This window comes from Verrucomicrobiota bacterium, from assembly GCA_039192515.1.
Classification (GTDB): domain Bacteria; phylum Verrucomicrobiota; class Verrucomicrobiia; order Methylacidiphilales; family JBCCWR01; genus JBCCWR01.
The window spans coordinates 1-57,671 of the sequence record JBCCXA010000021.1; the positions used below are offsets into that span (position 1 = coordinate 1).

Genomic DNA, 57,671 nt, shown 5'->3' on the forward strand with positions numbered 1-57,671 from the left:
CTCCAGAGGGTATAGATGCGACGGACGATTTTCATAAGGCAAAACTAGGGTTTAATCTTCTACTGGAAAAGGTACAAAAACAAATTTGTTAAAGTTTTGATCGGTATCTATCACAAAGAGGCAGCAAAACTCATCTGCGTTCTTGAATACTTCTTTGAAGTTTTCAGGTTTATCAACTAGTTGTTTTTGGATGAATTCGTCTAGATAAGAAATATAATAATTATAACCAGGCATAATTTAAATAAATAAGTTTATCGAAAATTGTTTATTCATAAATTAAATAAATAAATTTATCGAAAATTATTTACTTTTTGAAAAATATGTTACATGAAGGACATTACTTTGCTTTTTAAAAAATTTTTATGAATCATTGTCGAGTGATTATCTTGCTGAAATAAAATAACAGTTTAGTTGGTGCTATTAAAAACAGAACGCTGATGATAGCCAAAAGAGTTTGATATGAGAAAGAATGCGCAAACCGGTAACACCCCAAGGCCATTGAATGGGGCAGAGGAAGTATTTGAGGCACACGCATTTAATCAGTTTCAGTTATTTGCCATTACTCCAGAAGGATGCGAAGACTCCGGCTTAGCCATCGCAGCTGCACGTGCAGGACATATAGGGATTTTTAACCTAATCAACAATAGTTTATCTATTAAACAAAAACGAAATCACATCGCCCGGCTTGAAAATTTAGCTAATGCAAGATACGGATTGATTCTTTCATCTTGCCAATTAAAAAGCCTGGATTCCCTCATCGACTCTTACGAGGGTATACACATCTTATTAATAGAAGTTAGAGCGCCAACTACTGGGCTAAAGGATTTCAAAAAACTTAAAAAGAAAGCCCAGAGGATCGGTTGTGTTGTTACCAGTCTGGAAGAAGCAGAACTAGCTGTAGACTTAGGTGCTGATTTCATAGTAGCAAAAGGAAATGAGTCCGGCGGATGGGTAGGAGAAGAAACAGCCTTCGTCCTGACTCAAAAATTAACCAAGTGGAATAAGTGCCCAGTTGTAGCTTGGGGTGGAGCGGGATTTCACAGTGCTGCGTCGCTAGTGGTTTGCGGGGCAAAAGGAATTGTCTTGGATTGGCAACTATCACTCGCAAGTGAATCTGCTGTCCCAAAGGCGCTTAAGCACAAGATTCAATCTATGGATGGCAGCGAGACTATCGCTTTGCCTGGACCTTTCGCTAAAAGCTTCCGACTTTTAGCTAGTCCTGGATTTCATGCAAAAGAGCAACTTCTAAGTATTTCAGCCAAAAGCAGGGCACAGTCTGAACGTGCTTCAGAATTATTTTCGGAATGGGACGATCAAATCTCACTCCTAAATCAGTCCGTAGCCATAGAGGATAGGCCATGGCTTACAGGCCAAGATGCCTGTCTGGCTAGCTCATTTTACAGTAAATCAAAATCCGTTGCAGGTATGCTTTCAGCTCTCCAAGCTAAAATACTCAAGCAAGTAAAAGCAGCCTCTGAGGAAAATCTAGCTAGACCTCAAAGCCCTTTAGCTAAATCACTCGGCATAGAATTCCCTATTCTACAGGGGCCCATGACGAGGGTAAGTGACACTGCGGAATTCTGTAATGCAGTAGCAACTGGAGGAGCATTGCCCTTTCTTGCATTAGCTATGATGCCTCAAAAAGCTGTCCGCGAACTCATGGAAAAGACTAAAGCTCTACTTGGAGAAAAACCATGGGGAGCAGGTCTACTCGGCTTCAATGCTCCTCAACTATATAAAGAACAGCTCGAAGTAGTTTTAGATGTTCACCCTTCTTATACTATTATTGCAGGCGGACGCCCTGACCAAGCTTCTGCTTTAGAAGCCAAGGGAATATCCAGCTATCTTCACGTCCCTTCTCCTTCGATCCTAGACATTTTTATCAATGAAGGAGCGAGAAAATTTATCTTCGAAGGCAGAGAATGTGGTGGTCATGTTGGACCTCGGACTAGCTTAGTTCTATGGGACAGTATGGTCCACGTCATTTTAAACGCTGGCCTATCAGAAGCCGAGTTAAGTAAGTTACAAGTCATCTTTGCTGGAGGTATCCATGATGCTAAAAGCGCTGCTATGGCGACTACCATCGCTCAGCCTTTGGCTGAAAAAGGAGTCCAAGTTGGCCTCTTGATGGGAACGGGCTATTTATTTACTCATGAAATAGTGGAAAGCTCTGCTGTAGTCGAACAATTCCGGAAAGTAGCCCAGGATGCAGACAAAACGGTTGTCATCGAGTCAAGCCCTGGCCATGCCATTCGATGTGCTGACACCGAATTTATTTCGTTTTTCGAGTCGGAAAAACGGCGTCTTCAATCAACTGATGTCAGCCATGAAACCATCAGCAAAACATTAGAAAAACTTACTGTTGGCCGTCTGCGTATTGCATCCAAAGGTGTGACACGTATTGACAATCCAAAGCCAGGCGAGAGCCCTTATGCGGAGGTAGAGAAGGATGAACAACTCCGCGATGGTATGTACATGATTGGTCAAGTCGCTTGCATGCATCAGGAGCCCTTTTCCATTCGGGACCTCCATCAGGAAATTTCTCTTGAATCTCAAGAGATTTTGAAAAATTTCCATGCTAGTCCTGATTCCGTAGAAGTAGTAAATGAAGCATCTCCTGCCCCACCTGCCTTGGACATTGCCATTATTGGGATGGGAGGCTTTCTACCTGGCGCGAATGACTTAGAAACCTATTGGCAGAATATATTAGATAAAAAAGATGCCATTGGAGAAGTACCCGAAGACCGTTTTGATTTCAAACTATGGTATAACAAAGACAAATCTATTCGTGATACCATTAATAGTAAGTGGGGAGGTTTTATCGAGGACGTGCCATTTGACCCCTTTAAGTATGGTATCCCTCCAACTGCGCTAAGAAGTATTGAACCGGCACAATTGCTTTCTGTGGAGTTGATTGGCCGGTTATTAGACCAAATCAGTTGTCGTGAAACTAACCCATACCGCGAGAAAACATCCGTTATATTCGGTGCAGGTGGTGGTCTAGGGCAGTTAGGAACAAACTACGCTGTTCGCTCCATGTTACCAAATCTTATCCAGGGACTAGATGAAACCGTTTGGGAGCAATTACCTAAATGGACAGAAGATAGTTTCCCGGGAATTTTGCTAAATGTGATAACTGGACGAATCAGCAACCGCTTCGATTTAGGCGGCGTTAATTACACCGTGGACGCAGCCTGCGGATCTTCACTTGCGGCTGTTTATTTGGCTTGCCAAGAACTAGCCTCCGGAACTAGTGATCTCGTGATGGCTGGCGGATGCGACACCATGCAGTCAGCGTTTAGTTATATGGCTTTTGCTCAAACTGGAGCACTTTCCCCAACTGGTAGATCCAAAACCTTTGATGAAAGTGCAGATGGTATCGCTATCAGTGAGGGTGTTGCGGCAGTTGCTTTAAAACGTAGAGAAGACGCCGAAAGAGATGGTGACCACATTTATGCTATTATAAAAGGTGCAGGCGGCGGTTCAGACGGGAAACACAAAAGCCTAACTGCTCCATCCCACAACGGCCAAATTAGAACGATTTCAAGGGCTTATGAACAAGCCAGGTACAGTCCCTCAAGTGTAGGACTCTTTGAAATGCACGGCACAGGAACAGCTCTCGGAGATAGTACCGAAGGCCCCGCGCTACGCGAATTGCTCGAATCTTTCAGCGCTGCCAAAGGCTCTGCTGCTGTTAGCAGTGTGAAGTCCATGATAGGCCATACGAAGTCAACTGCTGGTGTCGTAGGTCTGATGAAAGCCGTTCTCTCACTTTATTATCGCGTACTACCGCCGACTCTACACGTCAATCGGCCCAATCCAAAAGCTCAATTAGAAAATGGTCCTTTATATGTAAACACTGAAACCCGCCCTTGGATTCGCAATGGACATGCGCGTCGAGCTGGGATCTCGGCTTTTGGTTTTGGAGGCACAAACTACCACGTGACAGTAGAAGAGTACCAAGATCAAGCCATCAGTCATCATAATGAGTCACCTTGTAAACATTGGCCAGCTGAGTTGTTCATTCTTGGGGCGGCATCCAAGGAACAACTCAAGAAAAGAATCTTGAGCTTTCTTTCAGAAATTCGTGCCGTTTCTACTTCAGGTGCAAATGTATCTTTAGCCGACGTAGCCTACACCGGCCATCGCAAGGCTCTTAGTAATGGAGAAATCAAAGCAGCACTGGTAACTAGCTCTCTACGAGAACTTATCAAACAATTAGAGTCCCTGTCTGAGCATCTAAGCAATAGTGCATCCACCAACCTTCAAAAGCTTGGTATTTATTTCTCAGAACAACCAATAACTCAGAATGGAAAGGTAGCATTCCTGTTTCCAGGTCAAGGATCACAATACCCAAACATGCTTAGAGACATGGCCATCACCTTTCCTGAAGTAGCCCAAACGTTCGAAAGAGCTAACCATGTCTTAACTGATCGCTTTAAAACTCAGCTCAGTGACTATATTTTTCCTATCTCCGTTTTTACCGAAGAAGAACGAAAACAACAAAATAAGAAGCTCACCTCGACGGATATTGCTCAGCCCGCTCTTGGAGTTTGTGATACTGCTATGCTCCATCTGCTTTCTAAATTTGGTATTTCAGCCGAAATGGCTGCCGGGCATAGCTATGGTGAACTCGTTGCTTTGCATGCTGCTGGAAGCCTAGATGAAGAAGCCCTTTTCCTTTTATCTGCGCAACGTGGAAAATCCATTACAGATATGGTTGCCAGCGACGCTTCCAAAGACCTTGGCAAAATGATTGCAGTTTCGGCAAATGAAGAAACCCTTCTACCGCTCTTAGAAAAAATGGATGGCGTTTGGCCGGCCAACCTTAATAGTCCAGAGCAGACGATTCTTAGCTGTAAGAGCGAGAACATCTCCGAGTTAATAGCAACACTCAAGAAAAATGACATAGACTACGTTCCTTTACCAGTATCCTGCGGTTTCCACTCACCGATCATGGCACCTGCAGCTAAAGCTTTCGAAGAAGCTTTGAAGAATACATCATTTGAGGTTCCCAATCTCAAAGTTTACAGTAATGCCACAGCTCAAACTTATCCAAGTGACAGCCAAAAACCCCGTGAATTACTTTCCCAACAACTCGTTCAACAAGTCCTTTTCCAAAAGGAAATAGAGGCTATGTATGATGCTGGCGCGAGAGTCTTTGTCGAAATAGGCCCGAAAAATGTCCTTACCAAGTTGGTGACGACCATATTAAAAGACAAAGCGCATACAGCCATTGCGACTGATAATGCTAAGATACACGGCGTCACCGCTTTTCTTCATTCTCTCGCAAACTTATGCGCAGAAGGTATAGAAGTTTACGCAGAACCCTTATATGAGGGCCGAAATTTAAAAGTTCTTGATTTCCGTAACTTGGCTAAGACTGCCAAGGAAGGCTATCCCAAACATTACTGGTTAGTTAATGGGGCCCTGGCAAGACCTTGCACAGAAGCACCTGCAATACCTACACCCAAGGCCACTATGACGAAGGCAATAAACCAAGAACTATTAGCTCAGGAGAATACTATGACTAGTCCGTCAAATAATCATAGCATGGAAACTCACTCTAATAGAAAACCATCTGCTTCACCATCTTATCCTATAGTTAGCTCACCAGGCAGCTTAGAGATTTTTAGTCAGTATCAAGAAACCATGCGCCAATTTTTGGCAACTCAAGAAAATGTCTTAAGTCGTTTACTTCATCAAGAGGGAAGCTCGTTTGCAAATGGAGCAAGTCTAAGTGTGCCATCTCCTGCAATTCAAAATGTTGTTTCTAATGGAACGACTCTAGCAACATCTGCTCAAGTCTCAATTGAGGCCCAGACAGCTTCACTCACTAGCGAGCCAATCGAGGAAAAAGTTCCCCAAACAATTGCAGCGAATTCAACACAACCTACAGTTAAAGAGCAACTTTTAGAAATTGCAGCGAGCCGCACAGGCTATCCTGCCGAAATGTTGGAATTGAATGCTGACATGGAAGCAGACCTTGGAATCGATTCCATCAAGAGAGTCGAAATCGTTTCCTCAGTGCGTAAAGCCATTATGCCTGAAATGGCTGAGCCTCCTTCCTGGTTCATGGAAAAAATGTCAGAGGCTAAAGCACTTCAAAATATATTGGATGGCCTCACGGAACTCATTGGAGGAACTCGTGCAGAGAAAAGTCCTCCCTCTATTGAACAAAACTCTGCCTCTAAATCTACTAGCTATCCCACTGACATGAAAGGCGAGCTTCTTCAAGTCGTAGCAGAGAGAACTGGCTATCCACAAGAGATGTTGGATATGCAAGCTGATATGGAGGCAGATTTAGGCATCGATTCCATTAAGAGAGTTGAGATCGTTTCCTCAGTGCGTAAAGCGGTTATACCCGAAATGACTGAACCTCCTTCTTGGTTCATGGAAAAGATGTCAGGGGCTAAAACTATACAGAATATCTTAGATGGCCTTACTGGACTGATAGGTAAAGAGAGTAAGGAGATTCCTGAACCAGCTGTGCAAACACAACCTGCTTCGACATCTAACCTTTCAGCAGCCGATTTAAAGGGCGAGCTCCTTCAAGTCGTAGCAGAGAGAACTGGCTATCCACAAGAAATGTTGGATATGGAAGCTGATATGGAAGCTGACCTAGGTATTGATTCGATAAAAAGAATTGAGATTGTTGCGGGTGTAAGGCGCTCACTCTTTCCAGATCTGATTGAACCACCTCAATGGTTCATGGATAAAATGACTTCTTCTAAGTCTCTCGAGCAAATCTTAGAAGGTCTATCACAACTAGGTCTAGATTTAGTAGAACTACCACAAGAAACACAGGACTTACGTCAAAATACCAATAGCACAAGCTCTGTTGCAACAGAAGCTTTCATAGATAAATGCCCACGATGCACCGAGCTCGTTTTTGAGCAGCCGTTAGAGTCCAAAATCCCCGAGGATCTTTCAGGAAAAGTCTTTATTTTGACTCAAAGTGAAAAAAAATACTGCCATCAACTCAGCAAGATGATTTCCGATCGAGGCGGGAAAGTAGAGATCTTTCCTACTGAATCTCTAAAAGGTAGGAGTACTGCAGAAAAGAACATAGAGGAGCTTCGTCTGAAGCATGGAAAAATATCAGGCATTATCCATCTACTTCCACTCGATCAAACCACCGAGTTCCCCGGCATGAAACTAGAAGAATGGCAGTCCAATGTAGATTTGGAAGTCAAAGGACTATTATTCCTTCTACAAAGTATGGAACAAGAACTAGTCAACGTTCCAGGCACTTGTGTGATTAGCCTCAGTATTGGTGGTGGCGACTTTGATCCATCAATCGATTCTGAAGCCTGTTACCCTTGGAGAGGTGCACTTTCAGGGCTACTGAAAACTGCTGCTGCTGAATGGCCAAAAGCAAAATTTCGGACGATTGATTTCGAATATGACCCAAGCGATAATATCTTAGAACAAGTCTTGGCTGAATTAAATGAGGATGGACCGATTGATATTGGTTATCGTGACAATAAGCGCTTGGCCATTCGAGCACACTTAGACGAACTCCCGGATGAAGTTCCCTCGTCTTATGCCATTGACTTATCAGATAAAGACCTCGTCTTAGTCATTGGAGGTGCCAGAGGGATCACTTCCGAAATTTCCCAAGAGATTGCTCAAGCAACTCGTTCGAAATTTATCTTGGTTGGTCGCTCTGAGTTAACAACAGAAGAGGATCCATCCTTTGTTGGAATTGAGGATGAGAATGGCTTAAAGAAAAAAATCATCGAGCTGAGCACTCAATCTGGAAAGAAACTTCATATCAAAGAAGTCGCAGACCAAGTCAAACGCATCATGGCTGCACGTGAGATTCGTAAAAGCCTTATGCATATTGGAACTTTCGCCAGCCATGTGGAATACCATTCATGCGATGTCACAAATACGAATGAGCTCAAAAAACTAATCGATGATATCGATAAAAAACACGGAGGAATCGATGCTTTGATCCATGGAGCAGGTGTTCTCGAAGACAAGTATTTGATAGATAAAGCTGCGGATTCTTTTGACAGAGTTTGGAAAACAAAAATTGATCCAATGTTAACACTCTCAGAGGTATTGGACCCGAAACGCTTAAAACTTGCCATGATATTTTCATCCGTTTCAGGTTTCTTTGGCAACCCTGGCCAAGGAGACTACGCAGCTGCTAATGAGACATTAAACCGTATGGCTCGCCGTTTAAGAAATCTTTGGAAGACAAAAGTAATCGCCATGAACTGGGGGCCTTGGAGTGGTGCTGGCATGGTAACTCCAGAAGTCCAAAGGCAATTTGTATCAAGAGGAATCCCTATGGTCCATGTCCCAGCTGGAAGGCGCGCAGCCGTTCAAGAAATTTATTACCATAAAGGACCTCAGGTAAGACTCGTGATTGGCCCTGGACCATGGATCAATAATTCAGAGAACGTCTCGGTTCTCATAGAGAAAGAACCGGTTAGCTAATTGCTTTCTATATTGGATGCTACGATATGGGTTCAGTTTCAGATAGAGCGAATGATGTAGCCATCGTGGGGATGAGTTGCGTTTTCCCTGGGGCCGACAATTTGCATCAATTTTGGCAAAATATCGTTAGTAAACACGATGCCATAGACAATCCTTCTCTGTTTGATAAAAATACCGATGATAAGGTTTATTGTAAGCGCGGCGGCTATCTCCACGACTTAGCAAGATTCGACCCTATGACCTATGGGATTATGCCCAAGGCAATAGATGGGGCTGAACCAGAGCACTTTCTAGCTCTTCGAGTAGCTGATGAAGCCCTACGAGATGCAGGCTACCCTCAAATCCCCATTAACCGAGAACGGACTGGTGTCATCATGGGACGTGGCACTTTTGCTAACCGAGGATTGGCCAACCTCAATCAACACGGTTATGTCATTGACCAAACCCTTGAGCTACTACAAGAACTTAATCCATCTATTGACTCAGAGCTTATAAACACACTTAAAGAAAAATTAATTGCTTCACTGCCTCCTCTTGATGCACAAACAGCTCCAGGTGTCGTATCAAGCCTGACCAGCGGCAGAATTGCCAATCGCCTCAATTTATCTGGCGTCAACTATTGTGTAGATGGCGCATGTGCTTCTTCCCTTGTTGCTGTGGAACATGGTATGCGTGATCTAAGAGATAGACGGTGCGACATGGTGCTTGCAGGCGGCGTACAACTTAGCGCAAACATACTGGTTTTAAGACTTTTTTCTGAATTAGGTGCACTCTCAAAGAATGGAAACATTCGCCCATTTGATACAAATTCGGATGGAACGTTACTTGGAGATGGAGTAGGCGTCTTGGTCTTAAAGCGTCTCGAAGATGCGGAGAAAGATGGCAACCGTATTTATTCCATTCTAAAAGCAGTTGGGACTTCTAGTGACGGGAAAGCTAAGAGTATTGTTGCCCCAAGGCATGAAGGTCAAGTTCTTGCTTTAGAGCGAGCCTATGAGGAATCCGGTATTGATCCTCAAACAGTAGGCCTCATTGAAGCTCACGGCACATCCATGCCCGTTGGAGATGAGGTCGAGCTGCGGACGCTTCAAAAGGTCTTTGGCGTTCGCTCTAGAATTGCTGCATCTTGTGCTGTTGGCTCCGTGAAGTCGATGATAGGCCATCTTATCCCTGCTGCGGGCGTTGCCAGCTTGATTAAAACATCACTTGCCCTGTATCATAAAACACTGCCTCCTTCGCTCAATTGCGAAAAACCAATTGATACTCTTCAAAATTCCAAAAGCATTTTCTATATAAATACAGAAACCAGACCATGGGTTCATGGCTATAAAGACAATAACAGACGCGCAGGAATTAATGCTTTTGGTTTCGGTGGTGTTAATGCGCATGCCATCCTTGAGGAACATATCCAAACTCAAGATACCGGGTCGGAGAATTTTGAACGCAAATGGGACTCTGAGTTACTTGTTTTTGATGCACCAGACCGTCGTGGACTCGTTCAAAAACTACACCGCGTTCTTGAGGAAATTGAAAAGCGACCTGAACTCGAACTTAACGAACTGGCTTACACACTTCATAAGGCTTACAGCCAAGACACTAAACGACTAACCATGGTCGTTAAATCAAAAGAAGAACTCTTTAAGAAAATCAGTAGTTCTATCTCAAAGCTAGAAGATCCTTCCAGTAAACAAATCAAAGTTCGTTCAGGCACATACTTTTTCGAACACCCTTTAAGTCTAGATGGTAAAATCGCTTTCTTGTTTCCTGGAGAAGGTTCGCAATATGTCAACATGCTGAGCACGCTTAGCAGACAATTCCCGTGTGTAAGGCATTGTCTCGATCTAGCTGATACCGCCTTTCTTGAAGAAGGCTTAGATTATATTCTGAGTGATATTCTATATCCCCCACCTACTGGGCTTCAAGATGATGAACGCCGTCACTTAGAAGATCGCATTTGGGAAATGGAAATAGCTGTGCAATCAACTACCACAGCGAACCGCGCGCTCTTCAGTCTATTATCTCAATTCGGCATCAAACCTCATGCAGTATTAGGTCACAGTAGCGGTGAGTTTGCTGCCTTAGAAGCTTCTGGAGCCCTTCCATTTTCGGAAGAGAAAGACTTGATCAAGTATGTCCTCAAGGGAAAACAAACCGTGCGCGCTGTTTCAGAATTGGGAGAAAAGGAGCTTCCTAAGGTAAAACTCATCGCTGTGGGTTCAGACGATACAGAGATTGCGGCTAGAGTTGTATCCAAAGTAGGGGGATCTCTCCAGATATCTATGGATAATTGCCCCTTTCAAATAATCATTTGCGGAAATGAACGGGATATCGACCAAGCCATAAAAGAGCTAAACACCGAAGGTGCAACGTGTAGCACCTTACCATTTAATAGACCTTACCACACCTCCATGTTTAGTTCTGCTATGGAGCCGCTCAAGCGCTTCTTCAATGAATTAGATATCAACGCCCCTGAAATCCCCATGTATTCTTGTGCCACCGCCGAGCTCTTCACTCAAAACCCAGATGAGGTACGCCAATTAGCTATTAAGCAATGGGTAAGCTGTGTTCGTTTTCGTGACACCATTAAAAAAATGTATGATGATGGCTTTCGTATCTTCATAGAAGTAGGCCCGGGAGGTAATCTCACCTCTTTTGTTAATGATACTCTCAAGGGTCAGGAATATGCGGCTTCTGCCACCAACCTTTCTCATAAACCTGAGCTCTTCCAGCTTCAACAAGCTTTGGGTCTTACGATTGCTCAAGGTCTAGATTTAGATTTATCTTATCTTTATCAAGCACGCTCTCTCAAAGAGATTGATTTTGATTATATCGAGAGCAACTCAAAGCGCCCCCCCAAGCTTAATCTTGCATTGCCCAAATTAGCATTAGATAGCAGTGAACTTTCTTCCTTCCAAAAAGATTTTTCTTCTAGAAGGCCTAAGATTCAAAATGCTTCACCTCCGCAAAAACAAAGTGTCGAGACTACAAACCGTCTGACTGAATTAGGCAAAGACGTCATTAGCAAAGAAGAGCCTCAAAATGACTCTATACCTGTTGAGCTAACACCTAGTGAACAGGCCGTCCATGAACATTTCAAAACGATGGATATTTTCCTCAAATCTCAAGAAGCCGTGATGCTTGGAATCTTTAGTCCATCGCAAGGAAACTCTTCTCCACAAGCTAAAGTATATACTAATAGCCTTAGAGCTAAGACATCATCTAACACTAAGCTGCCTTTCACTGAAAACATTATTGAAATAGAAGAGGGCAAACGACTCCTGATCCAATATGAATTCAAAGAAGAAGAAGACCTTTTCCTGGCTGATCATGCTTTAGGTGGAAAAGTATCTCATTATGATAAAGCTTTAAAAGCGCTCTTAGTTAACCCGCTCACCATGAGTATCGAAGTGATTGCCCAGGCCGCTGCAGCTTTATTCCCTGGTAAAATTGTTACCTCAATAAAAAACATAGAAGCAAATCGATGGGTCACCGCTGAAGGGGGTTCACTCAAAGTCGCTCTGACTGCATCACTAAACGCTGACGGTCTTGTGCGAGTTGCTATGACTGAGATTGAAAATCTCAATAAAGCTGTCCCTCCTCACATCCGAGCAAATGTAGAACTAGCTGAACAATACCCTAGCCCGAGAAAAGCAAAAACCTTCTCGTTGTCTTCCCCTAGAGCTTCCCGCTTTTCCCAAGGCAATCTTTACACCATGGGTATGTTTAGTGGTCCAAACTTCCAAGGGATCGAGGAGATAAAAGCATGGGGAAATGATGGAGTCATCGGAACATTACTAGGGCTCACCAGGAAGAATATGTTTGCCTCGAACGCTGATCCTACATTCGTCGCTGACCCTGCTCTTATGGATGCCGCAGGCCAACTCCTAGCACACTGGCATGCCGAACATGATAACAGCAAGTTCAATATGTTCCCTTACAAGCTGGAGGAATTAAAAATTTACGGTCCTACTCTGCCAGAGGGAGAAAGAGTAGAAGGAAGATTGCATATTAAGCCCATCACCTCAGACCGCTATCGTGCCCAGATTGACTTAGTTAATGCCAACGGAGAATACCATGCAACGATTCGAGGCTGGGAAGTGAAGACTTTCGCTTTACCAGAGACTTTCTATGGCATCCTTCATAACAGTCCTCAAATTGTATTAAGTCATGAGCGATCGGATCTTTTACCTAAATCATACGCAGAGAGAAGTAGCTTCCGCTTGGTGGATTGGTTTACAAAAAGCTTACTCCTAGAGGGTGGAAGAATCTGGTTGCGAGTCTTAGCACATCAAATTCTTTCGAGAAAAGAGAGAGATACCTGGAACCAATTATTAGGTAATGATGAACGAAAAATTCAATGGTTGCTCGGGCGAGCAGCTGCAAAAGATGCCGTTAGGAAACTACTCGAGCGTAATCACCAATTAAAATTATGTCCTGCCGATGTCGAAATCTTAAATGATAAGCACGGCAAACCATTTGTCGATGGAGTTTGGCTGCCACAATTTGACAGACAGTTGCAAGTCTCCATTAGTCATTCTGGCATCTTTGCGGCTGCCATAGCTACAGATAGTCCCAACTCTGCAGTTGGTGTCGATGTGCAGGTGTTGAAACAACTCGAACATGGATTCTCTCAATTCGTTTTTACAGAGGAAGAAAATAACCTTTTTACTAAAATTTCAGATCACCAAAGGAATAACTGGTGTTTGAGAGGCTGGTGCGCCAAGGAAGCTGCCGGTAAAGCTAGTGGCTTTGGATTGGGAGGTAATCCAAAAAATTGGTTCATCAAGGAGTTTGATATCGAAAAAGGCAAATTCTCTATAGAGTGCTCCGAAGACTTTTCAAATTCATTCCCTTCCTTGTCTGGACTCCAATTCGAAATAAACACGTTTATTGAAGATAATCGCGTGATCGCATGCACATTTAAAAACACAAAAGAATTCTTAACAATGAAAGAATAGGAATAAAAAACGAATGAAAGTATATACTAAAGAAGAAATAGTAAATGAGGTGCTTGATATCATCAAAGACATGACTAGTGACTGGGAGTTCGACGACTTTGATGGGGAAATTGGTGATGAAACCAAGCTAGTTGGTGATTTATCATTTGAGTCGGTGGAGATCGTCCAACTCATGGTATCGCTTGAACAACATTTTGGAATCAAGAACCTTGCTTCAGAAAAATTACTTCTTAAGGATGGTCGCCAAGTAACAGATCTGACTGTTCCTGAAATAGCTGAATTCTTAAACACTCAAATGGAGGAAAGATCATGAAAACTCTGCTCCTAGGTCTTGATGGTGCAACATTCACTGCACTTAACCCTATGATTGAAGCTGGCGTTATGCCCTTCATGAAATCCCTCATTCATAAAGGAGTAAAAGCCGAGCTTATGTCCACACCTTGCCCTGTGACCCCACCAGCTTGGACCTCTATGATAACAGGCAGAGGACCCGGTCATCACGGGATCTTTGACTTCATTCGTTCTGAAGAAGTGAACGATGAAAATGGCACTCGCCTTTCATTCCGTTTGGCCAATGCACGTGATATCCAGTCAGAACCTATCTGGCAATTAACCGCTAGACAGGGAAAGAAAACAGGCGTTCTAAATTTTCCAGCTACCTATCTATGTTATCCATTTGATGGATACATCGTCCCTGGTTTTGTGACTTCACGTGTACTGCGCTCCGGAACTTATCCGAGAGCATTCTGGGATCAAATTAAGGACTTACCTGGTTTTGACGTAAAGGATACTTCATGGGACTTAGATGAAGGAAGAAAGCCTTTGGGAAGCTCTCTTGACTTTCAAAATCTTAAAACGTGGATCGATTACCTCAAGCGCAAAGAAAACGGTTGGTTTGCCATTGCCAAAGAACTCATCGAAAACACGGACACCGAATTGATCGCTATGGTATTTGAGGGTGTTGACCGTTTACAGCACCAAGTTTGGAGACTATTAGATCCTGAGTTCTACCCCAAAAACCCGGAGCCTTGGGAAGTTGAAGCTAGAGATTATTCTTACACTTATTTCAATCACCTGGATGGATTATTAAAGCAACTCGTTGAAGCTGCGGGAGAAGAGTCCAGAGCAATAGTAGTCTCAGACCACGGCTTTGGCTCAACAACGGAGGTCTTCTATATCAATGCTTGGCTGGAAAAAGAAGGTTACCTCACATGGAAATCAACCGCAGAAGAGGATGACAAGGAATCTCTTACCGCTCATAACATGAGAGATCATTTTGAGACCATCGATTTTGATAAGACTGTTGCTTATGCTAAGACAACTAGTGCAAACGGTGTCTATATTCGTATTGCTAAAAAAGAAGGCCAAAGCGGTATAGCTCCTGAGCAACACGAAATGTTTTGTAAAGAAATCGAGACCAAATTACTCGATTGGAAAGACCCCAAGACTGGAACTCCTGTGGTAATCAACACCATCAGACGCGAACGTGCATTCCCAGGCGTAGCCATGGAAGAAGCTCCAGATATTACCGTTTATTTACGTGATGGCGGATTCATTTCCATTATGAAATCTAATGAGATTGTGAAGCCTCGCTCTGAAGTCAAAGGAACTCACCGACCCAACGGAATCTTTATTGCATCAGGCAAGAATATCGAGAAGGGTAAAGAGATCGGCAAGCTTTCTATATTAGATGTAGCACCAACCCTGCTCTATAGTATGGGCCTGTCTATTCCTACTAATTATGATGGCAAGGTTGCTTTGGATGCTTTTGACTCAGACTACATTACAGTAAACCCTCCTGTTATTGCTGATGTAAGCCAAGAGGATGAAGTTGCCAAGAACTCTAAAGCTGGGGATGTTGAGGAAAATGATGAGAATGTCATTCTAGAGCGTCTGAAAAGTCTAGGCTACATGGAATAACATCATTGAGTATAGCATTAGCAAATAGACTGGGAGAATACTTTGCCTAATTTACAGACGAATCGCCTTAAGATCTCGTTCCAACAGCGCGGCTCTGGACCAGACCTCATTATGATTCATGGCCTGGCAGCCAACCAGGCCTTCTGGCATTTCAAGATTATGCCTCATTTTGTGGAAGACTTTCATGTGACAGTATATGATTTAAGAGGTCATGGGCTATCTGAAATGCTGCCTGAAGGCTATGTCACCAAAGACCTAGCTGAAGATCTACTTAGCATGATGGACCAGCTTGAAATCGAGAAAGCGCACCTTGTCGGACATAGCTACGGAGGTGCTGTTTCATTGCACTTTGCTGCCATGTGCCCAAACCGAGTTCAAAGCTTGTCCTTAATAGATTGCCGTGTTCAGTCCCTACAACCCATGCATGGTTTTGATGACATTAATTGGTGGCATGATCGCAAGATGCAAATCGAAGCGAAAGGTGTCACCATTCCAGAGGGTACTCCTAAAGTAGTCTATGCCATGCTTGAAGAATTGATACCCATGATTGAGTCTGGAGATGCAAATACTAACGCACTACCTGGACTTATTTTAAATAATGGGTCTTGGGATGGAAAGAGTCGATCCGCCAAACGCTGGATGAAGCTAGTGCAAGAAACCACTTTTACCAATGACTTTAACAAAGTCGCCGAGCTGACATCTGATTTGATTGAATCAATCACAGCTAGGGTTTTATTACTCTATGGTGGGGAATCCCAATGCCTTGATACCTGCATTGAACTACAAAAACTTTTGCCAGAGGCAAAGGTGGTAATTGCTCCCAATCTTGGTCATTTTTTCCCCATGGTCCGTCCCGATGTAGTCGTCGATCATGTTAGAAATTTTATCCTAGGTAACAAGTAAAGGGGAAAGTGGAAACCTTAATTAAACCTCGCGAACACCCCACGGCCTTGGATTTCAAAGACTTTGAGCTTGTTGGTGTGAATGGAGTGACCGAAGGATGGAACGCCTATCCTCATTCCATGGAATTTTTCGAAGGTAATCTATTCGTCGGAACCACACGAGCGGCCCTCTGCATCCTTAAAAGAAAAGGGAGGGTTCTACCTCCACCGCCGTTTAGCTGTTGGCCTATTAAGTGCCCCTACCCAGAAGATCCCAAGATCATGCGAGCTCAAATTCTAAAGTTCAATATGAAGTCACGGACTTGGACGAAACTCTGGGATTCTCCCTATCACGTAGATGAAGAAGGAAAGACCTTTGCCAGAGAAATGGCTTACCGAGGCATGACCACCTACCAAGGCAAATCAGATCCTAAACCTTGCCTCTATGTAGGTTCTTTGTCTACTTGGGGAGCAAAAATTTTACGCTCTGAGGATGGCGTCACATTTAAGGAGTGCCCCGGCAAACTTCCCGGAACATCTGTGCGCACACTTTGGCCTTTTAGAGGCAAGCTCTACACTTCATGTGTAGGTATTGCCGGTCGCGATGCAAACGAAAGTAAAAATGCTTGCGTCATGGAGTCCGTGGATCCTGCCAAAGGTATTTGGCGGGATGTTAGTCTCCCAAGCTTTGGTGACCCAAGTAATGTGAGTTTCTTCGATATCGCAGACTTTAATGACCATCTCTATGTCACGACCATGAATATCAATAGTGGTTTCCAACTTTGGAAGAGCAAGCTAGAGGGAAAACCTCCCTACAAATGGACTAAAGTCATTACTGCTGGAGCCTATCGAGGATTTTTAAATGAGTTTGGTCTTTCCTTGTGTGCGTTTGGTGATGCTCTTTATGTAGGCACCGGAATAGCTGGAGGCGGCTATGACCGCTTTCATAAAATTGGGTTAGGACCAGCTGAACTCATCCGTGTATTCCCGGACGATTCTTGGGATCTAGTTGCAGGTGTTCCCCGGGTTACTCCAGATGGAGTCAAGATGCCTATCAGTGGACTAGGCCCGGGTATTGATACTTTTATGAACGGTTACATTTGGCGGATGTGTGTTCATAATGGTTGGCTTTATATCGGAACTTTTAATTGGCCAGCCTTTTTCAAATACAACCCCCACGGCTTATCCAAAACCCCTCCAGAAACCCGCAAGTTTTATGAAAAACTTTTGCCAGGTAATAGCATCGAAAGATTCATGGATACCTATGGGGGTTGTCATTTATGGAGAACACAAGATGGCAGAAATTTATATCCCGTAACACGTAATGGCTTTGAAAATATTTACAATGCTGGTATTCGAAGATTTGTTTCAACTCCTCATGGCATGTTTGTAGGCACGGTCAATCAATTCGGCCCCGAAGTCGCAATAAAAAGAGGTGACGAGTGGGTTTATGAAAACAATCCACGTGGGGGCATTGAAATTTTTCTAGGTAATAAAGATTCGACTCCTCAAGAGGAAGTTGAGCGCATCGTTTTAAATTCTCCTCATACTAGACAAAAAAATTTAAGAGATAAACAGTTTCGCGATTGCAAGTCAGACTTTGAAAGACGCATCAATCTTTTTTTATATGCTGCCTATTTGGAGGAGGCGCTAGATGACCCTGGGTATCAACGTATTGGCTACTGGAAAGGTTCTGAGAAAACAATTTCGGGGGCTTGTAATAGCTTGGTTGATCGCTCACTAAAATTGTTACCCAACGAGAATGCTGGCTCCGTATTAGATGTGGAGTGTGGCAAGGGAGGATCCACTCACCGACTCAACAGTCACTTCCCTGGAAAAGTTGTAGGGGTTGATCAGTTACTCATGCATATTGACTTTGCTAGCAATCGCTTTCCCGACAATCCATGCTATTTTATGCGCCCAACAGAGCTAGATTTCCCGGATAACAGTTTTGATTCCGTTTTCTGCTACGAGAGTATGCCGTTCATGAAAACTAGGAAACTCTTTCTCAAGGAAGTTTCCAGAGTCTTGAAACCAGGGGGTGTCCTTATTGCCACCGACATGTTCTTTGACCGCAAAGCGACAAGAATCAACAAGGGCATGTATAGACAAAACCATGTTCGCTCTTTAGAGGACTATGAAAAAGTTTACGAAATGGCAGGACTCAAATTAGATAAATGTGAAGATCTGACATTCGAGACTGTGATGCCTTTTAGCCGAGTGGCTACCTCACTTATGACTCAGAAATACCGAGCACGCAAATTGAGTGAAGAGGAGTTTGGAAGAGGCATGGCTTTTCTTTCTCGCTTTTTACTTTTTGTAAGACGTTACCTGATGGTATCAGCATTTAAAAAATAGGGAGTTATTTGCCCAAAACTGGAGATAAAGAAATGGAGATAATTGAAACACCAGAGGTTGTAACCTCTTATGAGCCTTTTTCAAGGGAACCAGAATATATTGAAGGAAACAGACAGTTTATTAAAGAACTACCATTTAAGTCGGTCAATTGCATGTTGGATCTAGCCTGTGGCACTGGAACCATCTCTGAGCTAGTCCTTGAGGAAAATCCAGATATCACCATTTATGGTTTGGATTTATCACGTGAGTCTTTGGAATTAGGACAAACTGATTTCAAAGCCGCGGGCTTTTCAAGTGAAGACGAGATCATTCTCCGGAAACAGCAAGAAGACCAAATCGCAGAGATCCTCCTCATAGAAGGAACTGCTGATTGCCTACCCATGAAAGACAATTGGGCAGAAATGGTTTTCCAGGGACATTCCATTCACATGATTCCTGATCTTGAGAAACTACTTCTGGAAATCCACCGCGTGTTGACTCCTGGTGGAATCTTTGCTTTTAATAGCTCCTTCTATGCTGGTAGCCAAGCTGAAGGCACCGACCACTTCTATCAACTATGGTGGAAATTTGCCCTCCAATACATTACGGAAAAAAGCCAGACACTGCAGGCCGAAGGAAAACCTGGTATTCCTAGAAAACGAGGAACTGCCAAGAGAGCAAAGCCTTGGATGAGTAAGGATGATTGGTTTGAGCTGCTCAACAAAGTAAATTTACAAATCGAGAAGGTTAATGAGCGAGTCATCATGATGAGCCAGAGTAGTTTTGAAACCATCGGAGCCTATTCTGGAATGGCTGAACTGATGCTCAGTGGCTACCCGGTTCAAGAAGCATCAGAAGCTCTCATTGCTGGGGTTAGACCGGCCTTAGAAGAAGTCGGAGAGAAAGAGCTTCCCCGACTATGGCTAGAGTTTATCTGTAAGAAACCATAAACAAAATGGCAAGACTGCAAAATAAAACCGCTATTGTCACAGGAGGGAGTAGTGGAATAGGACAAGCTTGTGCCTTAGCTATAGCAGAGGAAGGGGCTAATATTGTCATTGTCAGTCGGAGCCAACAGAAAATTGATAAGACAGTAGAAGCAGTAGAAGCGCTCGGAGTCAAAAGCATAGGACTAGCCCTTAATGTGGGAAATCCTGAGGATATGAAAAAGATGGTTGAGAAAACCATCAAGTATTTCAGAACTGTGGATATCCTAATCGCATCGGCTGGGACAGGCGGGTCTCAGACCACTCAACGAGGTGTCCCCTTTGCCTTTGTTCAACTTCCTCTAGAAGAGTGGGAAGAAGTAATCGACATCAATTTAAAAGGCGTGCTTTTTAGCAATCAGGCCGTTCTACCAACTATGATTAGACAAGGTAATGGTCATATAATTAATGTCTCTTCTTCCCGCGGCGCAAAAAGAGGAAGAGAGTTTGTGGCAGCCTATAGTGCCTCTAAGCATGGCGTCATGGGCATTACAGAATCTGTGGCGGCAGAGATGAGCCGCTATAATATAAAAGTGCAAGCCTTTCTACCTGACGTCGTAGACACACCTTTACTACAGAAGACTAAGGATTCCGTAGCACCTTATGGCACACTCACGAAAGAGGGTGTGGGTGATTTTGTTGTAGAATTATTAACTCAGCCTGAGGACGTCTATTTAAAAGATCCTCTTATTGCACCACATGGTGGAATGGCTGCATACAAATATTAAGGAAAATAATCATGAGTGAAGTAGAGAAAAATGCGGATGGCCTAGTTGCAATCATCACAGGTGGAGCGAGTGGCATTGGCCGATCAACAACAGAGAGATTAGCCACTTTTTGCGACGCCATAACCATTGTCGATATTAATGAAGATAAGATCAAAGAGACAGAGACTTGTGTTCAACAGAAAAACCCCTCGCTGCAAGTATTAGGTATGGCAGCCGATGTTCGGAATGAGGAGCAGATGGAAGGTATGGCCGAGAAAACCACGGAAGCATTTGGACGCATCGACATTCTTGTCCACTCTGCCGGTATTCTTCGCATGCCTGGAAGTGGCCCTCGCCTACTGCCCGACATTTCTTTCGAAGAATGTCACATGGTCATAGATGTTAATCTGAAAGGAACTTTTCTTTCCAATCGTGCTGTTCTCAAAACCATGATGAAACAAGGTTCTGGAAGTATTGTAAACATCGCCTCTACCTCAGGTATTATTGGTCGCCCTTTTGATTCTGTTTATTGTGCTTCCAAATTTGGTGTGGTTGGCCTCTCAGAATCTCTGGCTGAAGAAATGGCCCGCTATGGTATCAAAGTCTTCGCTGTTCTTCCCGATGCTGTGGATACGCCCCTATGGGATCAAAATGGCCCTGTCTCCTCGCCTGACTGGTCCTTACAGCCTGATCGTATCGCCGGCGTAGTAGAATATCTCTTAAAAATTCCAGCTGATACTATGCTCGAGAACATTGTTGTTAAACCCTTCAAAACCCGTAAGCGCAAGAGAAAGAAAAAGCCAGAGGCTGTGGCAGAGGCCATATCTGCTTGACTACATATTTATCTGACGACTGTATGTCTTCCGGACCTTTACAGCTTAAGTACTTAGGCACCAATGAGTCTTCCTCCCTGTACATCGCCAATCAGCTTTTTAAGGCGCGTCTATGGGAAGAGGCTAATGGATATGCTGACAGATACCTGGAATTTAAGCCCAACTCCCCCACAGCATTGTTAGTAAAGGTCAGGTATTATCTTGTTCAGAAAGAGTTCGAAGTAGCCATCGACTTGTGTAACAAGATCATCGAATTGAATGAGTGTTCTGCCTTACCCTATTTACACCTTGGGCACATAGCCTTTGCTGAGGGAAATGAAGAACATGCGGCAAAATGCTACGAGCAGGCCTTGCAATTAGACTCCCAACTCTTCCCCGGGCAATTCATGCTAGGCATTTGCCACCATAAGCAAAAAAATTGGCGAGACGCTGCCAATGCCCTCACTAATGCCGTAGAAATAAATCCAAGTCAAGTGCTTGGCTGGATTAGTCTAGGAGTGGCCTACAGTGAAGCTTATTATAACGAACTCGCTATCGAAGCTTTAGAATCTGCTTTGGAACTCAACGCCTATATCCCTCACACCTACTATCACTTGGGAAGATGCTATATGCGAATCGGTGATTTACCTAAGACTGAAGAGTGTTTTGAAAAAGCCGAATCTTGTAATCCCAAGGACGCCTTCATTGAGCTAAAGCGAAGCCAAATGCTTTTTGAAGAAGGTAAATACTCACGCGCAGAGGATATCTTAAATGAATTGAAGCATCGCTACCCAGAGTGGCCTATGGTAGATCTTCACAAAGGCGAATGGTATTATGAACAGGGAGAATATCAACTAGCCATAGATGAATACCGTAAGGCTCTAGAAGCCAATCCCTCGTCAACAGAGACCTATTATAAATTGAGTAAAGCCTATGAAGCATTAGGCCAGCTAGATGACGCTATTGAAGAAATCCGAGAAGCACTAAGATACGCACCGCATATCGAACTTTTGGACGTTGCTTTGGCAAATCTACTTGCCAAACAAAATCATTGGGACAAAGCTGAAGAGTATTACCAAAAAGGTTTAAGCCAAGATCTAGGTGAAAGCCAAAGTTAAAGATATAAGTGATTAATTTTTAAATAAGAAAACAGCAAATAATGGATCAGAAAAATAAATTTCCCTCAGTTGATGAGATGCGAGCTAAATTATCCTCCATGCAAAAAAGACGACGGCAAGCAGCCCTCAAAAATCGTGAAATGGTTGATTATTCTTTAGAAGGATTACGATTAACCGGGGTGCTCCAGCAACTGCAAGCTCTGCAAGCGATACAAGGTCTCGCCGAACTAAAACCTAAAAAAAGATCCAAGTCGCAGCGCTTTCATATTTCAGAAAATGATGCAGAAAGAGCCATGATGAAACAATGGCTACAATTCAAGGCAGACTGGTTAGAAGCATTACTCGAAGATGCCATGGACGAACTAGTTGCCATAGAGGACTTTGAAGAAAAACTCAATAAGACTTCTAACAAAGAAGAAAATTCTGAATAATTTGATCTCTATAGCAATCAAAAGGATAATGCAAAAATTAACGAAATATCATAGAGTGACAGCAGTTAGTTTACTTATGTCACTATCCTATTTTACACCATCGCATTCTAACTATGCCGCTTCAGTATCTAGCGGGAGTGACACTATTGATCTCTTTAGTGGGAATAAAATTGGCTATAAAGTGTCAAGAGTAAAAGCTCCCACCGGCTCCCTTAAAACTAACGCTGTTGATGTCGCCATCTGGTATCCCACAGGTGCCACCAGTGGTCCCAAAGCCGAGTATATCTTTGGACAAACACGTTCAACATCTGATGCCATTAGAGATGCCCCTGTCAAGTCAGGCTCCTTTCCTTTTCTTATCTATTCACATGGTGTGACTGGAGGAGGAACCAGCTCGGCCTTTATCTGTGAGTCATTAGCTCGTAAGGGATTCATCGTGGCAGCCGCTGACCACACTGATAAATATTCCTTTACCCGTATTCGTGAGCCAGTGCAAGAGCTGAAGGATATGAAAGCCCTAAGGAAAGTTGCAGTACTCGCCTATATGGAGCGTGTCCGAACAGTGCTTCTAAACAGAAAGGCCAAAGAATCCCGCAAATACATTTCTTATCGCCCAAGACAAGTCAAAGCAACAATTGACTATATGCTTAAGGACGTCACCTTTAAGAACCATATCGATTCCAACCGTGTTGGTATGTTTGGCCATTCCTTCGGAGGTTGGACAACACTTTCTGTATTAGGAACCATTCCAGAATATCACGACCCCAGAATTAAAGCCGCCGTTGTTTTATCAAGTGCCGTTAACAAGAATATCTTTTCTCGAGAAGAAATGGCCAGGATCAAAGTTCCTGTCATGTTTATGTATGGTGAGAGTGAAGTGAAGCAAGGAAGGGGCAGTGACCGTGAGCACTTTTACAATCCGACTAATTCGTCCAAATACCTTGTAGGCATCAGGGACGCAGGTCACTTGACCTTTGCTGGTGGCGGTAAAAAAGCTCCACCTCACGTCAATAGCTTTTTAAAGAATGATCCGGCTAGAACAGCCATCACCCGCTATACTGTAGCCTTTATGCAATATTACTTCGGCAAAGATGAGCCTGCCCAACAACAGCTCGCTATCAAAGGAAATTATGTAACCGAATATATCAAAGAGAAATAAACAAAAGAATAGAAAGACATAAAGCGATGAAAACTGACCTAAGCGAAATGCTATCTATCTTAGCATGCCCAGTTACTAAAAGCTCACTTACCCTCCAATCCGATGAACTTGTCGGTGAAGTAGGAGGCTTGAGGTACCCCATCGAAAATGGGATTCCTGTCCTCTTACCTGAAAAGGCTAAGCTTCCTCAAGGTTTTGCTAGCTTAGAAGAATTCAAGACTGCTTTTGTAAAATAAAGTGCTGCTTCATCAGTTAATCGAAGAAAAAAATAACTCATTCTATTAGTGTAATGCTGCGACTGGATCGCGGCAGCTAATGTTTGTGCAACCTTCACCACTTACTCAGTTAGTAGTAGAATATACATTCTTAATAAAGTGTGCACATAGAGCATGTTTGAATTGAATTTAGGCCTAGTTTAATAAGAAGATACTCTAGGTATCACTATCTTGCTACTGTTGATCTTCCATACAATCCAAATACCCAAACCTACCAGACACCAACCCATTACAAGTTGCGGAGCAACTGAAGTCCAACTTAGTTCGGATAGTTTGGGCTGGACAGTTCCTTGCTCCTTCATCACTTCATTTATTAACACCAACATACCATTATTAATGATGTGTATGAGCACAGCAGGCCAAACACTCCTAGATTTCCAAACAATAAAACCTAATAAAACCCCTAGAATAGCTGTCGGTATAAAGCGGTAGAATGAAAAATGAATCACGCCAAAACAAATAGAAGTCAATATAATGGCTGCCTGTGGAGTCATAGTTTTGGTATTCATAAATCCTTTCATAAGTACTCCTCGAAAAACAAATTCTTCACACACCCCTGGTAATACCGCAAATAGCAACAATAATACAGGCAACGAATAGCCTGCCATCAAATCGCTAAATGCTCTAGAGAAGCTCTCATCCCAGACATCGGGAGGAGGAAATACTAAGAAAAAGGGAAGTGCTAAAGACCAGCCACCTAGACCAATCAAAACCGCTCCACCCCAGTTACCAACTTTAGGTAACTTAAGCCAATCCATTTCACTCCATGGAAACTTCATCAATTTCCACACTCCCAGCGGCATTAACACAAGCCAGCCAATCATTAATATACTGATCTGGAAAATAAAATCTAATTTGATTAAGGCAAATTGGATGGCAATCGAACCAAGGATTAATAGTAAGAACAGGAGAAAACTAAATCGAGCATTAGGCTTTAAAATACCGCCCTCCTTCAAAGTAATCTTTTCCAAGAAACTCATTTCCTCATAAATTCCTCCACCCTGCAGCCGAATAACTCTTTTGGCTATAGCCAGGGCGATGACTGCATATAAAATATTAACACCTAATACTGGCCATAAATAGACCCAAGAGAATTCCAATGACAAAACCGCTTTAATAAATAATGCTAAACTAGCAATAGGAATCCAGCACCATTGCTCATTTAACACGATATCGGGTTTGAGTGTCACTGCCGCAGGCGCTAAAAAGAGCATCATAAAGGGCAACATAAGAGATTGACTGAGCTTATAACTCCTCGCACAACTTGCCACGCACATGGCTAATGCACTATAAATCGCAGTCATAGGCAACAAACAGATGAATGCTACTAGAAAGGGCCAAAGACTTAGTTCAGCATTGATATCAACATTAAATAGCTTTCCGAGCAGCACTCCAAAAGCAAAAGGCAGTAAATTGAAACCCGCTCCTAACATGCCAAATAAAACGACATTCATAAACTTGCCCGTAATCACTTCTGACGAATGGACAGGTGAGATCATTAAGGTTGTAATAGTATTAGCTTCTTTCTCTCCTGCTATCGAAGCAATGGCAGGCACATAAGCACAAATCACAGCATAGGTGATTAATAACAATGGAAGCAAACTGCTCATAAGGCTTAAAATTTTAGATCCAAAGTAAATATCCTTGGTCGAGAGAGGATCTAGGGTCGAATAATCAAGGCCTGCATTCTTAAGCTTTTCCTGCACCATTTGATTCTCAAGCCTGCCGATCTCCTTCTCTAAGATTTCTTTCCCACCTTGAGCATTCTGATTAGACCATTCAAAAAAACGAACGGTTTCAAAGTTCTCTTCATTGCCTTGCATGGAACGTACCAAGACCAATAGATCTACTTCTTCCTTATTAATGAGACCTTTGATTCCTCCATAGATCTCAGGCACAGCCTTATCCCACTCATACGCTGACAACCACGCCCGCCTGTGCATAGAAACATCCCGCATGGCACCTTGAACATCAATCTTGGAATCTAGCTCCATAAGAAGGATATCTTCGTATCTTTCTAGACGCTCAAATAAACCGGGGATCTCATCGCCTCCGAGCATCATTCTTATCCTGTTATCTTGAGAACTTTCTACTACCTGCTGGTTGTCAAGCCCAGTCGCTGATTCCTTTTCTTTATCGGAAGTCATTGACTGAACACCAATGACCTCAAACATGAACAGACTAAAAACTCCCCCCAGTACCCAGATAAACAAAGGAAGTCCAAAAGTAGTTAAGACAATCTCAACATCACGAAGACCATCTAGGAATTCACGGCGAAAGACATCCCATACTACACGTCCACGCATCATCATGCATCTACCTCACTACAGCGGTCCTTTTCTAGATCATTCATCTTTTTAAAAAAGGCTTCTGACAAATTCTCTGTCTTGTTTTCTTTTAGAATTTCTTTAGTGGTACCTTCTGCCACTAAAGATCCCCTATGAATAAGCCCAATCCGGTCACACACAGACTCTGCTTCACTCATAATGTGGGTTGAGAGAATAACCGCTTTGCCAGCCTCACGTTCCTTCAAAAGAATATCCATGACAAACTTACGCCCTAAAATATCCAAATTGGCTGTAGCCTCATCTAGGATCAAAACTTGAGGATCGTGCAATAAGACCCTCGCTAGATTTAGTCGCTGCCTTTGCCCACTAGAAAGCTTGCCAATTTTCTGCTTGGCAATTTCCTCGATCCCCATGAGCTGCATCATCTTTAGCACACGCTCTTTTCTTTGCTTACCTCTTAATTCATACATCCCAGCAAAAAAGAATAACAAATCCCGAACAGTTAGCCTTTTATAAAGCGCTGTATCTTCTGACAGCAACCCGAAAGAGGCTTTATACTTTAAGGGATTATCTTTTATGCGCATACCACACAGCCTAACCCATCCGTCATCAGGCTCTAAGATGCCAGCTAGCATACGTAGAGTTGTCGTTTTTCCTGCTCCATTTGGTCCTAATAAAGCATAAATTTCCCCAGACTTAATTTTTAATGAAATATTTTCAACCGCCACCAGGTCACGATATCTCTTTGTCACTCCCTCAGCCCTTACCAATTCCTCAGTCGTCATCTCATTACCTAGCAAACAAAAGCTGGTTGATTCTAGCCATCTCGTGACGATGCACTAAAGCGTTACGTAGTACAACATTGCATACTTGTTGTAGAAGGCTATTCCAGGTAAAAAATTCTTTAACCATTTCTCCTACAACAAGAGGCACTGCATGGGTATGAGCAGCACCTGGAACCCAGCCGCTCATAAAAGGAACTTTAAGACTAGATTTTAATACAGAGATTTTTTTGTGTATCTTGTGTTCGCTTAATATCCGCACAGCAACATCCATTATCATATAAACTTTTTCCCTCTTCTCTACCCTATCTCAGATACTGCTAAACAACGTCCGCAGCCATCACAAGACAACCCGTTCTCTGTAGTAACTCCTCTCTGACATTACGAAGATTTGAATCATCTTCAACCACCAATATAATCCCTTCACCTGATTCCCTATAGAATCTACCTTCTATACGACCAGATGCCTCCGGTAAAAGCAAAACAAGCTTTTTAATGACCGATATTTGGCCCTCCAAATTCCCCATCATAGTCCGGTCTAACCCTTTGAAAAATCTTAGCCTCCTTATGGCTAGGGTGACTTCAAATTTCTTGATAATTACTTGTGATCTAGTTCACAAAAAACTTTCCCAAACCCTTTTCTTCAAACTCTACACCATATTCCTTATAGATCTGATCTAAATTAATAACGTAGTCCGATGAATTCATTTCAAGATCAGCAATCATCTTTTTTTCACCAAAAAACTTAATCTCGGGGGGCATAAAAACATCATACTTCGTAGGAACATGAGAATTCAAAAAATAGTTTATCAATGATCCATAAGGTACCGCTAAAAAGCGTTCGTCCTCACCGAGTTGATGACTCATAAACTCCATAACGTCTCGTGCACGTAACTCTTCCTTATCCTCACGAGATAAGTATATCAAATTATCTTGATCTACTCTTAATTCTACTTCTTTGAACTTCAGTCTACTCGTTAGTGAACCAAGATTGAATACTGTGATAAAAAAATAAATAAACAACAGCTGTCCCCATAGAGCCTGTTTATTAAGATGCGTGTATTGAGACTTATAGGTCGCAAATTTTGGAAAATAAAAATAGAATAAGAGCAAAACGATAATGACTGAGAAAATGCCCAGGTAAAATCCATAGTGGTAAATTCTTGGCAACAGCAACATTTTTACACTCAATGCTAGCGCCGCAAAAGACAACATCCAAAGGGCAATCTCAGATTTAACTCGAAGACAACTATTTTTATTGATCAACAAAAAAACTAAAACCGAAATATTAATCAACAAATAAGGTCTACTAAAGTTCATCCAGGAAAAGTCTTTCAAGACAACTAAAAAAATTGCTAACAAAGCCGTAAATATCACACCTAACTTTAGAACCTTAAATTCCTTAAACCAACATGCTCCCGATATAATCAAAATCATACCTAGGATAGCTAGGTAGAATAACGTGAACTTGAAGATTTCCAGAATATTAGTCAACGGGTTAAGCAAACCCATCTGCGCCTTATAAAAAAATTCAAAGCCTGCATTCGTCCCCGAATGGAATATGGGCAACCAACTTCCAACTAAAGCATATAACGAGGTCTCAAAAGGCATTCCCCACAGTAAGAGATATAGCAACATGAAAATATGCCCGCCCCAAAAGCCAAGGACAAGGACAACTAACTGCTTTATACCAAATTTAAAATTCCTTTGGTAAATGCACAATAAAAACCAACCAAAGCCAATTCCTAGACAACCCAGGGCAATATCACTCTTGGTTTGGAAACCCAACCCCGAACATAACCCCGCGCATAAGACCCAATAATTAAAAGCATTTCTAGAATCTTCTCTGCGTCTATGAGCTAAATCTAAAAACAAAAAGAGCAACATCATCCAACACAGATAAAAGCCATAAGTGGCATTGTGTGTATAAGGCGCTAGAAAATTAAAGGTGGAGGCTAACCCCTGAAAACCAAAACCATGTATCGACACCACCGCAAAGCTACCTAAAAAACCAAGGATTGTATTAAAAGCTTCTTTTAGAAAGAGAAATAAACTAGTGCTAAATAAAGTAAATAAAACCAATTGAATGATCTGCAATTTGGTAATGGAGTAGCCAAATATTCTAAAAATGGTAGCGTTGACATAGGCTCCAAGTGGACCAAATAGACAAGCCGCATCATCATAGAGAACCTGCCCATCAGCAACCTTCCAGGCATGCGTAATCTCCCTGCCATAATCTTTTACAAAATGTCCACACTTGCCCCAACTCAGCCAGGCCAAGCCAGCAATCATGAGCCATAGAAATAAGAGACACAGAACATCAGATGTTTTTAATTTCATTATCTTGAGATCTAATTAGTTCGGCCCAAATGACATAGCTTCTTACCTTTATATAACCAGGCCCCATAACTTCAAATCTATTGCAGCTTCAAACAAAAAACCTACGTATCAGTAGCCTGCCACGATTAGAATAGTGAATGATGTAGTGATATGCGGCAATTATTTGATAGAGAGTCAAACGAAGGCATGTCGTCACTACCAGAGCAACTTTGGCACTGTAATATCAAATAAATAGGTTTCCAAGATTTTTGACGAATTTGTAAAAGCAAAGAAACAGGATGGCAGAAGCCTTAGGTATCTCAGCGATTGCCGAAGCCGCTTAGGTATCTTCACTAAAAGTTTCAGGGGATTTATTACCGAGATTGAACATAATCTGCTTGAGGATTGGTTGCGCTCGTTAGATGGATCTCCAAGGACTCGCAACAATTACCGTAGAGCCATCATTACACTATTTCGCTATGCGCGCTCCAGAGGATATTTACCAAAAAATGAACCCACAGAGGCCGATTCCCTTGAATTAGCTAAAGATGCTGGAAATGAGATCGGAATTTTCACTCCTGAGCAAATGTCACAGTTGTTGGCCAACTCACCCAAAAATCTAATCCCTTACCTTACACTTGGAGCCTTCGCGGGTCTATGCCATGCGGAAATTATTACGCTCCATTGGGAGGATATAGACTTTCATAATGGATTAATCAGAGTTAAGGCAGCCAAAGCTAAAACAGCACAAAATAGACTAGTTCCAATGGTAGAGAATCTTCTGACCAGGCTAAGTTTGAACGCGAGCTGATCAGAGAGCGAACCATAGCAGGGTTGGAATCCTCCAGAGCGAGCGGAAGGCTAGGGGGACGTAAATTTGCTTTGAGTAAAGCGAAAGTGCGTTGAGCACAGGCGGCAATGGGAAATAAAGAAACAGTCTTGAGTGAGTTATGTTGAAAGCTAGGAGTTATACCGCCTACGCCTTACCGCTATCTAAGTCCAGAAGGTGGTTTGCGTAGTAATGGAGTAAAGGTCCTTAAATTTGCGCAATATATATACTAATGTGTCATTATTATTAAATTCAAATGCTGAAACTGTTTTTTTTGACAAATATGGGCAATTTGCTAATCGTCGTAGCGCGATGAAGCAACAAGTAAAAATTTATAAGACTATCGGACTAACAATCTTTAATTTAACAGTTTTCGCATTCTATGCTATTGCAGGGAGTAATATAATTCTTCCTGGTTCAGAGGATGGCAAACTTACAGAGGAAATTTGGTACGATGTGCCAGGAGAAACTTTTGATGAACACATCATAAGAAATATCTTTGAAAGACATTCAGATGCTAAGAATAGCCTAATCGAAACTTTGGCTAAGGATGTAGGAGATAATTACATCCGTAGAGTAAGAGGTTACATAACGGCTCCAGAGACAGGTTTATATACATTTTGGGCGAGTGGAGACAATGCAGTATCTGTGTGGCTATCGAGTAGCGAATCAAAATTTGATAAGGAAAATATAATCGATTCACGCTATTGGGGTGGGCCTAAGCAATGGGATAATCATCCTTCTCAAAAATCCTCACCTCTAGAGTTAGAAGCTGGCAAGAAGTACTATTTTGAGGTGTTACATAAGGAAGATTCAAGAGGGAGTCACTTTTCCGTAGCATGGACGACTCCCAGTGCAAAAAGAAAAGTAATCAAGTCACAGTATCTTTCAAGCTATTCCGGACAAAGCAATGATCTAGATGATGACGAGCTTTTGGATGCGTGGGAAATAGAAAATGGATTAAATGCGGGTGTAAGTGGTGCAGAAAGTATATCGGAAGGTAAGTATGGTGACTCAGATCTGGACGGCTTAACTAATTACGAGGAAATGCTGACAGGTAGTTCACCCGTCCTTGCAGATACAGACTTAGATGGTGTTACTGACTTCGAAGAATATTACTTCTTTCATAGCAATCTTAATGAGCAGGATGTAGGTGCTTTTAATATGGTTGCAACCTTTAGCGGATCTGAGATAACAGATGAGTTTGGTTTATGGGAAATAGAAGATGAGATTATTAAACAAAGAGGACGAAGAGGTTCTATCACTTACTCTATTAATCTCAGTCAGAGCGGGCTATATGCTCTGAAATTTAATATTGAGGCATATGCAGGAGGAGAATATAACTACTTGCACGATTTTGTAATTAGCCTAAACGGGAACTTTTTACAGCGTGAAAGAATCCGAATTGTCCCTTTAGGTAAAACCAGCCTGATTGTTTTAACCCCGTGGTTAGAATCAAATACTAACTATGATGTTACGTTGTATGTTGATAACACCTACCCTCAAAGGAAAATTGCCGTAAACTCCCTTGAAATTCAAGCAGCTGGCGGAGAAGATTCAAATGGAGATAACACTCCTGACTGGGTGGAGAGGAAAATAGAAGCAAGAAATGGTTTTGCTAAAGAGCAGGTCTATAGCATGACATCACCAGCATATATCGAGGGTAAGGTGGCTTATCCAAGTCTAATGAATGCAAATGGGGTGAATCCAGTGCCATTACCTAACGATAAATTTTATGCTTACCTGCCTCTAAATGCAGAACGGCCTGAAACATTTGTATTTGAGTTTGAAAACAGTGCTTTATTAGACCAAGTTGTTGTTCATTGGTTTAAAACAAACCTTTTGAATAGCGAAGATCTTACTATCAAAAAAGGAGACTCTCTATTATTCACCGCTTATAAAACACAAGAAACTCAAGGCAGCGAATCTTATTCGCTTAGTATATCAGGCAAGCAGTATAATCAGGATTCTAGCATAGCGGTTCCAGTCAAATTTGATGAAGCAGGTGATCATGAGTTAACTTTCACACATAGTGATGAAGCAGGCACTGTTACTAATGGAAGTATTATTGTCAAAGTGCTAGAGCTACCAAATGTAGAAGGACCCACTTGTATTTCAGGATACCCCATAGAATGGAATCTAGAAAATCTACCAAATGAATTTAGCATAGAAGTTGATAAATCAGTCATATCTGACCAGATTTCGGAGCGAGTGATAGCCCTAGAAACAAAATCACCTGAATCTAAGCTTGCAGCAATCCGACTCAAAGCAACAGGTGAGGCTGTGGGATTAATCAATATTAATAGCGCGAATATTCGTTCGAGTGAAAAAACAGGATTTTATCAAATTGGAACACAAGACGATGGGAAAGAGATTTGGAGCATGCCGGTAGTTTTGACTGGCGATCTCAATGAGGCCTATGTTCAATGTAATATCTTTATAGGCGGCGTTACCTATGATGATGGAACAACAAAAAAGGACCTAACCTTGTCAGACTTCGATGAGTTTGGGCGTGCCTTCTTAAAATTTGTCAAAGATCCCAAGGCGCATTCCAATTGTCACAGATTTAAAGTGATCAAAGATAATACGGAAATAGCTTACTTTCACTAATACTGGTAATGGGGCTTAAGCGACAGAATGAAATTTTTATCTCATATTAAATTTGCTGCACCTGTAGCTCTATTGACTATAGGAGTAATCTTTTGTTTGTTGCTTGCTGCATCTAAGGAGAAAAAAAAGAATAATTCTGGCCAGATAACAGAGGAGCAATCGAAGCTAACAAATAAGGAAAGTTACTATAATGATCTTTCCGCAATAAGTGTCACGCACGGCATTCATGACGATAAGAAAAATCACGTATTAGGAAAAGCAGAGACTTCGACTCATGCGAGGCAAGCTTTGCAGCCTAGTGCTACTAACAAGGGAAATCAAAGAATAGATAACAATGGCTTTACTACGATGAAAGCTGAGGCTTGGAGTCATAATGCCTATGAGTTTGTAAATCACCTTCGCCAAGCTCCTGATCTGAAGCTTAAGCATGATGAGATCATGGATTTTCTTGATGGAATAAGTCATTCAGGTTGGGATGAAAACTATCGAAATTGGATAGGGGATGAGCTAATGACTGCCTTAAGGGTTGATACTCCAGAAACAGCTTATGCTGATTTATTAAGAATTCTTGACTCTGATTCATCATCCGAGGCTATGAAAGACTATAGCATTCAGCACATTGCGCATTTAATTAATGACAATATTGTTGGTGCTGAGGCTGTTGGCCGCCTTTGGCATGAGCTGAATAAAGGGGATGCGGCAACAGCTGGCACAAGTCTTATGGCCTTATATCGTATTAGCGAAAGTCAAGCGGAGCTCGTAGACCAAAACCAAATTATTAATTTTGCAATGAATACTCTCCAAGAGGGTAGTAACGATAGTCGACTACTTGATTCCTCAAAGGGAATTCTTGCAGATCATAAAGTGACCAATTTATTAACCAACAATAATTAAAGAAGATATAGAGATGAAATACACAATTCTAAAATCAATGTCGCTGCCCATCATATGTGCAGTATTTACTTCAAATGTAATATTAGCCAGCAATCCTCCTGGTGCTAAGCCTACCAAAGGAAAAGATGAAAAAGAAGTAGAAGTTACAGATGCAACAGAGAAAGCAGAGAAATTTGCTACAGATTATAAAGATGAGGCGAATAAAATAATTGACAGTCTAGACATAGATACCTCAGCGGTGGAGGACTTTCTTAAAGATTTAGATTTAGGTTGGACTGCAAATCGAATTAAAAACGAGGCTATTGAAATTGCCAAGAACGCCAAAGATATTCTAGTGAAAGCTGCAAAAGAGCAATCTAGTAAATTTGTAGACCAAGCGGCAAAGACGTATACGGATTCAACTAAAAAAATTAATCCTAACGCAAAGTTCCAAGGAAATTATTCTTTTTTTGATGGATGTTGCGATGAAGCTAAATGGACAAGAGTAGGTGCTAATGTCACCGGAACAAGAGGGGCTAAAGCAAGCGGCAAGCTAGATATATCTTTTCGTGCCGGAGGTAGTGCGGGCGTAGAAGTCACAGTCCCGTTTAAAGTTTCCGTTACATTGGAAATCAAATTTGATGTTGCTAAAAGTTTAAATCCTTTAGCACCTAGATCTGGAATGGGTTCAACACTTGAGGTTGAAGGGACGCCAACTTGGGATTTATCTGTTAGTGGTAGTGCTGGTGGTGGCGCGCTGATTATAGTTACAGTGGGGGGAGGAACAACAAATTCTGACACTTTAAAAGATGTTAAGGCGACATTAGATTCTGGCTGCAGCTAGTACTGTTAATTTTTAATTCTAATTGTAATCCTAAGAATATGAAATTGAGTGTGTTATTATTTTCGTTTTTTTTGGTTAGCCGACTATCAGCCTCGACCGAAAACCATGTTTTATACACAAATGACTTAGATGCTCCTCAATATATATTTTTTGGGTTAGAAGAGCCTTATAAAGAACATTTGGGGCATTGGGTGCCCATGAGGGTTTATGAAATTCCTTCCAATAGTAAAATAGCTATCAGTGTTCTACGGCTTTCTTATAATAAAGATAATAAAAAAATAGAAGCTACAGTTCAAATAGGACAATATTCAGATGAAGGAGGCATAAACAAAAGCCAACTTATTATAACGAGTTGGTTTTTTAAGCCGGGCAAATTTATGAAAGTTCCTGATTACGATGTAGTGGCAATTAAAGACGAGGCTCAGATAACTTGGAATTTGTTCTATAATAACGAGAAAACTCGAGCTATAACTGCAATTATACGAAATTCCAAAGACGATCTAAGAGAAGAGGTTTCTATTACAAAATCAGACGCCTACTGGTCTAATGTTACCTTGTCGCATCTACCAGAAAATTAGGATTTAGTCTAATTTCATGGTGGTATTCGCCTAAGGCAATGAAAAAATCGAAGCGCACTTAATTTTTTTGGATATTGCACAATGTCAAATAAAGTTCTAATAAACTCAGTTGTATTACTTTTATTTAGTATTCATCTAATTCAGGCTGGTGAGTATATCTGTATTTCAGGTAGTGAGAGTTCAGAAAACGATCATTTTTTCTTATCTATAAACGAAAAAAGTAGGGAATTTGGAGATCACTTGCCGGTTGCTTTATTTCGCATTCCAAAAGACAACGGGTATCTAGTTAGGGTTCTGAGTGCAAGGATAAAAAGCAATGAATTTAAATTTACTGTTGGATGATTTAAGAGAAGCGAAGAAGGCAATTCTATAGTCAAATTAACCGATTGGTCTACTAAGAGGTATCTGAATTTAAGTGATACAGATGAATTAGATTTTATTTACATAAATAACAAAAATAAATTAGAAATCGAGGTCGTATCAAATGGCAATGAAGTTAGCTCTATTTATCTGATTGGACGAAAAGAATTGAAGGGATTTCAGGAACTTAGCATTAGCAAGGCAGCGCCTTTATGGAAATTTAGAGATGAAGTCTTATTGAAGTTTTGAGCCGTGTATGCAGTCAAACCTAATTAGTCGATTGTGAAGATTTTTTGAATTTATCGTATATCTGGATTTAGGTACAGAGATTGCACTTGCTAGGACTAAAGAGGCGGTAAGTTATGGGCCGTTCATATTAGAACAACTCGTAGAACATTTTTCCACTATTTGGGGTAATCGGGATGTTCAATTCAACGAGGAATGGTATCTAACATTTGTTATTGGCCAATTAGATGGTGATAAATTATTTAAAGAATATTGTTGGAATAATGAGTGATCTTTAGGGAATAGTTTATTTTTAAAGTATTATGTAAAAGATCAGGATAAAGCTTACACAGACCGTCTCAATATCGCCTTGAGTTCTTCACAATACCAATAGCAAAAAATAGGTGCAAAATTAAGTTCACCTTGATGTAAGACCCTTTTTTTGAATGTGCGAAACCTATCCTATGCTTATTGCTGCTCCACAACTTGTATTTATCGCTTACGCGATGGGCAAGACAACTAGCTCTCGTCCCGTTGTTTTAGGATAATACAAGCTGCGCTTGAAATGGGGCGATCGACGGGACTTGAACCCGCGACAACCTGAACCACAATCAGGGGCTCTACCAACTGAGCTACGACCGCCATTTATTTCGAACTTAAAATTGTAATGGCTTCTGAGCCGGTTTCAATAGCAAATTCTCGTGTGCTATGATATAAGAATTTTATGAAGCCGCCGAAGCAGAATCCATCAGATAAATCAAGTGACAAAGACCCCGAAATCCAAGATTTTCTAGCTCAGCATTTATTTCTTCTTTGTATGGCTGATATCTATGGAGCTTATGCCAGCACCTTGAAGACGGATAAGCTTGGTCTAGCCATTAGTCGCCTAACTCAGATTTCGAGCGAGTTGGTCAATGAACTGGGTATTGATCCCCAAGCAGCTAAACAATTCATCGAAAAACGATGCACAGATGAAGAACAACAATCCATTAACGCGATGGAGAAAAGGTTTGGAACAAGATCAGATACCAAGCCCTACAAGAAGATTCTAGAAGCCCTGGATCCTAATTAGTCGGCACTGATAAAACCAATTCTAGAGAATTGACTCCTACAATACCTCATCTATGTCTTCCCTCTATGAGCCTAGCTTCGGTCTATTTGAAATTGAGAACTAGCTAGTCCTAGATTTTGTAGCCTTAACCAAGGGGTCTACTGTCAGTGGAATCCATTACTCCGACTATAAATTCGATCTATTAAATTGTGGTGAAGTCGAAACATTATTTGGAATATCATTTCAGTATTTATGCTCATAGGAACTTTACAACTTATAGACCCTTTCATGAATATTTTTTTGCAAAATGAGCTAAAATCTCATTCTTCTCTAGTCAGTGAGCTCTTTGACTAACTCGAGGTATTTACTGGGCAATTCGTAAAATTCTTTAAAACTAAATTCATCAGTAATATTTTTAACTATCATTCCCTATCAACTTTCACAACCTGGAAGCGAGCTGGAGGAAACATGCCGCCAGTTACGTCAGCCACTATTTCGATTGTAGTGTCTTAGCACTAACTTCTTTGAGAGAGTCGTCTTTTAAAACAAATAAAGGTGTTACTGGCTTAGTCGAAATTTGATAAAACCCCCTAGGGTCATAATACCATTTATTACTCCCTCTTTCATTTCCCCTAGACCAATGAATATCAATGATATAACTGAAATTAGGATGGGTCTCTCTGGTAAAACTTCGATCTAAATAGAAATGGTAAAACGCAGAAAAATCACTTGGATCAGTAAGCTCTTTAATTAAACCCGACTCTATCGTCTCGATAGTAACTGATTGTATGATTAAATCATCTTTTTTGGTGCAAGATACCAATAGGGTTAGAACCAATAGAAGATATTTAATCATAAAATGCTACCTCTTGCAGAACGCCAACTAGCATATCCGGTTCTAATATCGAAGGAATTATCTGAAAGTCTTTGTTGCAATAAATCACCTGCTAAATAAAAAAAGGAACAAGTAAGCATTGAGGGGAGTAGATACCACCAGAGAAACTCCAACCCCAAATATCCTTTATCCGAATTGTGGTATACTATACAGGTGAGCAATGAAGAAAATAATCCAGACATAAGTGCAAAAACCAGCGTAACTACTTCTAACGTCAAAGGTCTATGAGAGGTATTAAGCATTCTATTTAGGCCCTTAGCAACTTAGCTATTATCATCCAGTCCAAGATATCTATATCGAACTATTAAGTGAAAAGTTTTGCCCTCATTGCCGGGGGTTACACAAACTACCGAACTGCCATCCATTAATCTTATTTACCCTATGGTTCCTGCGGTTACGGATCATAGCCAAATCAGCCGGCCAGAAGCTCTAAATTGCGCTTCGGCATTCATCTAATTATACTCACTATAATTATTATTTGCGCTATTTGGGATTACCCACCTTAGCTTTTAGAGATCCACATTTGCTTAATAATCTGGAATATAATTCCAAAAGACAAGGGCATGTATTTCCGGAATGTATATTGAGCGTTTAGGGGACGAAATGTGTTAGATAGTAATCCAATAAAGAAGAAAAAATTTATGAATCCATATGATTACTCTAAAGAACACCGGCTCAGCAGTCAAACAACCGAAATAAAACTAGATTCTGAAAGGGAGATCAAGCAGCGCAGCCAGTCAACACCGCAAAATATTACCATTACCGAGACCCAGTGGCCTAATGACGAAGAGCTCATCGTTCCCACCACCAACACTATTTATCTCAGCCAAAAAATAGATGAATTTATCTTCAAACTGGGTTACACCAGTGTACACACGGTCGGAATTCTCCTACAGCTCTTGATCGATGGAAAAATCAGAATCACTTACAAAAACCACACAGAACGCCTAGAGTTGGTTGATGACAAACATCTTATGAACCGACGTGATGCCCTGGATATGTTTGAAAAATATATTGCCAAATGCCAAGGCAACCAGGACCTTACCGAAGCTGACGATGTCAGTGAAAAAGCCTATATGACCCAAAAGATCATAGTGCAAATCCCTGACGAGGCACGTAGACAATATAACCAGCGCCTGCTTGATAAGAAGTAAGCTACCACTATTAATCATTGCTTGTTAACAACTGTTCAACCAATCCATCTGTTTCTAGGAGTAAAGGACTGTGGTCACTAATTTGGTGCCTTTCTAATTCCATGACCCTAGCAGCCTTCGCATAGCGCCGTATTTTTGAAGTAACGAGAATGTAGTCAAACACATCACTAGCGAAACCATAAGTTGAATGAATGGTCAAGCGGTCCTGCCATGGAGCTCCATTCATCACATCAGAGAAACCCTTATCTAATAACCTACGAATAGACACTTCACTTTCATAGACGGGATTCAGGAGTGAGTGATTAAAATCACCTAGCACAATAATTTCATCATGCACCCAATCTACACCCACACGCTTCCAATCCCACTCGAGATATCTCATAGCTCGTTCCCGCTTTAAGCGATTATTACTCGCCAATCCCATATTGCTTTTTAAGTGCACCCCATAAACAAATAGTTTTCCTCTCTCACCTAAATTGAATTGGATTGCAATAATACCTCTCCTCGGCCTATCCCTAGTCAGTGCAAACTGGCTAAAATCAATCACCCACGACGCCTCCCAGGGCACCTGACTTAAAAAGGCAAGACTTTGGAGTGGTAGTCCAACTCCTTCGTCAGCAACCCTTGGGATATAAGTACACGCTATTTTTTTATATTTAAGGCGTTCCGGTTCTAACTTCATCAAGGTTTTGAGTGATCTTACTTCACAAAGAAATAGAAGAAAAGGTTGCTCCTCTTTTAGGACCTTCCGAACACCTTGAATTTGTGATTTTTTCTGGGATGATGTCGCATCAGGATTACCTCCAGGAAACCATTTGACATTCCAAACCATGATAGATTTTCCTATCTCATCCTCCTGGCTCTTTGACGAGAATGACTTGGCTGTCCATGTTTCAGGAGCAGAAATCATCGGCTCCTCAAAAGCGGAGGCTTGTGAAAGCAAAAGAGATAGCTTCAGATAGACTGAGATAAATCTTAATACTTGGCAGAATGGACTCGTAGCTTTTTTTATGCTTTCCATCGCTTTACACTAATAAAAATTCATACTAGCCTTACTCATTGATTCTATGAAAGTGATATTTATATAACATTTATAGAGACTGATTTTATATGGTATCTGCAAGTAGTACAAAACCAAATCGGATAGCAGTTGGACTAACAGGACTAGTTGCTCTCCTGTTCTTTTCTATTGCGCTATTCGCCTTCTTTGAATCAACTCAAAGCAAACAAGAGTTGGCTAGCTACAAAGAACAACACCGCCTCCTTATTGAAGAATACCAAGATTTATCCCTCCAAGTAGAGCAGCTTAGAACTGCGCATCAAAGCATTGAAACGTTGCTACAGCAAAACCGCAAACAGCTCTCCCAATCCGAGCAAGCGAGAATTAAATTAGAAAAGAAAAAATTCCAAGACCAGCTCGAGGCTATTGAAGAAAAGCAAAATTATATACGATTGCGTCAAAAGCTTTGGACCAGCATGCGTCAACGCTTAGCTCAGGAAATCGAATCTAGTAAGATATCTCTGCTCAAACAGGAAGATTTGTTTATTATTCGTATACCAAATGATTTTTTATTTGTTCCTGCTTCCGTAAGAATTCAAAGCGGCACACCTATTGAAACAGCAACGCCCATCGAAGATCCCGATAACGCCACAATCATTGAGAACCCCGAAGTAGCGGAAGATGAGGCATCCCTTCCACTCCCCAGTGAATCTGAACCACAGTCCGATGGTTACCCTGTTGAAATCATTCCATCACCCGCTGAGTCTTTGCTCAATAAGGTTGCTTTAATTCTCAATCACGAGCTTCCAGATATACCTGTTCTTATTGAAGGCCATACCGACAATGTTCCGATCGGGCCCGCCTTGCGCGAGCAATTCCCTAGCAACTGGGAGCTTTCTTCGGCTCGAGCTACCGCTGCTGTGCGTTATCTACAGCAGGTCGGAGAAGTTTCCCCCAGCCGTATGACAGCCATAGGCAGAGCCGACACCACCCCTATTTCTCAAAACCATCCTGATAAAGGAAATAAAGAAAATAGACGCGTTGATATTATCATCAAGCTCGATGAGCAATCACTATCTACTTTATTCTCACCACCTTCCACATCAAGCCCTGCAGATACCGTTTCCCAAATTCTAACCCCTACTTCAAACCAGACTATACCGTGAAGGACCAATAACTATTGAACCTCTTTCTCACCTCTGCTAAATCTATAAACCATGCGAATTCTAGTCCTTATATTCACGCTTATATCAAGCCCACTATGGGCAAAAGACTTAACTGCTATAGAGGCTTACAAGCTTGCCCAAAAAAAGGTCAACAAAATAGCTAAAACCAGCCTAGTGCAGATAGAGGGTAAGCCTAATTCTCCCGTCGTTTTACCCAATGAATGGAATATTTTATTCTATGATCCTTATGCAGAACAAAATGGAACACTCGTGCGGGTGGCAGGAAATAGTATCGTGCAAATTAGTGATGGCTTTACCCAACTAGAAAAATTCCGCATGGCTGCTTATAAACAGGAAGAAATTATTCTTGAAGATACACTAAAAATCGATTCACCTGATGTGCTCAAAATACTAAAAGAGGCTCCTGAGCTTCGAGGCATCAAAATTTCTAGCATAGGTCTATGGCTAAAAAAGAAAGGTAAAGGACCTCTAGCGCCTTCTCATTGGCGGGTAACCATGCTGGGTCTGAAAGATGGCGAGGAAGTCCGCTTCGGCACTGCCAATATCAATTGCACCACAGGTACTATCTCTGATCTGAAGGTCGATTATAAAAAACTAGGTATGACCGATAAATAACCCCATGGGGGCGAGCATTTCAAATACATTGTCTCGATCAATTTATCTACCTAGTTGGGTCATTATCCTACCGCTCGCCCTACTTCTGTTAAAAACCAAAAACACATTTGCCAACATTTCACTTTCAGGCGAGTCTCCAGAGTGGCGGCTACTCAATAAGTACCAACAAAGCATTGATCGAGAAGAGTTCGAAGCACTGCTTAATAAATATTATTCAATCGATGGCTATATCTATGAATACCTAGAAATTACCGATCAATCCGTCACAGTCTATGAGGACATAGAAAAATCAAAGCCACTATGGACACTCTTGTTCTCACAGGATCCTCAAAGTCTTCAAGAACAAAAGGACCGCTTTGAATTCTTCAACAAGCTATCCTTTAATTACCGCCCCCTTCCACTATACGGAAAACGTATCTGCTTAGATCCAGGACATATCGGTGGAATATGGTCCAAACTTGAAGAACGACACATGCAAGTTCGCAATGGAAACTATCCGCCCATTAAAGAGGGTGACTTAACCACTATTACTTGCCAGCACATTGAAAGATTGTTAAGAGCATCTGGTGCGACAGTCGTTTGGACACGGGAGGACCAAAATCCCGTCACTTCTTTAAGACCTCATCACCTCTTTGGCGAAACACTCGAAATCTATAGCAATAAGCTAGAGACAGACCGAAGCTTGCGCTACACAAACAGCCGCACACTCACGCGTGTCATGCTATGGTCCAACCTCCTCTTTTACCGAGTATTTGAAATTTCTGCACGCGCTGAAAAAATTGCCAAACTTAATCCTGACTTCACTATCTGTGTACATTTCAATGCTGCACCAGATCGTAACCCGATGCGTCCACGACTTTTTAACGTCAATAAATTAGTCATCTTCACAAATGGTTCTTATACCTCTGAAGAGATAGACGATGAATGGCAACGCTACCACTTAATGCGAAAAGTATTGGAAAAATCTATCTATAAGGAGATTGATATGTCAGAAAAGATCATCGAACAGCTGGTAAAGAAATGGGATGTTTCACCAGAAAACTATGATAGCTGGCCTATGGCTAACCGCGTGAGTGAAAATGATTATGTGTGGTCAAGAAACCTTTTGGCCAACCGCTTATATCCAGGACCGGTCATCTTTATTGAAGGCCCCTATATGAATGACAAGAAAACCTTCAACCGCCTTATCCAAGGCGATTACGAAGGAATTCGCATCATAGATAATATTCCTCAAAGAAGCCTTTTTCGAGAGTTTGCCGAAGGCATTGTCGACGGCATCATCAAATATTATTCATCCGACAAGGAATGATCTATCCTCCTTTGATAGTCTCGCCTGATTTGACTTCTTGCCAACATAGCTCCATTTCTTCTAAAGAACAATCTTGCATTCTCATCCCTCTTGCTTGAATCATTTCTTCTACCTGCTCAAAACGATGGCGGAATTTACGCGTTGCCAGGCGACAAGATTGCTCGGCATCACATTTCAAATGACGAGCTAGATTAACCACCACAAAGAATAAATCTCCAACCTCTTCCTCCAACCTAGCCTGGGCGTCTTGCTCTCCACTAATGTTATCCAAGACTTCTTGTATTTCTTCCACTTCTTCACGAAGCTTGAGCATGACCTCTTTGACCTCCGCCCAATCAAAGCCAACATGTCCCGCTTTTTTTTGTACTTCCTGCGCTTCTATCAATGCAGGTAATACCTTAGGTATGCCATCTAAGGCTCCAGTTCTCTCAGGTTTTTCTTTTGCTTTAAGCTCCTGCCATTTTTGCAAAACTTTGTCACTGCTACTAACCTTCTGATCACCAAAGACATGAGGATGTCTGCGAATAAGCTTATCTACTATGCTACAAGAAACATCCTCAAAATCAAAAGCCCCTCTTTCTTTCGCTAATTGGGAATGAAAAACTACATGCAGCAACACATCTCCAAGCTCTTCTTTCATGAGCTTGTCATCCTGCTCATCAATCGCTTCTAGAAGCTCGTAACATTCTTCTAAGACTTGGGGACGAATAGACTGATGGGTTTGCTCCTGGTCCCAAGGGCAGCCTCCAGGACCTCTTAAACGGGACATAACCTCTAGTAATTTTTCCATAGCTGACATAATATAGGTCGAATCTTTCTTGGTTTAGAAATTCATAAAATGTGTTAACTTATATAGTAACAAGATCACACCATGTCAGAGAAATCACGCAACCTTCTTTTTTACGACTCAGATTGCGGCTTTTGTCAGGCCAGTGTCGACTGGATGGCATCCAGGGACACGCAAAAGCTCATACGATTTGTTCGTTATGATGACAAAGAAACGCTTCATAAGCACCCTCAAATAGATCCCGAGCATGTTGACTTAGGAGTTCAATTTCTAAACGCGCAGGGACGCCACAGCTTTGATTCACTAGCAATCGCAGATACTCTCAAGCTACTCCCTAACTACGGCTGGCTTGGCACTTTCATTACGCTACCCGTCATTAGGTTCTTCGCTCAGTTAGGCTACCGGGCTATTGCAAAAAACCGACACTATATATCACGGCTACTCGGTCTGAATGCATGCAAGATCTAGATATTTGTCTCAAATCCTAGAGTTGAATCTCTACCTTATTCCCGACTTTTAATTTTAGAGCCTTGGCAGCATTTCCACTATTTACCGAAAACTCGAGATCCCCTTCACTATTGATAAGACAAAAGAGCCTTTTATTGGTAGGCCCTTTTCCATAGGTCTCCACATATGGAATAGAGGCTCTTGTTGAACCTATCCTCACCTTAACTAAAAGATCATACTGTGCATCTTGCATTTCCTCACGCGTAATATTGGTAATGGCGTTACCATAATGATCTATATACACCACCTCTCCTTTGAGCCGATTATCAACTTTTACAGGCTTCGGTAGTTCTAGCTGCAAGAGCTTATCAGCCTCAGGTCCCAGATCCGTCATTGGCACACCATTAGCCAAATGGGCTGCTACAGGACCAAAAATATCTCTCCCATGAAAGGTCGTAGAAACCTGCTCTCTCAGAAAATACTTAGCCTCTTCTAATAAATGCGCCTTCGCTACACCTTGTTGCGCATAAACATAACTCAACACCCCGTTATCAGGGCCCACAAAAATATTTCCACTCTTCGTTTCAACAGCTATACCCTTTCGCTCGGTCCCTACACCAGGATCAACAACGACTACAAAGACCGATCCTTTGGGAAAATATCTAGCGGCTTTCGCTACAACAAAAGAGGCTTCTTCAACTTTGAAGGCTTCTAGATGATGGGTAAGATCTATGATTCTAGCATCTGGTTCTATTTGTTGGATTGCCCCCTTCATCTGACTAACGTACCAGTCTTTATCTCCAAAATCAGTTATCAACCCTATCACTGGTAACTTAGGTTCCTCAATCATGGGCTCGCATCCTATCAACACCAAACATAGCAAAAACCCCAATATTGTCTCAAACACCTTTCTCATATACCGACACAACACCCTTTTCTAAAAAATAAGCCATTTCGGCTAGGCAGTCTTCAAATACATTAATGATAATTTTCTCGATTTCTAGCTTTAACTCCGGAACCATTATGCCATAACATATCAGAGTCAATAATTTATTTCTAGGATTCAGTTGCCTTACATATGTCAAACAATCAACTACCAGAATACTTACAATTTCATGGACAATCTTTCAAAACGGGGCGGCTCAACGTTGCTTCTACTTCTAAGAATGGCGAAATCTATCTGCATCACGGCAAGGTCGTTTATGCCGAAACTGAAGATAAGTCAGGCCTATTAGCATTGTTTACTTTATTACTTACTGAAGGGTCGACGGTAGAATGGACAGAGAGTGTTTCAGCACCTCAAATGCTTTTTAACGAATCTGTCGATGCCTTACTCTTCCAATTAGCTCAACTCGAAGACAATGGGCAAACAGATGAGGAATCGTTGAGTTCGATCTTTGAAGCTGTCGACCGCAAATCAGAGGCCATCAAATTAACAGATCTCAAAAACTATTCCGCATCATTCGAAGTTCTCAATACGGACTTTAAAGGATTTGTCTTCTACTTAAAAAAGACCAAGAACCTTATCGGAAGAGCTGAAGATTGTGACATTATCCTGCCCGATAGTTCAGTCTCTGGGCACCATGCGACCATCACTATAGAACCAACTTGCATTCGGATTGCTGATTTAGGCTCTACAAACGGTTGCTTCGTAAATGGCGAATTAGTTACCGATGAAATTATTCAACTTGGTGACGAACTTGTTGTGGGCACAGTTCAGTTGCAAATGAGTTTAAAACTTCAGCGTAATATTAAGCTTGATGATGAATCCGCTGAAGCTGCTTCTGGACAAAATGCTAGCCCTGCTCTCACCGAAAAGGTTGATCCCGGAGTCCTCCGAGGAAAGACTGCCAAGGTTACCGGGCCCATCACTTGGAAGAACCTCTCCAAGGATGATGATAAGAAAGATAAAATGACAGGCATCTTCGGCAAAATGTTTAGCAAAAAGCCTTAACCTGAATAATGTTATAGAGACTTTAAAATCTTGGCACCAAAAGACATAAAATCTCCTCGAAGATAGCTCCTTTTTAGTCTATCTACGTCGACTCTCTTTTTCTTGTGGCTCAAGCTTCTAGACATCTCATTCAATTTCTATGACATCATCTGGGTTAAATCAGCCATCTAATTTACTCAGTAAATATCACTCTTTGTGCACGCTAAACTCAGATACTACCTTAGCAACCATTGTCGCTAAAAACATAACACCTATGACGCCTTCCAGAATAGTCAAAGCGCGGGCTATAGGTGATACAGGCGTGATATCTCCATAACCAATAGTGGAAAGCGTAATATAGCTGAAATAGTAGATATCACCTATTTTCAATTGCTCAAATGGAATGCTCAACGTGCTCTCCGGGTCTAGAGCCAAAACTGAGATATAGGCATCCGCAAATAACAAACCGAACATCAAATAAACACTCAAAGCGCCCATCACATCATCGGAAACTAAAGACTTTTTACTAAGTATATCTCGAATGATTAAGATCAGAACAAGGAGCATAAAACTCATACGCAACACGGCAGCAATATGAATAATGTAATAATAAGTAACTTCAACCTCTCGATTCAGGAAATATGCGGCCTGCACAAAAACACTAACCAAAACAAAGAATGCTAACATGAACAGTCTATGCTGAGACTTCTTTAACAAAGGGTAGGCTATAAGAGCCATAGCAACACCTAAAAAAAGACGCCTAAAAAAACTCCCTCCTCCTTGGCTATTTTGTTCAGTATTTGCTAGTTCTAAAAAGACGATGATAAGAATATTGATAAAAAAACAACTATATTTCCAATCCAGTAATCTCTGAACTAATCCATTCATGATTTTTACATGGTCAGGTAAATATTTCATTTTTTCTTTGTGTCTCAAACGGCGCCAAGTTATTCACATCGGTCACTACTGAATTCTTAGCTCCTGCGTTTTAATTTGCAACTGAACTCTATTCCTCAACCTCAACGGATGCCATCTAGAATACTAAGTGCTTTTCTCTTTAACGGTTTCATGACCAATAAAAGTCGCCATATACATAGTAATAGGATTTGCTTTTCTCTTGCGTGCAGGAATGCCATTGATAACTTTTGAGCGTGAGCAGAATCTGCGTTTCTTCCAGGCTTATCTCTTGCTCGGTCTGTGGTCTGACTCAACAAAGGCCCCGGCTTCAAGAAGGTGAAATAGCCACTTGCACTCGCTGCAATGAGGACCTAGAGGAACGTCATGACTCGACTATCATCAAAGCTTTTGCTTTTTCTCTAGGAAGCTTATGTCTTCTGCTACCTGCCAATATTTTTCCCATACTCTACTTCAACTATAGCGGACAATGGAAAGAAAACTGGATCATCTCCGGTTTTACCCTGCTTTATGTACAAGGGAGTCCGATCACTGCTTTCATGGTTCTATTCACAAGTTTTCTAGCCCCCATCCTGCTTCATTTACTCATCATGGTTGCTTGTGGATCCATACTTTTTAAACCACTGCATGGAGTTTCCCGTAAAATATGGAACTTTTTATTTGAATTCAAAGAATGGGGCATGCTGGACATCTACTTGGTAGGACTAGGTGTTGGTGCCATAAAGCTCCTCGGCATGGGCGATGTGGCAACTCGACCTGGTCTTTTCTGTGTGTTTGCATTTGTATTACTTTCTAGCATCTCACTAGGGATGCTAGAGCCTAAAAGGATTTGGCAACGTTTACGCCAGCAAGCTCCGCAGAAAAAAGAACATCATGCAGAAGTAAAAAATATAATTGTCTGTAATCACTGTGGAACGGTATTGGAGAGCGAGGGCGATGCATCCAACCAATCATGCCCGGTTTGCCAAGCATCCTTAGAAGACCATGACGACAAAGGCTTTAAACAAGCTTGGTGGTTCCTTCACTCCGCAACACTTTTATACCTGCCTGGTAACATCTTTCCTGTTATGACGATTATTCTCAAAGCAGATAGGGGCTCATACACTGTCATGGGTGGAATAGAATACCTATGGCACCATGGGGACATCGTACCAGCGGTCGTGGTCTTTATTGCGAGTATGATCGTTCCTGTTGCAAAAATAATTACCCTATATACGCTATTTTTCACTTATAAAAACGGACAGAATCCATTACTCAAAACCAAATTGTTCCTCTGGGTCAAGGCACTTGGTCGCTGGTCTATGGTCGATATTTTTGTTCTTTCTATCCTCGTAGCTCTTGGACAACTTGGCATTGTTGCCACAGTCGATCCAGAAATCGGAGCTATTCCCTTTTGCGGTATGATTGTTTTCACCATGCTCGCGGCAAACTCCTTTAAGCCCAAGGCCTTTTGGCAGTACTCTGAAGAAATCAAACAAGAAAACCAACAACCAGAAAGTCCCCTACCCGCATGAGCAGCGCAGACCATCCAGAAACTAAAATACACCAAAAGAAAGGCCTCCCTTTATTCTGGATAGTGCCTGTCCTCGCTATTGGTGTAACAGCTTATTTAATCTATCAAACCATCTCTGAAAGAGGCCCCGAGATCGAGATTATCTTTAAAAGTGCTAAGGGGCTTGTTGAAGGCAAAACAGCACTGAAGTATGACGGAGTGAAAGTAGGGCTTGTCGACTCTGTAAAGCTCTCTCCTAATCTACAAACTGTCATCGTGAAAGCTCATCTATATCCGTCAGCTAGCGAGTTAGCTCGCTCTGGTAGCCAGTTTTGGATTGTTTACCCACAAATTGGCTTGGAAGGTGTAACAGGGCTCGATACACTCATCGCAGGAAATCACATCAATATACAAGCGGGGAAGGGACCTCTCACTTCTTCCTTCAGAGGACTAGAAGGCCCACCTCCTAGAGATCCTAATTCTCCCGATCTTTATGTCACCATTTATTCCCGCGAAATGCCCTCATTGCGAGCAGGTGCCCCAGTCCTTTTTAGAAAGCACCCGATCGGTACAGTCGAAGAACTAGATTTTGACACAGAAACTCACATGTCTCAAATTGATGTTCGCATAGACGCAGAATACAAAAAATTAATCCATAAAAATTCTATTTTTATCGACTACAGCGGTATCAATATCAATGTCGGCGTCGACGGTATTGAGGTTAAATCTGACTCGCTTATTTCAGTAGCATATGGCGGCATAATAGCTGTCACTCCTGACCAAGAGACTAATCCAGCTCCACTGGCAGAAAACGATGACCAATTCAGATTTTTTAGGTCTGATGATGAAGCTTTGCGGAAATCAGCAAAAATTGCCAATACCTCTAAAGGTGATCACGACTATGTGATTGAGCTAAATCTTGAAGATGGCATTGGCATCACTCCTGAGAAGACAGAATTGCGTTATAAAGGCGTCTCCGTAGGCACGGTCAGCAGTATTGAATTTTCTGAGGATGGGGAAGAAATGATTGCCCAAGTAACCCTAGAAAGAAAACTTAAACACCTGGCAAAAGATGGAACCCAATTTATCTTGGTTTATCCAGAAATTCAAATTGAAGGCCTATCTCGCTTAAGTATTAACACTCAGATTTTAAAAGGCGCCTACATCAAAATCGAAGAGGGCGAAGGGACAGGTGAACTGAAAGATCGTTTTGATCTAATTTCTTATCCAAGAGAAATGTACCAACCCATGGAAGGACTAAGGGTTACCCTGCTAGCTAATCAAGTGGGCAAGCTAGCCAAAGCCTCTCCAGTCTATTACCGGGGCTTTCAGGTTGGACAGATAGAAGGTTTTGCACTTGCTTCTGATGGCACTTCAGTAGAAATCGAAGCAGTTATTGAGCAACGTTATGCAGCTTTAGTCAGACAAAATTCCCGCTTCTGGAATGTGAGCGGAATCGATAGTCAACTTAGCCTCATGGGAGGACTCCAAGTTAAAACACAATCCTTTACAGGTGTTTTTGAGGGTGCGGTTTCTTTTGTGACCCCTGAAAATAAAAACATGGGTGCAGAGGCAGAGGATGGCGCAAGATATACCCTTTATGAAGAACCAGGCAAAAACTGGTCCTCCTGGAAGCCTACCATCCCTTTGAACTGATTTACCTGGAGAAATTTAAGAGCTCTATTGCAATTGACATAAAGGCCTTACAACATACTTTCAACCAGAAATTGATGATGAAAAGAATTCCCTACTTATCTAGAAGCATTATTGGTTGTATCACTATTCTTGGCATGGTTGGTTGCGCTTCAGTTAGCACCGATTTAACTAGACACAATTCTGCATTCGCGCCATCAACTAAGCCTCAAACAATCTACATCACTGACTTTAGCACCATTGGAGAATTCAACGTTGATCGCCAAGGCCAGGAACTCGCTGAGTTCAAAAGGGATACACAGAAAATGATGACTACAGCTTTGGTGGAGCGGTTTCGTAAACACCTTGGTCCAAGCTATGCGGTTTTCGCAGCTGATCAAGCACCTGCTGGAAATCATATCCTAGTCACGGGTTCCTTTGCTCTGGTTAATCAAGGAAGTCGAGCGCTCAGAGCAGGTATCGGCTTTGGCGCTGGAGGAACTAAAATGGAAACGGCCGTATATGTCTACAACTTGTCTAACTCATCTACCTCTCAACTGCCATTCCTGACTTTTAGAACTACCGGTGGAAGCGGAGCTATGCCAGGTGCTGTATCAGGTGCAGCCACAGCTAGTGCAATCCGTGCTGCTGTTTCAGCAATTAGCGGATCTGCCAAAGGGCTAACTGAAGATACCTTAAGAACTTCACGTATGATTACTGCAGAAATCTCAGATTTTTATTTCCAGAAGGGCTGGATAGCTGAAGAAGATAGGCTTAATCCAAAACAAACCGGGCAACCTCTCAATATTCAATAAAGGATTGATTTCGCCATAGTTATTATTAGGTTCAGCACTATGAAAACATTATGGAGTCTCTTGGCAATAACCAGCCTTGTCCTAGCTAGCTGCTCTACTACTCCTTACGAAGAGCGCCGCGAACGGGATGGTTGGTCTCCAAATTCCGTAAATCTTGAGGAAAATCGGATGGAACCAATAAAGTATAAAGCAACCTTCTAGGTATCTATCCTTTGGTGCTCGGAGTCATGATTCAGATAACTCCGAGTATAATCTAGTCCAATTAATTGGATTAAACCGAATTAGGTCATAGAAATTGAAACCGCTGCATCATAGCTTGATCTGCAAGAAAGAGAGATTCCACGAAAATATATCCAATAGCCAAGCGAGGACGAAACTATCAAGCTTGAGAGCGTCAATCAGGATAATCTAGAGACATGAGTCTCAATAGGTCATACCTTTAGATGACTCTATGGCTCTTGAGGACAAGATTTTGCGCAGATCTTTTAAGTCTCCATGGCATTATTCGAATTGAACGTTACTCTTGAGACTCTTGCTTATTCTTTCTGTACTCTTCTATTTGCTTTTTAAATTCTTCTCTACGGGCACCTTTCTCTTCCTCACTTAACTCCCCATCTCCGTCTTTATCCCACTTGGCCAACATATCGAGTTTAAGATTTTCCTTCTCAGATTCATCTAATTCACCGTCATTATTTTCATCATACTGCTCAAGCATTCTTTGACGCATCTTCCCGTGCATGGGACCCTTACCTTTACGGCCTTTACCTGCTATACTCTGTTGTTTACGAAATTCCTTAGCATTCGCCTTTTCCTTCTCATCTAATTGCCGGTCTCCATTTTCATCAAACCTCTCGAGCATTTTCTCACGTATTTTCTCCCTATGATCCCCTCCACCCGGACCTTTTGCATTTACTTCCACTGCTGTAGCGCAGGGTAAAATAAGTAAAACCGAAAGGTATGTTAAATTTTTACAAAATGTGCGATTCACTTGATTTTTGAATAGAGTTACTTTTCTCATAATAAAAGATAGAACCCTCCCGGTCGGACAAAGTTGCTAAAAATTATATGGGTGTCCCAAACTTTGGTTCGGATAGCAAATCAATCACTGACAGCCTGTTAATATTCGTCTGCGCAGATAGGCTAGCCCCTGAAAGAACATCAGCATTTATCGTTGATGAACCAGAACTCGGAGTCCCTAAATCCGCATAATTTTGGCTAGTTGAACCCACCACAGATCTTTGTGAGAGAGTGTTTGTGATATAGAAATTAAATTTAGATAGCTGACTATCTACGAAGGCAATTCTTTTATTCACCTCTGTTTCTGCAGTAGTAATTGATGAGGTGGCTGCCGCTGCTTGAGTGCTATCAGAAACCGATGTGCTGGTAAGCCCTAATGTATCGGAAGACAGGCTCTGTAGCCTAAACTCCTGAGTGAAGCCATTTTCATTGATGACTGTATCGATCGTTTTGTTCTGGAATATTTTAGTTCCCTTAAAAGCAGCATCCCGCAAAGTCTCATCTAAAGATTTTCTCAGATCAGAGAATGAATTCGAAAGCACCGCTCTCTCATCTGCTGATAAAATAGTGGATTCAGCTTGCTGAGATAGCTGCTTAAGACTGCTTAATGTGTCCTTAATAGATTTTAGTTGTTCACTGTTTGCTTGGCCTAGACCAATAGCAAAAAGGCTGGAGAGACTGGCTCCTTGTGTCGCACGAGATACGTTTCCAAGTCGAGCACTAATCAGGACCCCGTCTTCTTGAGATGTGGTTGAGGAAACGTTCTGGGAGAAGGAGTCAGTCCCTACAAAATTCGCTGGAGTACGCGATTGTAAATCTTTTGCAATGCTTCTCTGTGAGGATGACAACGCAAAAGATGCAGATGGTGAAAATGTAGAACCACCTATTCCAGTAATCGCCATTTAAAACTCCGTTAATTTCTTAGCGGAGCACAAACCGTAACCAATAATTACAATATAGCTGACGGAATTTAGAAAAGATAGGGTCTAATTTTAAAAAATAAGAAAAGATAGCTAGTTAATCCCTGAAGTTACCTACATCATTCCAAGTTTCATTTTACCAACCTCGCTAATCATCCCTTGGTCCCAGGCTGGTTCCCATACAAGCTCAACCTCAGCTTCAGTCACTTCATCGAGTTGCATGACACGATTTTGAGCATCCGCTTGAATTGTGGGCCCCATCCCACAGCCGGGTGCTGTTAAAGTCATTTGCACCTCTACTCTCTTTTTCCCATCTTCTGCCTCTTTAAGATCCATCTGATAGACCAGGCCCAAATCCACAATATTTACGGGAATTTCTGGGTCATAAACCATCCTCAATTGCTCCCAAACCCGATCCTCTAAGCTTTTGCCTTCTTCAGCTGCAATTTTATGGTCTTTATTAGCGACTTCTTGGCCTATGGCATCGGCATCCTCAGCATTTACTCTAGCCATGCCAAAAGCTCCTACTACCGTATAGGATCCTCCAAGTGACTGCGTGATCATCACCTCAGTATTTTCTGGAATAGCAAACTTCTCACCACTCGGTATACGAACGGCACTGATTTCTCTTGAGACTTTTATTTCGTCAGACACTATAAATCCTTTGTTTTGCGGTCTTTAAATACAATTTTTGCTTTTTGTCCTGAAGCTGATAAAGCCTGCATATTATCTACTAGGGTGCCTTTTTGATCGGGAATATCCATGCTCTTCATAGAAACTTTTTCCTCCTTTGAGAAATTATCGAGCGCTTGCTTCATGGCCTCTTCCACTAAGCTTGCGCAATGTATTTTCATAGGTGGAAGCGGCCCTAGAGGAGCGGAGAGCTCTTCCCCCTTCATGCTTCTTGCCTCCTCTACCGTCTTACCTTGCAAGAGCTCTGTAGCAACACTCGCTACCGCTATAGCTGTTTCACAGCCAAAGGACTGGAATGTAGCCTGATCTATAACTTTATTTCCCGATTCATTGTCCCTGAATTTCATCCACATGCGTAGCATATCTCCACACCCGGGACTGCCCGCTGTCCCTACGCTATCTGCGTCCTTTAGCTCCCCCATGTTTTGCGTTTTTACTGGTCCATCCATAGGTGAACTAGATTTTTCAGACTCTCGACTCATTTTTGCAGCTCGTAACGGGCCATTTCTAAATCAACTTCTTCGGCCCAACCATCAATTCCACCCCTCATGCATTTAACACTTTTAACTCCATGACCAATCAAATACGAAGCAACATCTAAGGCATGCTTTCCTTGGTGATCTATGAGTATAATCTCTCCATCATCCTCTGTAAAATTCATAAGTTTTTGCATCAGCTCTTGATCCATAAACTTGGATCCCTCAATTTTAACAGCTTCATACTCTTCTCGCGAGCGCACATCTATAAGATGGATTTTAGATGGACTTTCGACCACTAATTGGTGAATTTTCTGGGGCTCTAAGAGGAGAAGCTCTTCTTGCTCATGCCCTTGCTCAATTGTTTCAATCACATGGCTAACATCCAGATTCTCGTTTCTCTCACATAAATGTGCTAGAGTCTCGTAATCTTTGAACGCACAACTAGCACACCCTCCGATATGAAAGTGTCTAAATAGTGCACGCCTAGCGCCCGGGAAGGCATTCAGCACCTCTTCCATAGTGCTATCACCGGAGATGAGCGCCTGAGCAGACATGCTGGTCACTCCAATCCTTGAAGTTTGCGCAGATCGACCGTTTCTTCTGCTGCGGAAGAAACTTTAGCAGATACAAGATCTTCTTTTACATCCTCAATGGCTTTGGTCTTAACAAATTTCTTGGCTATTGTTTGGCGAATCCAATCCTCAACCTGGTCCAATTCTAAACGGGTTGTGACCTCATCCAAGAAACCCTGAACGATAAGCTCTTTTGCTTTTTTTTCATCGATACCACGCGCTAGCATATAAAACAGTTCTTCTTCATCTACCTGCCCCGTCGTAGATCCATGACTGCATTTTACGTCATCATTAAGTATCTCCAAGCCGGGCATGGAGTCGGCCTCCGCCTGAGGATTTAGAAGAAGATTGCGATTAGTCTGATAGGCATCTGTGTGAGCTGCTTCTTCCTGCACCATGATAAGTCCAGAGAAAATGCATCGTGACTTGTTCGAGAGCGCATTTTTATAAAGCAGATCACTCCAGGTATGCGGAGCACAATGGTTTTGCAAAGTTCTCTGATCGAACTCTTGTTTATCATGCGATGCGGTAACCGCCAACATCTCACTCCTAGCGCCACTGCCCATCAAACGGCTTTGGTTCTCGATCCTAGAAAATTTACCGCCTACATTAATATAAAGGCTCCTTGCAGCAGAATCCTTGGCGCACTCAGTGGCATTGATTTGAAAAGACTGAACTTTTTCACTCCAATTTTGATTAGCCACATACTTGACCTGCGCCCCTTCTCCCACATAGAGGTCGCTCAATGAACAAGCCAACCCTGGGTCATCTCCTAAAGACTGGTAAAAATCAACAAGGGTAACTTTGCTCATAGACTCAGCAACAATCAATGTATGAGGAAAAACAGATGCGTTCTCACCTGATAACCAGTGGAATGCTAAAAACGGCAACTCAACTTCAACTCCTTTAGGAACATAGAGAAAACTACCCGCTTGGCAGTAAGCATCGTGTAAGCTGGCAAACTTTTCTGATCCAAGGTCGATCGGCTGAGACATAAAATACTTCTCAACAAGATCACCATATTCCGTAACCGCCTCTGACAAGGAAGTCCAAATAACCCCTTGTTCTTTGAAGGAAGATGTAATACTGGAGAAATCTTGAAGCTTATCATTGGCAAAAACCAGCTGGCCCGCGGATTCGATACCCAATCGACTCTTATCAATAACTTTAGAAATACTATCTTCGGTGGCCTCAAAGCGCTGGAATGCATCTAATCGAAGTGACCGAACTGAAGCAAAACGCCAGTCGATATCTTTTGCACTAGGCATGGGAAGATCTTGGAATTTTTCCCATGCTGCCTTACGACGTTCTGCCCACCAACTGCTAGGCACTGGCTCCTCACTAGGAAGCTCTCCATCCAAAATTGGAACTGACTCTGTCATTATCGTGTTCAAATTGATACCTTGTAGATTATTAAATTTTTACACCGAAGCTATAAATACTTGAATTGTCGAGATAAAATAAAATTCTAAGAGCCATCATCGCCAATAGCCTCTACTGGACACCCTTCCATTGCTTCATCACATTGAGATTTCTCTTCTTCACTTTCAGGCTGTTTGAAGACAAAGGAATGTCCACCATCATCGTCGCGAGTAAAGTTTTCAGGTGCAGTTTCGCGGCATAGATCACAGTCTATACACTGGTTATCCACATAGTAAATTCCTTTGACATTCTGGTCATACTTATCTTCTTCACTAGCCATTTATTACTCCTTTATCATTCTTCTGATCTTTACTGGTAGGATGTTAGCCGACCGAGCCTTCCATTTCCAGATCTATTAACCTTTTGAGCTCAACGCTATATTCCATAGGAAATTGATTCACCAAATCGTTTACAAAGCCGTTCACACTCAGGCTCATGGCTTGGGCTTCTGTAAGTCCACGTTGCTGCATGTAAAAGATTTGCTCCGCACTTACCTTACTCACACTCGCCTCATGCTGCACGCTATTTCCCTGGCCCCGAACTGAGATAGCAGGGTAAGTATCGGTCCGGGATTTTTGGTTAATGAGCAGTGCATCACACTCCGTGTTATTTTTGCACTTCTTGAGATGCTTCGGGATATGAACTAAACCTCTGTAAGAGGAACGTCCCTCACCTATGCTAATACTCTTAGCCACAATGTTGCTAGAGGTTTCATCCGCTGCGTGAATCATTTTTGCACCTGTATCCTGGTGTTGCCCATCATTAGCCAAAGCAATACTGACTACTTCACCTCTGGCTTTGCGACCTTTCAAAATAACCCCAGGATACTTCATGGTAAGGCGAGAACCAATGTTACAATCGATCCATTTGATCTCTGCTTCCTCCATCGCAATGCCTCTCTTAGTAACCAAGTTGAAAACATTAGGGGCCCAGTTCTGTACAGTAATATATTGAAGCTTTGCTCCCTTCAATGCCACAAGCTCCACTACAGCACTATGGAGAGTAGCCGTATCAAACTTGGGAGCTGTACAGCCCTCCATATAAGTAACTTCCGAACCCTCATCAGCAATGATCAAGGTACGCTCAAATTGGCCAAAGTTCTGCGCATTGATTCTGAAATAGGCTTGAAGCGGATGCTTTACCTTAACTCCAGGTGGCACATAGATAAAACTACCCCCGCTAAAGACTGCACTGTTTAGAGCTGCGTATTTATTATCACCTGTAGGGATAACTTTCCCGAACCAACGGCGGAAGATATCTGCGTGTTTATGAAGACCTTCGGTGCTTCCTACAAAGATAACACCTTGTTCAGAAACTGCCGCTTTAATATTAGAGTAAGCTGCCTCACTATCGAACTGTGCTTCAACTCCAGCTAAAAACTTGCGTTCTTTTTCCGGTATGCCGAGACGTTCGAAGGTTCTCTTCACATCATCAGGAACTTCTTCCCATGTTCTTTTAGGCGCTTGCCCTTTAGACAAATAGTAACGAATTTTATCATACTCAATGTTCTCTAAATCTTTAGTGGCCCAATGCGTTGGAGTAGGTCTCTTTTCAAAAGTCTTGAGAGCTTTCAAACGAAATTCTCTTAACCAA

Annotated in this window: 48 protein-coding genes, 1 tRNA gene and 1 pseudogene (1 of these 50 running past the window's edge); 30 read left to right on the plus strand and 20 right to left on the minus strand. The window is 42.0% G+C overall.

Annotated features, from left to right (window positions below):
• Window positions 1–459: 459 nt before the first annotated feature.
• From AAGA18_10300 to AAGA18_10360, 13 genes are read left to right on the plus strand one after another with little or no spacing between them, the layout of a single operon-like run.
• A complete protein-coding gene (locus tag AAGA18_10300; protein MEM9445730.1) occupies window positions 460–8,451 on the plus strand; it encodes an SDR family NAD(P)-dependent oxidoreductase in 7,992 nt (2,663 codons plus the stop codon).
• A 26-nt stretch (window positions 8,452–8,477) separates the two neighbouring features.
• The gene (locus AAGA18_10305; protein MEM9445731.1) at window positions 8,478–13,409 is read left to right on the plus strand and encodes a beta-ketoacyl synthase N-terminal-like domain-containing protein; all 4,932 of its coding nucleotides are present in this window, start codon (window positions 8,478–8,480) and stop codon (window positions 13,407–13,409) included.
• Between the two features lie 13 nt (window positions 13,410–13,422).
• Entirely contained in the window at window positions 13,423–13,722 is a 300-nt protein-coding gene (locus tag AAGA18_10310; protein ID MEM9445732.1) for an acyl carrier protein, read from the plus strand.
• Window positions 13,719–15,329, plus strand: a complete 1,611-nt coding sequence (locus AAGA18_10315; GenBank protein ID MEM9445733.1) for an alkaline phosphatase family protein — start codon at window positions 13,719–13,721, stop codon at window positions 15,327–15,329. The genes AAGA18_10310 and AAGA18_10315 overlap by 4 nt, the downstream gene beginning before the upstream one ends.
• 42 nt (window positions 15,330–15,371) lie before the next feature.
• The gene (locus tag AAGA18_10320; protein ID MEM9445734.1) at window positions 15,372–16,232 is read left to right on the plus strand and encodes an alpha/beta hydrolase; all 861 of its coding nucleotides are present in this window, start codon (window positions 15,372–15,374) and stop codon (window positions 16,230–16,232) included.
• Between the two features lie 8 nt (window positions 16,233–16,240).
• Window positions 16,241–18,568 (plus strand): class I SAM-dependent methyltransferase, encoded by a 2,328-nt coding sequence (locus AAGA18_10325; protein MEM9445735.1) that lies wholly within the window; start codon window positions 16,241–16,243, stop codon window positions 18,566–18,568.
• Between the two features lie 8 nt (window positions 18,569–18,576).
• Window positions 18,577–19,497, plus strand: coding sequence for a class I SAM-dependent methyltransferase (locus AAGA18_10330; GenBank protein MEM9445736.1), 921 nt, complete (start codon window positions 18,577–18,579; stop codon window positions 19,495–19,497).
• Between the two features lie 5 nt (window positions 19,498–19,502).
• The gene (locus tag AAGA18_10335) at window positions 19,503–20,261 is read left to right on the plus strand and encodes an SDR family oxidoreductase (protein MEM9445737.1); all 759 of its coding nucleotides are present in this window, start codon (window positions 19,503–19,505) and stop codon (window positions 20,259–20,261) included.
• An 11-nt stretch (window positions 20,262–20,272) separates the two neighbouring features.
• The gene (locus AAGA18_10340) at window positions 20,273–21,073 is read left to right on the plus strand and encodes an SDR family oxidoreductase (GenBank protein MEM9445738.1); all 801 of its coding nucleotides are present in this window, start codon (window positions 20,273–20,275) and stop codon (window positions 21,071–21,073) included.
• The gene (locus AAGA18_10345; protein MEM9445739.1) at window positions 21,070–22,170 is read left to right on the plus strand and encodes a tetratricopeptide repeat protein; all 1,101 of its coding nucleotides are present in this window, start codon (window positions 21,070–21,072) and stop codon (window positions 22,168–22,170) included. Before AAGA18_10340 ends, AAGA18_10345 begins: the two co-directional genes overlap by 4 nt.
• Before the next feature lie 41 nt (window positions 22,171–22,211).
• On the plus strand, window positions 22,212–22,601 hold the full coding sequence (locus tag AAGA18_10350; protein MEM9445740.1) for a hypothetical protein: 390 nt from the start codon (window positions 22,212–22,214) through the stop codon (window positions 22,599–22,601).
• Between the two features lie 28 nt (window positions 22,602–22,629).
• Window positions 22,630–23,760: a dienelactone hydrolase family protein gene (locus tag AAGA18_10355; protein MEM9445741.1), complete on the plus strand. Its 1,131-nt coding sequence runs from the start codon at window positions 22,630–22,632 to the stop codon at window positions 23,758–23,760.
• 26 nt (window positions 23,761–23,786) lie between these two features.
• Window positions 23,787–23,996 carry a Trm112 family protein gene (locus tag AAGA18_10360; GenBank protein ID MEM9445742.1) on the plus strand — a complete coding sequence of 70 codons (210 nt, stop codon included), beginning with the start codon at window positions 23,787–23,789 and terminating at the stop codon, window positions 23,994–23,996.
• A gap of 179 nt (window positions 23,997–24,175) precedes the next feature.
• Here the strand turns inward: AAGA18_10360 and AAGA18_10365 are convergent, their stop codons facing one another.
• From AAGA18_10365 to AAGA18_10385, 5 genes are all read right to left on the minus strand, one after another.
• Window positions 24,176–26,347, minus strand: coding sequence for a CPBP family glutamic-type intramembrane protease (locus AAGA18_10365; GenBank protein ID MEM9445743.1), 2,172 nt, complete (start codon window positions 26,345–26,347; stop codon window positions 24,176–24,178).
• The gene (locus tag AAGA18_10370; protein ID MEM9445744.1) at window positions 26,344–27,108 is read right to left on the minus strand and encodes an ABC transporter ATP-binding protein; all 765 of its coding nucleotides are present in this window, start codon (window positions 27,106–27,108) and stop codon (window positions 26,344–26,346) included. Before AAGA18_10370 ends, AAGA18_10365 begins: the two co-directional genes overlap by 4 nt.
• 4 nt (window positions 27,109–27,112) lie before the next feature.
• Window positions 27,113–27,385, minus strand: a complete 273-nt coding sequence (locus AAGA18_10375; protein MEM9445745.1) for a hypothetical protein — start codon at window positions 27,383–27,385, stop codon at window positions 27,113–27,115.
• Window positions 27,386–27,425: 40 nt separating this feature from the next.
• Entirely contained in the window at window positions 27,426–27,635 is a 210-nt protein-coding gene (locus AAGA18_10380; protein ID MEM9445746.1) for a hypothetical protein, read from the minus strand.
• Window positions 27,636–27,714: 79 nt separating this feature from the next.
• The gene (locus AAGA18_10385) at window positions 27,715–29,445 is read right to left on the minus strand and encodes a glycosyltransferase family 39 protein (GenBank protein MEM9445747.1); all 1,731 of its coding nucleotides are present in this window, start codon (window positions 29,443–29,445) and stop codon (window positions 27,715–27,717) included.
• Between the two features lie 565 nt (window positions 29,446–30,010).
• Between AAGA18_10385 and AAGA18_10390 the strand changes: the two genes are divergently transcribed.
• The 6 genes and pseudogenes from AAGA18_10390 (at window position 30,011) to AAGA18_10415 (ending at window position 35,158) form a co-directional block, all read left to right on the plus strand.
• Complete coding sequence (locus tag AAGA18_10390) at window positions 30,011–30,235, plus strand: tyrosine-type recombinase/integrase (protein MEM9445748.1); 225 nt, start codon at window positions 30,011–30,013, stop codon at window positions 30,233–30,235.
• Window positions 30,214–30,486, plus strand: a pseudogene (locus AAGA18_10395) (transposon DNA-invertase). Before AAGA18_10390 ends, AAGA18_10395 begins: the two are co-directional and overlap by 22 nt.
• Window position 30,487: 1 nt before the next feature.
• Window positions 30,488–32,863, plus strand: coding sequence for a PA14 domain-containing protein (locus AAGA18_10400; protein MEM9445749.1), 2,376 nt, complete (start codon window positions 30,488–30,490; stop codon window positions 32,861–32,863).
• Window positions 32,864–32,890: 27 nt separating this feature from the next.
• On the plus strand, window positions 32,891–33,757 hold the full coding sequence (locus tag AAGA18_10405; protein ID MEM9445750.1) for a hypothetical protein: 867 nt from the start codon (window positions 32,891–32,893) through the stop codon (window positions 33,755–33,757).
• A gap of 13 nt (window positions 33,758–33,770) precedes the next feature.
• Window positions 33,771–34,580, plus strand: a complete 810-nt coding sequence (locus tag AAGA18_10410) for a hypothetical protein (protein ID MEM9445751.1) — start codon at window positions 33,771–33,773, stop codon at window positions 34,578–34,580.
• Between the two features lie 38 nt (window positions 34,581–34,618).
• Window positions 34,619–35,158, plus strand: coding sequence for a hypothetical protein (locus tag AAGA18_10415; protein MEM9445752.1), 540 nt, complete (start codon window positions 34,619–34,621; stop codon window positions 35,156–35,158).
• Window positions 35,159–36,309: 1,151 nt separating this feature from the next.
• Here AAGA18_10415 and AAGA18_10420 read toward each other — a convergent pair.
• A tRNA-His gene (locus tag AAGA18_10420) sits at window positions 36,310–36,385 on the minus strand.
• Between the two features lie 82 nt (window positions 36,386–36,467).
• Between AAGA18_10420 and AAGA18_10425 the strand changes: the two genes are divergently transcribed.
• Window positions 36,468–36,815 carry a hypothetical protein gene (locus tag AAGA18_10425; protein MEM9445753.1) on the plus strand — a complete coding sequence of 116 codons (348 nt, stop codon included), beginning with the start codon at window positions 36,468–36,470 and terminating at the stop codon, window positions 36,813–36,815.
• 469 nt (window positions 36,816–37,284) lie between these two features.
• Here AAGA18_10425 and AAGA18_10430 read toward each other — a convergent pair whose 3' ends face one another.
• Complete coding sequence (locus tag AAGA18_10430; GenBank protein MEM9445754.1) at window positions 37,285–37,650, minus strand: hypothetical protein; 366 nt, start codon at window positions 37,648–37,650, stop codon at window positions 37,285–37,287.
• 680 nt (window positions 37,651–38,330) lie between these two features.
• Here AAGA18_10430 and AAGA18_10435 point away from each other — a divergent pair.
• The gene (locus AAGA18_10435) at window positions 38,331–38,843 is read left to right on the plus strand and encodes a hypothetical protein (GenBank protein MEM9445755.1); all 513 of its coding nucleotides are present in this window, start codon (window positions 38,331–38,333) and stop codon (window positions 38,841–38,843) included.
• 10 nt (window positions 38,844–38,853) lie between these two features.
• Here the strand turns inward: AAGA18_10435 and AAGA18_10440 are convergent, their stop codons facing one another.
• Window positions 38,854–39,864 (minus strand): endonuclease/exonuclease/phosphatase family protein, encoded by a 1,011-nt coding sequence (locus AAGA18_10440; protein ID MEM9445756.1) that lies wholly within the window; start codon window positions 39,862–39,864, stop codon window positions 38,854–38,856.
• Window positions 39,865–39,953: 89 nt separating this feature from the next.
• On the opposite strand from AAGA18_10440, the gene AAGA18_10445 reads away from it, so the two are divergent.
• The 3 genes from AAGA18_10445 to AAGA18_10455 are packed head-to-tail and all read left to right on the plus strand — an operon-like array spanning window position 39,954 to window position 42,954.
• A complete protein-coding gene (locus AAGA18_10445; GenBank protein ID MEM9445757.1) occupies window positions 39,954–41,009 on the plus strand; it encodes an OmpA family protein in 1,056 nt (351 codons plus the stop codon).
• 51 nt (window positions 41,010–41,060) lie between these two features.
• Entirely contained in the window at window positions 41,061–41,645 is a 585-nt protein-coding gene (locus AAGA18_10450; protein ID MEM9445758.1) for a hypothetical protein, read from the plus strand.
• Between the two features lie 4 nt (window positions 41,646–41,649).
• On the plus strand, window positions 41,650–42,954 hold the full coding sequence (locus AAGA18_10455; protein ID MEM9445759.1) for an N-acetylmuramoyl-L-alanine amidase: 1,305 nt from the start codon (window positions 41,650–41,652) through the stop codon (window positions 42,952–42,954).
• A gap of 1 nt (window position 42,955) precedes the next feature.
• Here AAGA18_10455 and mazG read toward each other — a convergent pair whose 3' ends face one another.
• Window positions 42,956–43,744, minus strand: a complete 789-nt coding sequence (gene mazG, locus AAGA18_10460; protein MEM9445760.1) for a nucleoside triphosphate pyrophosphohydrolase — start codon at window positions 43,742–43,744, stop codon at window positions 42,956–42,958.
• 81 nt (window positions 43,745–43,825) lie between these two features.
• On the opposite strand from mazG, the gene AAGA18_10465 reads away from it, so the two are divergent.
• The gene (locus AAGA18_10465) at window positions 43,826–44,209 is read left to right on the plus strand and encodes a DUF393 domain-containing protein (protein ID MEM9445761.1); all 384 of its coding nucleotides are present in this window, start codon (window positions 43,826–43,828) and stop codon (window positions 44,207–44,209) included.
• A gap of 16 nt (window positions 44,210–44,225) precedes the next feature.
• Here AAGA18_10465 and AAGA18_10470 read toward each other — a convergent pair whose 3' ends face one another.
• Window positions 44,226–45,038, minus strand: a complete 813-nt coding sequence (locus tag AAGA18_10470; GenBank protein ID MEM9445762.1) for an SAM-dependent chlorinase/fluorinase — start codon at window positions 45,036–45,038, stop codon at window positions 44,226–44,228.
• Between the two features lie 49 nt (window positions 45,039–45,087).
• Entirely contained in the window at window positions 45,088–45,210 is a 123-nt protein-coding gene (locus AAGA18_10475; protein ID MEM9445763.1) for a hypothetical protein, read from the minus strand.
• Between the two features lie 56 nt (window positions 45,211–45,266).
• Here AAGA18_10475 and AAGA18_10480 point away from each other — a divergent pair, with 56 nt between their 5' ends.
• Window positions 45,267–46,142 (plus strand): FHA domain-containing protein, encoded by an 876-nt coding sequence (locus tag AAGA18_10480; GenBank protein ID MEM9445764.1) that lies wholly within the window; start codon window positions 45,267–45,269, stop codon window positions 46,140–46,142.
• 186 nt (window positions 46,143–46,328) lie between these two features.
• Here AAGA18_10480 and AAGA18_10485 read toward each other — a convergent pair whose 3' ends face one another.
• Entirely contained in the window at window positions 46,329–47,039 is a 711-nt protein-coding gene (locus tag AAGA18_10485; GenBank protein ID MEM9445765.1) for an ion channel, read from the minus strand.
• A 233-nt stretch (window positions 47,040–47,272) separates the two neighbouring features.
• Here AAGA18_10485 and AAGA18_10490 point away from each other — a divergent pair, with 233 nt between their 5' ends.
• The 4 genes from AAGA18_10490 (at window position 47,273) to AAGA18_10505 (ending at window position 51,176) form a co-directional block, all read left to right on the plus strand.
• Window positions 47,273–48,550, plus strand: a complete 1,278-nt coding sequence (locus tag AAGA18_10490; GenBank protein MEM9445766.1) for a paraquat-inducible protein A — start codon at window positions 47,273–47,275, stop codon at window positions 48,548–48,550.
• Complete coding sequence (locus AAGA18_10495; GenBank protein MEM9445767.1) at window positions 48,547–50,184, plus strand: MlaD family protein; 1,638 nt, start codon at window positions 48,547–48,549, stop codon at window positions 50,182–50,184. The genes AAGA18_10490 and AAGA18_10495 overlap by 4 nt, the downstream gene beginning before the upstream one ends.
• 74 nt (window positions 50,185–50,258) lie before the next feature.
• Window positions 50,259–50,975, plus strand: a complete 717-nt coding sequence (locus AAGA18_10500) for a DUF4410 domain-containing protein (GenBank protein MEM9445768.1) — start codon at window positions 50,259–50,261, stop codon at window positions 50,973–50,975.
• Window positions 50,976–51,014: 39 nt separating this feature from the next.
• Window positions 51,015–51,176 (plus strand): hypothetical protein, encoded by a 162-nt coding sequence (locus tag AAGA18_10505; GenBank protein MEM9445769.1) that lies wholly within the window; start codon window positions 51,015–51,017, stop codon window positions 51,174–51,176.
• A gap of 316 nt (window positions 51,177–51,492) precedes the next feature.
• On the opposite strand, the gene AAGA18_10510 is transcribed toward AAGA18_10505, so the two are convergent.
• The 8 genes from AAGA18_10510 to sufB form a co-directional block, all read right to left on the minus strand.
• Window positions 51,493–51,993 carry a hypothetical protein gene (locus tag AAGA18_10510; GenBank protein MEM9445770.1) on the minus strand — a complete coding sequence of 167 codons (501 nt, stop codon included), beginning with the start codon at window positions 51,991–51,993 and terminating at the stop codon, window positions 51,493–51,495.
• Between the two features lie 43 nt (window positions 51,994–52,036).
• On the minus strand, window positions 52,037–52,894 hold the full coding sequence (locus AAGA18_10515; protein ID MEM9445771.1) for a hypothetical protein: 858 nt from the start codon (window positions 52,892–52,894) through the stop codon (window positions 52,037–52,039).
• 132 nt (window positions 52,895–53,026) lie between these two features.
• Window positions 53,027–53,566, minus strand: a complete 540-nt coding sequence (sufT, locus tag AAGA18_10520; protein MEM9445772.1) for a putative Fe-S cluster assembly protein SufT — start codon at window positions 53,564–53,566, stop codon at window positions 53,027–53,029.
• The gene (locus tag AAGA18_10525) at window positions 53,566–54,087 is read right to left on the minus strand and encodes an iron-sulfur cluster assembly scaffold protein (GenBank protein ID MEM9445773.1); all 522 of its coding nucleotides are present in this window, start codon (window positions 54,085–54,087) and stop codon (window positions 53,566–53,568) included. Before AAGA18_10525 ends, sufT begins: the two co-directional genes overlap by 1 nt.
• A complete protein-coding gene (locus tag AAGA18_10530) occupies window positions 54,084–54,638 on the minus strand; it encodes a rhodanese-like domain-containing protein (GenBank protein ID MEM9445774.1) in 555 nt (184 codons plus the stop codon). Before AAGA18_10530 ends, AAGA18_10525 begins: the two co-directional genes overlap by 4 nt.
• A gap of 5 nt (window positions 54,639–54,643) precedes the next feature.
• A complete protein-coding gene (gene sufD, locus AAGA18_10535) occupies window positions 54,644–56,038 on the minus strand; it encodes a Fe-S cluster assembly protein SufD (protein MEM9445775.1) in 1,395 nt (464 codons plus the stop codon).
• An 86-nt stretch (window positions 56,039–56,124) separates the two neighbouring features.
• Window positions 56,125–56,358 (minus strand): ferredoxin, encoded by a 234-nt coding sequence (locus AAGA18_10540; GenBank protein MEM9445776.1) that lies wholly within the window; start codon window positions 56,356–56,358, stop codon window positions 56,125–56,127.
• 43 nt (window positions 56,359–56,401) lie between these two features.
• Window positions 56,402–57,671, minus strand: partial view of a Fe-S cluster assembly protein SufB gene (gene sufB, locus AAGA18_10545; GenBank protein MEM9445777.1) — the 3' portion only. The gene runs 137 nt beyond the window's last position; only the last 1,270 of its 1,407 coding nucleotides appear in the window; the start codon falls outside the window, past its right edge — the gene reads right to left on this strand; the stop codon is at window positions 56,402–56,404.

Excerpts from the sequence above, each read along its gene's own strand:
- AAGA18_10390 (MEM9445748.1), top strand. The coding sequence starts at position 30,011 with ATGTCACAGTTGTTGGCCAACTCACCCAAAAATCTAATCCCTTACCTT.
- AAGA18_10525 (MEM9445773.1), bottom strand. The coding sequence starts at position 54,087 with ATGAGTCGAGAGTCTGAAAAATCTAGTTCACCTATGGATGGACCAGTA.
- AAGA18_10375 (MEM9445745.1), bottom strand. The coding sequence starts at position 27,385 with ATGATAATGGATGTTGCTGTGCGGATATTAAGCGAACACAAGATACAC.
- AAGA18_10300 (MEM9445730.1), top strand. The coding sequence starts at position 460 with ATGAGAAAGAATGCGCAAACCGGTAACACCCCAAGGCCATTGAATGGG.
- AAGA18_10355 (MEM9445741.1), top strand. The coding sequence starts at position 22,630 with ATGCAAAAATTAACGAAATATCATAGAGTGACAGCAGTTAGTTTACTT.
- AAGA18_10410 (MEM9445751.1), top strand. The coding sequence starts at position 33,771 with ATGAAATACACAATTCTAAAATCAATGTCGCTGCCCATCATATGTGCA.
- AAGA18_10405 (MEM9445750.1), top strand. The coding sequence starts at position 32,891 with ATGAAATTTTTATCTCATATTAAATTTGCTGCACCTGTAGCTCTATTG.
- AAGA18_10445 (MEM9445757.1), top strand. The coding sequence starts at position 39,954 with ATGGTATCTGCAAGTAGTACAAAACCAAATCGGATAGCAGTTGGACTA.
- AAGA18_10485 (MEM9445765.1), bottom strand. The coding sequence starts at position 47,039 with ATGAAATATTTACCTGACCATGTAAAAATCATGAATGGATTAGTTCAG.
- AAGA18_10340 (MEM9445738.1), top strand. The coding sequence starts at position 20,273 with ATGAGTGAAGTAGAGAAAAATGCGGATGGCCTAGTTGCAATCATCACA.
- AAGA18_10385 (MEM9445747.1), bottom strand. The coding sequence starts at position 29,445 with ATGAAATTAAAAACATCTGATGTTCTGTGTCTCTTATTTCTATGGCTC.
- AAGA18_10440 (MEM9445756.1), bottom strand. The coding sequence starts at position 39,864 with ATGGAAAGCATAAAAAAAGCTACGAGTCCATTCTGCCAAGTATTAAGA.
- AAGA18_10465 (MEM9445761.1), top strand. The coding sequence starts at position 43,826 with ATGTCAGAGAAATCACGCAACCTTCTTTTTTACGACTCAGATTGCGGC.
- AAGA18_10425 (MEM9445753.1), top strand. The coding sequence starts at position 36,468 with ATGAAGCCGCCGAAGCAGAATCCATCAGATAAATCAAGTGACAAAGAC.
- AAGA18_10380 (MEM9445746.1), bottom strand. The coding sequence starts at position 27,635 with ATGATGGGGAATTTGGAGGGCCAAATATCGGTCATTAAAAAGCTTGTT.
- AAGA18_10315 (MEM9445733.1), top strand. The coding sequence starts at position 13,719 with ATGAAAACTCTGCTCCTAGGTCTTGATGGTGCAACATTCACTGCACTT.
- AAGA18_10505 (MEM9445769.1), top strand. The coding sequence starts at position 51,015 with ATGAAAACATTATGGAGTCTCTTGGCAATAACCAGCCTTGTCCTAGCT.
- AAGA18_10475 (MEM9445763.1), bottom strand. The coding sequence starts at position 45,210 with ATGGTTCCGGAGTTAAAGCTAGAAATCGAGAAAATTATCATTAATGTA.
- AAGA18_10510 (MEM9445770.1), bottom strand. The coding sequence starts at position 51,993 with ATGAGAAAAGTAACTCTATTCAAAAATCAAGTGAATCGCACATTTTGT.
- AAGA18_10360 (MEM9445742.1), top strand. The coding sequence starts at position 23,787 with ATGAAAACTGACCTAAGCGAAATGCTATCTATCTTAGCATGCCCAGTT.
- AAGA18_10455 (MEM9445759.1), top strand. The coding sequence starts at position 41,650 with ATGGGGGCGAGCATTTCAAATACATTGTCTCGATCAATTTATCTACCT.
- AAGA18_10305 (MEM9445731.1), top strand. The coding sequence starts at position 8,478 with ATGGGTTCAGTTTCAGATAGAGCGAATGATGTAGCCATCGTGGGGATG.
- AAGA18_10310 (MEM9445732.1), top strand. The coding sequence starts at position 13,423 with ATGAAAGTATATACTAAAGAAGAAATAGTAAATGAGGTGCTTGATATC.
- AAGA18_10480 (MEM9445764.1), top strand. The coding sequence starts at position 45,267 with ATGTCAAACAATCAACTACCAGAATACTTACAATTTCATGGACAATCT.
- AAGA18_10350 (MEM9445740.1), top strand. The coding sequence starts at position 22,212 with ATGGATCAGAAAAATAAATTTCCCTCAGTTGATGAGATGCGAGCTAAA.
- AAGA18_10430 (MEM9445754.1), bottom strand. The coding sequence starts at position 37,650 with ATGATTAAATATCTTCTATTGGTTCTAACCCTATTGGTATCTTGCACC.
- AAGA18_10335 (MEM9445737.1), top strand. The coding sequence starts at position 19,503 with ATGGCAAGACTGCAAAATAAAACCGCTATTGTCACAGGAGGGAGTAGT.
- AAGA18_10500 (MEM9445768.1), top strand. The coding sequence starts at position 50,259 with ATGATGAAAAGAATTCCCTACTTATCTAGAAGCATTATTGGTTGTATC.
- AAGA18_10495 (MEM9445767.1), top strand. The coding sequence starts at position 48,547 with ATGAGCAGCGCAGACCATCCAGAAACTAAAATACACCAAAAGAAAGGC.
- mazG (MEM9445760.1), bottom strand. The coding sequence starts at position 43,744 with ATGGAAAAATTACTAGAGGTTATGTCCCGTTTAAGAGGTCCTGGAGGC.
- AAGA18_10435 (MEM9445755.1), top strand. The coding sequence starts at position 38,331 with ATGAATCCATATGATTACTCTAAAGAACACCGGCTCAGCAGTCAAACA.
- AAGA18_10370 (MEM9445744.1), bottom strand. The coding sequence starts at position 27,108 with ATGACGACTGAGGAATTGGTAAGGGCTGAGGGAGTGACAAAGAGATAT.
- AAGA18_10530 (MEM9445774.1), bottom strand. The coding sequence starts at position 54,638 with ATGTCTGCTCAGGCGCTCATCTCCGGTGATAGCACTATGGAAGAGGTG.
- AAGA18_10515 (MEM9445771.1), bottom strand. The coding sequence starts at position 52,894 with ATGGCGATTACTGGAATAGGTGGTTCTACATTTTCACCATCTGCATCT.
- AAGA18_10540 (MEM9445776.1), bottom strand. The coding sequence starts at position 56,358 with ATGGCTAGTGAAGAAGATAAGTATGACCAGAATGTCAAAGGAATTTAC.
- sufD (MEM9445775.1), bottom strand. The coding sequence starts at position 56,038 with ATGACAGAGTCAGTTCCAATTTTGGATGGAGAGCTTCCTAGTGAGGAG.
- AAGA18_10365 (MEM9445743.1), bottom strand. The coding sequence starts at position 26,347 with ATGATGATGCGTGGACGTGTAGTATGGGATGTCTTTCGCCGTGAATTC.
- AAGA18_10415 (MEM9445752.1), top strand. The coding sequence starts at position 34,619 with ATGAAATTGAGTGTGTTATTATTTTCGTTTTTTTTGGTTAGCCGACTA.
- AAGA18_10450 (MEM9445758.1), top strand. The coding sequence starts at position 41,061 with ATGCGAATTCTAGTCCTTATATTCACGCTTATATCAAGCCCACTATGG.
- AAGA18_10470 (MEM9445762.1), bottom strand. The coding sequence starts at position 45,038 with ATGATTGAGGAACCTAAGTTACCAGTGATAGGGTTGATAACTGATTTT.